General features: G+C 65.7%; 51 protein-coding genes (2 of these 51 cut by a window edge). 21 read left to right on the top strand and 30 right to left on the bottom strand.

Annotated elements, in window-relative coordinates:
- From atpD to ABRP17_RS05840, 4 genes are all read left to right on the top strand, one after another.
- Positions 1-32, top strand: partial view of a F0F1 ATP synthase subunit beta gene (gene atpD, locus ABRP17_RS05855; protein WP_188325062.1) — the final stretch only. It extends 1,375 nt beyond the left edge of the window; 32 of the gene's 1,407 nt are visible here — the last part of the coding sequence; the start codon falls outside the window, past its left edge; the stop codon is at positions 30-32.
- A 113-nt stretch (positions 33-145) separates the two neighbouring features.
- The gene (locus tag ABRP17_RS05850; protein ID WP_188325061.1) at positions 146-568 is read left to right on the top strand and encodes a F0F1 ATP synthase subunit epsilon; all 423 of its coding nucleotides are present in this window, start codon (positions 146-148) and stop codon (positions 566-568) included.
- Positions 569-758: 190 nt separating this feature from the next.
- Positions 759-1,304, top strand: a complete 546-nt coding sequence (aroQ, locus tag ABRP17_RS05845) for a gamma subclass chorismate mutase AroQ (protein WP_349986552.1) — start codon at positions 759-761, stop codon at positions 1,302-1,304.
- Between the two features lie 28 nt (positions 1,305-1,332).
- Complete coding sequence (locus ABRP17_RS05840) at positions 1,333-3,528, top strand: hypothetical protein (protein WP_349986553.1); 2,196 nt, start codon at positions 1,333-1,335, stop codon at positions 3,526-3,528.
- Positions 3,529-3,633: 105 nt separating this feature from the next.
- On the opposite strand, the gene ABRP17_RS05835 is transcribed toward ABRP17_RS05840, so the two are convergent.
- Positions 3,634-4,017, bottom strand: coding sequence for a GtrA family protein (locus ABRP17_RS05835; protein WP_349986554.1), 384 nt, complete (start codon positions 4,015-4,017; stop codon positions 3,634-3,636).
- An 83-nt stretch (positions 4,018-4,100) separates the two neighbouring features.
- Here ABRP17_RS05835 and glmU point away from each other — a divergent pair, with 83 nt between their 5' ends.
- On the top strand, positions 4,101-5,465 hold the full coding sequence (glmU, locus tag ABRP17_RS05830) for a bifunctional UDP-N-acetylglucosamine diphosphorylase/glucosamine-1-phosphate N-acetyltransferase GlmU (protein ID WP_349986555.1): 1,365 nt from the start codon (positions 4,101-4,103) through the stop codon (positions 5,463-5,465).
- A 257-nt stretch (positions 5,466-5,722) separates the two neighbouring features.
- Here the strand turns inward: glmU and ABRP17_RS05825 are convergent, their stop codons facing one another.
- The 6 genes from ABRP17_RS05825 to ABRP17_RS05800 form a co-directional block, all read right to left on the bottom strand.
- Complete coding sequence (locus ABRP17_RS05825) at positions 5,723-7,069, bottom strand: ATP-binding protein (RefSeq protein ID WP_349986556.1); 1,347 nt, start codon at positions 7,067-7,069, stop codon at positions 5,723-5,725.
- The gene (locus ABRP17_RS05820; protein ID WP_349986558.1) at positions 7,066-8,409 is read right to left on the bottom strand and encodes a sigma-54 dependent transcriptional regulator; all 1,344 of its coding nucleotides are present in this window, start codon (positions 8,407-8,409) and stop codon (positions 7,066-7,068) included. Before ABRP17_RS05820 ends, ABRP17_RS05825 begins: the two co-directional genes overlap by 4 nt.
- 111 nt (positions 8,410-8,520) lie before the next feature.
- Positions 8,521-9,735 (bottom strand): FtsX-like permease family protein, encoded by a 1,215-nt coding sequence (locus ABRP17_RS05815; protein WP_349986559.1) that lies wholly within the window; start codon positions 9,733-9,735, stop codon positions 8,521-8,523.
- Between the two features lie 21 nt (positions 9,736-9,756).
- Entirely contained in the window at positions 9,757-11,061 is a 1,305-nt protein-coding gene (locus ABRP17_RS05810; protein WP_188325053.1) for an ABC transporter permease, read from the bottom strand.
- An 8-nt stretch (positions 11,062-11,069) separates the two neighbouring features.
- Entirely contained in the window at positions 11,070-11,786 is a 717-nt protein-coding gene (locus tag ABRP17_RS05805) for an ABC transporter ATP-binding protein (protein ID WP_188325052.1), read from the bottom strand.
- A 29-nt stretch (positions 11,787-11,815) separates the two neighbouring features.
- The gene (locus ABRP17_RS05800) at positions 11,816-13,093 is read right to left on the bottom strand and encodes an efflux RND transporter periplasmic adaptor subunit (RefSeq protein ID WP_349986561.1); all 1,278 of its coding nucleotides are present in this window, start codon (positions 13,091-13,093) and stop codon (positions 11,816-11,818) included.
- Between the two features lie 205 nt (positions 13,094-13,298).
- On the opposite strand from ABRP17_RS05800, the gene glmS reads away from it, so the two are divergent.
- On the top strand, positions 13,299-15,137 hold the full coding sequence (gene glmS, locus ABRP17_RS05795; RefSeq protein WP_192080810.1) for a glutamine--fructose-6-phosphate transaminase (isomerizing): 1,839 nt from the start codon (positions 13,299-13,301) through the stop codon (positions 15,135-15,137).
- Positions 15,138-15,221: 84 nt separating this feature from the next.
- On the opposite strand, the gene ABRP17_RS05790 is transcribed toward glmS, so the two are convergent.
- Entirely contained in the window at positions 15,222-16,343 is a 1,122-nt protein-coding gene (locus tag ABRP17_RS05790; protein WP_349986563.1) for an NADH:flavin oxidoreductase/NADH oxidase, read from the bottom strand.
- 507 nt (positions 16,344-16,850) lie between these two features.
- Between ABRP17_RS05790 and ABRP17_RS05785 the strand changes: the two genes are divergently transcribed.
- A complete protein-coding gene (locus ABRP17_RS05785; protein ID WP_188325048.1) occupies positions 16,851-17,282 on the top strand; it encodes a CBS domain-containing protein in 432 nt (143 codons plus the stop codon).
- A 92-nt stretch (positions 17,283-17,374) separates the two neighbouring features.
- Here ABRP17_RS05785 and gloA read toward each other — a convergent pair whose 3' ends face one another.
- On the bottom strand, positions 17,375-17,893 hold the full coding sequence (gene gloA, locus ABRP17_RS05780) for a lactoylglutathione lyase (RefSeq protein WP_349986147.1): 519 nt from the start codon (positions 17,891-17,893) through the stop codon (positions 17,375-17,377).
- 124 nt (positions 17,894-18,017) lie between these two features.
- Between gloA and ABRP17_RS05775 the strand changes: the two genes are divergently transcribed.
- Both ABRP17_RS05775 and ABRP17_RS05770 read left to right on the top strand, forming a co-directional pair.
- Positions 18,018-19,121: a PLP-dependent cysteine synthase family protein gene (locus ABRP17_RS05775; RefSeq protein WP_349986146.1), complete on the top strand. Its 1,104-nt coding sequence runs from the start codon at positions 18,018-18,020 to the stop codon at positions 19,119-19,121.
- A 132-nt stretch (positions 19,122-19,253) separates the two neighbouring features.
- On the top strand, positions 19,254-21,284 hold the full coding sequence (locus ABRP17_RS05770) for a M3 family metallopeptidase (RefSeq protein ID WP_349986145.1): 2,031 nt from the start codon (positions 19,254-19,256) through the stop codon (positions 21,282-21,284).
- Positions 21,285-21,300: 16 nt separating this feature from the next.
- Here ABRP17_RS05770 and ABRP17_RS05765 read toward each other — a convergent pair whose 3' ends face one another.
- The 4 genes from ABRP17_RS05765 to ABRP17_RS05750 all read right to left on the bottom strand — a co-directional run bounded on the left by ABRP17_RS05765 (position 21,301) and on the right by ABRP17_RS05750 (position 24,052).
- Complete coding sequence (locus tag ABRP17_RS05765; protein WP_349986143.1) at positions 21,301-22,047, bottom strand: ankyrin repeat domain-containing protein; 747 nt, start codon at positions 22,045-22,047, stop codon at positions 21,301-21,303.
- Between the two features lie 11 nt (positions 22,048-22,058).
- The gene (locus ABRP17_RS05760; protein WP_188325042.1) at positions 22,059-22,862 is read right to left on the bottom strand and encodes an SDR family oxidoreductase; all 804 of its coding nucleotides are present in this window, start codon (positions 22,860-22,862) and stop codon (positions 22,059-22,061) included.
- Positions 22,859-23,440 carry a DUF1415 domain-containing protein gene (locus ABRP17_RS05755; protein WP_188325041.1) on the bottom strand — a complete coding sequence of 194 codons (582 nt, stop codon included), beginning with the start codon at positions 23,438-23,440 and terminating at the stop codon, positions 22,859-22,861. The genes ABRP17_RS05760 and ABRP17_RS05755 overlap by 4 nt, the downstream gene beginning before the upstream one ends.
- Positions 23,441-23,569: 129 nt before the next feature.
- On the bottom strand, positions 23,570-24,052 hold the full coding sequence (locus ABRP17_RS05750; RefSeq protein WP_188325040.1) for a YajQ family cyclic di-GMP-binding protein: 483 nt from the start codon (positions 24,050-24,052) through the stop codon (positions 23,570-23,572).
- A gap of 77 nt (positions 24,053-24,129) precedes the next feature.
- On the opposite strand from ABRP17_RS05750, the gene ABRP17_RS05745 reads away from it, so the two are divergent.
- Positions 24,130-25,026, top strand: coding sequence for a DMT family transporter (locus ABRP17_RS05745; protein ID WP_188325039.1), 897 nt, complete (start codon positions 24,130-24,132; stop codon positions 25,024-25,026).
- A gap of 59 nt (positions 25,027-25,085) precedes the next feature.
- Here ABRP17_RS05745 and ABRP17_RS05740 read toward each other — a convergent pair whose 3' ends face one another.
- Positions 25,086-26,810: a hypothetical protein gene (locus ABRP17_RS05740; RefSeq protein WP_372486914.1), complete on the bottom strand. Its 1,725-nt coding sequence runs from the start codon at positions 26,808-26,810 to the stop codon at positions 25,086-25,088.
- Between the two features lie 81 nt (positions 26,811-26,891).
- Here ABRP17_RS05740 and ABRP17_RS05735 point away from each other — a divergent pair, with 81 nt between their 5' ends.
- Together ABRP17_RS05735 and ABRP17_RS05730 are read left to right on the top strand one after the other, a co-directional pair.
- On the top strand, positions 26,892-27,899 hold the full coding sequence (locus ABRP17_RS05735) for a methionine ABC transporter ATP-binding protein (RefSeq protein WP_349986141.1): 1,008 nt from the start codon (positions 26,892-26,894) through the stop codon (positions 27,897-27,899).
- On the top strand, positions 27,896-28,585 hold the full coding sequence (locus tag ABRP17_RS05730) for a methionine ABC transporter permease (RefSeq protein WP_349986140.1): 690 nt from the start codon (positions 27,896-27,898) through the stop codon (positions 28,583-28,585). Before ABRP17_RS05735 ends, ABRP17_RS05730 begins: the two co-directional genes overlap by 4 nt.
- A 68-nt stretch (positions 28,586-28,653) precedes the next feature.
- On the opposite strand, the gene ABRP17_RS05725 is transcribed toward ABRP17_RS05730, so the two are convergent.
- Positions 28,654-30,594: a hypothetical protein gene (locus tag ABRP17_RS05725; protein WP_349986139.1), complete on the bottom strand. Its 1,941-nt coding sequence runs from the start codon at positions 30,592-30,594 to the stop codon at positions 28,654-28,656.
- 541 nt (positions 30,595-31,135) lie between these two features.
- Complete coding sequence (locus ABRP17_RS05720) at positions 31,136-31,684, bottom strand: lipocalin family protein (protein ID WP_372486913.1); 549 nt, start codon at positions 31,682-31,684, stop codon at positions 31,136-31,138.
- A 216-nt stretch (positions 31,685-31,900) separates the two neighbouring features.
- Here ABRP17_RS05720 and ABRP17_RS05715 point away from each other — a divergent pair, with 216 nt between their 5' ends.
- Complete coding sequence (locus ABRP17_RS05715) at positions 31,901-32,182, top strand: hypothetical protein (protein ID WP_349986138.1); 282 nt, start codon at positions 31,901-31,903, stop codon at positions 32,180-32,182.
- A gap of 69 nt (positions 32,183-32,251) precedes the next feature.
- Complete coding sequence (locus ABRP17_RS05710; RefSeq protein ID WP_349986137.1) at positions 32,252-34,354, top strand: prolyl oligopeptidase family serine peptidase; 2,103 nt, start codon at positions 32,252-32,254, stop codon at positions 34,352-34,354.
- 64 nt (positions 34,355-34,418) lie between these two features.
- Here the strand turns inward: ABRP17_RS05710 and ABRP17_RS05705 are convergent, their stop codons facing one another.
- From ABRP17_RS05705 to ABRP17_RS05665, 9 genes are all read right to left on the bottom strand, one after another.
- Complete coding sequence (locus ABRP17_RS05705; RefSeq protein WP_192080823.1) at positions 34,419-35,450, bottom strand: symmetrical bis(5'-nucleosyl)-tetraphosphatase; 1,032 nt, start codon at positions 35,448-35,450, stop codon at positions 34,419-34,421.
- 15 nt (positions 35,451-35,465) lie between these two features.
- The gene (apaG, locus tag ABRP17_RS05700) at positions 35,466-35,846 is read right to left on the bottom strand and encodes a Co2+/Mg2+ efflux protein ApaG (protein WP_188325030.1); all 381 of its coding nucleotides are present in this window, start codon (positions 35,844-35,846) and stop codon (positions 35,466-35,468) included.
- A gap of 13 nt (positions 35,847-35,859) precedes the next feature.
- Entirely contained in the window at positions 35,860-36,672 is an 813-nt protein-coding gene (gene rsmA, locus ABRP17_RS05695) for a 16S rRNA (adenine(1518)-N(6)/adenine(1519)-N(6))-dimethyltransferase RsmA (protein WP_192094200.1), read from the bottom strand.
- A complete protein-coding gene (gene pdxA, locus ABRP17_RS05690) occupies positions 36,669-37,649 on the bottom strand; it encodes a 4-hydroxythreonine-4-phosphate dehydrogenase PdxA (RefSeq protein WP_349986136.1) in 981 nt (326 codons plus the stop codon). Before pdxA ends, rsmA begins: the two co-directional genes overlap by 4 nt.
- Positions 37,650-37,652: 3 nt before the next feature.
- Positions 37,653-38,999 carry a peptidylprolyl isomerase gene (locus ABRP17_RS05685; RefSeq protein ID WP_349986135.1) on the bottom strand — a complete coding sequence of 449 codons (1,347 nt, stop codon included), beginning with the start codon at positions 38,997-38,999 and terminating at the stop codon, positions 37,653-37,655.
- On the bottom strand, positions 38,996-41,419 hold the full coding sequence (lptD, locus tag ABRP17_RS05680; protein ID WP_349986134.1) for an LPS-assembly protein LptD: 2,424 nt from the start codon (positions 41,417-41,419) through the stop codon (positions 38,996-38,998). Before lptD ends, ABRP17_RS05685 begins: the two co-directional genes overlap by 4 nt.
- Positions 41,420-41,507: 88 nt before the next feature.
- Entirely contained in the window at positions 41,508-42,443 is a 936-nt protein-coding gene (locus ABRP17_RS05675; protein ID WP_349986132.1) for a histone deacetylase family protein, read from the bottom strand.
- Positions 42,444-42,464: 21 nt separating this feature from the next.
- Positions 42,465-43,019 carry a cob(I)yrinic acid a,c-diamide adenosyltransferase gene (locus ABRP17_RS05670; RefSeq protein WP_349986131.1) on the bottom strand — a complete coding sequence of 185 codons (555 nt, stop codon included), beginning with the start codon at positions 43,017-43,019 and terminating at the stop codon, positions 42,465-42,467.
- 7 nt (positions 43,020-43,026) lie between these two features.
- Positions 43,027-43,611, bottom strand: coding sequence for a hypothetical protein (locus ABRP17_RS05665; protein ID WP_188325023.1), 585 nt, complete (start codon positions 43,609-43,611; stop codon positions 43,027-43,029).
- A gap of 111 nt (positions 43,612-43,722) precedes the next feature.
- Here ABRP17_RS05665 and ubiH point away from each other — a divergent pair, with 111 nt between their 5' ends.
- The 4 genes from ubiH (at position 43,723) to ABRP17_RS05645 (ending at position 48,613) form a co-directional block, all read left to right on the top strand.
- Positions 43,723-44,928, top strand: coding sequence for a 2-octaprenyl-6-methoxyphenyl hydroxylase (ubiH, locus tag ABRP17_RS05660; protein WP_349986130.1), 1,206 nt, complete (start codon positions 43,723-43,725; stop codon positions 44,926-44,928).
- Positions 44,925-46,106 (top strand): UbiH/UbiF family hydroxylase, encoded by a 1,182-nt coding sequence (locus tag ABRP17_RS05655; RefSeq protein ID WP_349986129.1) that lies wholly within the window; start codon positions 44,925-44,927, stop codon positions 46,104-46,106. Before ubiH ends, ABRP17_RS05655 begins: the two co-directional genes overlap by 4 nt.
- 287 nt (positions 46,107-46,393) lie before the next feature.
- Entirely contained in the window at positions 46,394-47,002 is a 609-nt protein-coding gene (locus tag ABRP17_RS05650; RefSeq protein WP_349986128.1) for a hypothetical protein, read from the top strand.
- Between the two features lie 132 nt (positions 47,003-47,134).
- Complete coding sequence (locus ABRP17_RS05645; RefSeq protein ID WP_349986127.1) at positions 47,135-48,613, top strand: hypothetical protein; 1,479 nt, start codon at positions 47,135-47,137, stop codon at positions 48,611-48,613.
- Between the two features lie 22 nt (positions 48,614-48,635).
- Here the strand turns inward: ABRP17_RS05645 and ABRP17_RS05640 are convergent, their stop codons facing one another.
- A complete protein-coding gene (locus ABRP17_RS05640; protein WP_349986126.1) occupies positions 48,636-49,028 on the bottom strand; it encodes an EF-hand domain-containing protein in 393 nt (130 codons plus the stop codon).
- A gap of 332 nt (positions 49,029-49,360) precedes the next feature.
- On the opposite strand from ABRP17_RS05640, the gene ABRP17_RS05635 reads away from it, so the two are divergent.
- A complete protein-coding gene (locus ABRP17_RS05635; protein WP_349986124.1) occupies positions 49,361-49,900 on the top strand; it encodes a hypothetical protein in 540 nt (179 codons plus the stop codon).
- Positions 49,901-49,994: 94 nt separating this feature from the next.
- Here ABRP17_RS05635 and rlmM read toward each other — a convergent pair whose 3' ends face one another.
- From rlmM to ABRP17_RS05620, 3 genes are all read right to left on the bottom strand, one after another.
- Positions 49,995-51,077: a 23S rRNA (cytidine(2498)-2'-O)-methyltransferase RlmM gene (gene rlmM, locus ABRP17_RS05630; RefSeq protein ID WP_188325018.1), complete on the bottom strand. Its 1,083-nt coding sequence runs from the start codon at positions 51,075-51,077 to the stop codon at positions 49,995-49,997.
- Complete coding sequence (locus ABRP17_RS05625; RefSeq protein ID WP_188325017.1) at positions 51,061-51,621, bottom strand: nucleoside deaminase; 561 nt, start codon at positions 51,619-51,621, stop codon at positions 51,061-51,063. Before ABRP17_RS05625 ends, rlmM begins: the two co-directional genes overlap by 17 nt.
- A 140-nt stretch (positions 51,622-51,761) precedes the next feature.
- On the bottom strand, positions 51,762-53,510 hold the full coding sequence (locus tag ABRP17_RS05620) for a glutamine--tRNA ligase/YqeY domain fusion protein (RefSeq protein WP_349986123.1): 1,749 nt from the start codon (positions 53,508-53,510) through the stop codon (positions 51,762-51,764).
- Positions 53,511-53,661: 151 nt separating this feature from the next.
- Between ABRP17_RS05620 and ABRP17_RS05615 the strand changes: the two genes are divergently transcribed.
- Entirely contained in the window at positions 53,662-53,925 is a 264-nt protein-coding gene (locus ABRP17_RS05615; protein ID WP_349986122.1) for a DUF2007 domain-containing protein, read from the top strand.
- Positions 53,926-53,934: 9 nt separating this feature from the next.
- Complete coding sequence (gene msrA, locus ABRP17_RS05610; protein WP_349986120.1) at positions 53,935-54,618, top strand: peptide-methionine (S)-S-oxide reductase MsrA; 684 nt, start codon at positions 53,935-53,937, stop codon at positions 54,616-54,618.
- Between the two features lie 433 nt (positions 54,619-55,051).
- Here the strand turns inward: msrA and ABRP17_RS05605 are convergent, their stop codons facing one another.
- Positions 55,052-55,930 carry the 3' portion of a transaldolase gene (locus tag ABRP17_RS05605; protein ID WP_349986118.1) on the bottom strand. It continues 81 nt past the right edge of the window, so only the last 879 of its 960 coding nucleotides appear in the window; the start codon falls outside the window, past its right edge; the stop codon is at positions 55,052-55,054.

Here is a 55,930-nt window from a genome sequence, read left to right as displayed (position 1 = left end):
AGAAGGCCAAGAAGATGGCCGAGAAGGCCTGATCCGGGACGGGCGGGAGCGATCCTGCCCGACCTGACACCGGCGCCGGGCACCCGCCCGCGCCGTGGCTCCTCCCCGGTGGCATCGTGCCGCCGCGAACAGTGAAGAGATTTGCATGAGCACGATCCGTTGCGACATCGTCAGCGCCGAGCAGGAAATCTTCCGGGGTGAAGCGACCCTGGTCGTGGCCACCGGTGAGCTGGGCGAGCTGGGCATTGCGCCCAAGCACGCACCGCTGATCACCCGCCTGAAGCCGGGCAAGGTCGTGGTCACCCAGGCCAATGGCGAGCAGCTGGACTTCTTCATCACCGGCGGCATCCTGGAAGTACAGCCGCAGGTGGTAACCGTGCTGGCCGATACGGCCATCCGCGCGCAGGACATCGATGAAGCCGCCGTACGCAAGGCCAAGGAAGAAGCCGAGCGCATGCTGGCCAATCGCGGCGAAGGCATGGAGATCGCCGAAGCCCAGCAGAAGCTGGCCGAAGTGACCGCCCAGCTGCAGGCGCTTGAACGCCTGCGCAAGAACTTGAAGCACTGACCGCTGCCGGGCGGCGGCGACCCGATTGGGCGCCGCGCTTGCACGCGACCGCTTCACCTGCGCCGGCCTTGTGCCGGCGTTTGTATTTTACGTGCATCGTCCAGGATGCCGGCGCGAACTGTGCGCCGGTTCCTCGTGCTGGCCACTCACCGGGCTCACCCTGTGTGCTTCTTCTTCTGGAAGGTGCGCCATGGCTATTCTCGATTGCTGTCGGACAGTGCTGCTTGCGACGTTGCTGCCTGCCGCCGCGCAGGCCACTCCGATGGATCGCTTCGTTGCCGTCGCCGCCGAGCGCAATGCCATCGCGCATGAGGTAGCCGCGTTCAAGTACCCCGCCGCGCGCCCGGTGGAAGATCCCATCCGCGAAGCACAGGTACTGGAGGGCAAGCGCGTCCGGGCGACCCAGCTGGGCCTGGACGCCGAGGCGGTCGTGCACTTCTACCGCCAGCTGATCGAGGCCAACAAGCTGATCCAGCATGTCGCCTTCCATCGCTATGCGGCAGGCGAGGTGCCACCGCCAGCGCCTTCGCTGGAGGCGTTGCGTCGCCTCATCGATGCGGCAGATGAAAAGCTGCTCGCGCTATGGCCCGACATTGCCCCGGAGCGCGGCCAGCCGGGCTGCACGAAGACGGTTGCCGAGGCAGTGGATCGCAGCATGCAGGAGCCCCTCGGGCATGTCGCGTTGGTGCGGGCTATGATTGATCTTTGTCGCCCCGAAACGGGCGGCGCGCGCTGACAAAGCAAGGAAAGCACGGGTGCAGCAGATGATCAGCACGACTGCGGCCACGAGCCGCTGGACCCGACTACGGCAGACGCCGGGATTCGCATGGAGCGCCCTTTGGCTGGTTCTCTGCCTGCCGTGGCTGCTTGGCATCTGGACGATTCCCTTCGATGCGGTCCAGCAGTTCTTTCCGGCAGTGAGCTTCACCGCGCAGCAGCTGCTGCAGCTCGACTTACCCTGGTGGAATCCTTACCTGCACGGTGGATACCCGCAGTTGGCCGATCCGCAGATGATGACCCTGCAGCCGACCGTGGTGCTGCCGATGCTGCTGGCACCGACGTCCCTGCACTGGTTCACGGTGGTGATCCTGCTGCATGTGCTGGTGGCGGGGATGGGGGCGTTGAAACTTGCGGCAACGCAGGGATTGCAGCGCTTGCCGCAGCTAATGTTCGCCCTGGTCTTCCTGTTCGGAGGGGTCGCGGCGGCGCGCCTGCAGCATACCCCGATGATCGTCAGTTACTGCATGCTGCCCTGGCTGTGGCTGGGTCTTTCGCGGCTGCGGCATACCGGGCGATGGCACTACGCACTGCTGGCCGGCATCGCGGGTGGGCTGTGTGCGCTGCAGTTGACCCAGGTCACGTATCTGATCGTGCTCGCGTGCGGGCTTTATTCGGTGGGCGCGCTCGTCGCCGCTGATCGCCAGCGCGTTCGCCTGTTCCTGCAGTTGGCCGTGGTGGGGGCAGTGGCTGCGCTGATCAGCGCACCGCAGTGGCTGTCGACATTCGCGTGGCTGGCGCAGACCAATCGCGATGGCGTCACGCTCGACACCGCGCTGCCCGGGGCCATCCAGTGGCAGTCCCTTGCCACCCTGCTTTCAGGCAACATCTTCTCGCAGGGCCGTGGTGACAGCTGGGCATTCGGCGATATCACGACCGACTATCTCTACGTGGGCGCGGTCCCGCTGGCGGTCTGGCTGGCGTGGGGCGGCGAGGTCATTCGTCGCACGCCCACGCAGGCGCGCGTCGCGTTGGCGGTCTTCGTTTTTGCGGTCCTGTTCGCCTTGGGGGGCGCGACGCCGGTGTTCCCGCTGCTGTTCGAGTGGCTGCCCGGGCTGGACCTGTTCCGTCGACCGTCCGATGCGCTGTTCCTCGCGGTGCCCGCAGCGGCATGGTTGGGTGCGTCCGCCTTGCAGGTTGCACTCGCCCAGCACGGGCTGCGACCGCATTGGCCATCAGTGCTGGTGACGGGCCTGCTGGCGGTGGCCAGCGGTTGGCTGATCGTCAGCACTGGCCGGTTGCCAGGGTTTGCCTGGATCGCGCTGAGTGCGGTGCTGGGGACGCTGGCCGTCCACCAGCTGCGTCGGCATCGTGCGCCCGCACGCTGGGTGCTCGGGTTGATTCTGATCGATCTGCTGGTGTTCAACGTCAGCACCTCATTCAACGCACGCAGTGCGACCCGTCCCGTCCTTACCGCCAGTCGCGCTGGCGCGGCGCAGAGTGCGTACCAGCTGTTGTCCGCGCAGCGCACCGCCTCCGGGCCGCAGCGTGCCTTGGTCTTCGGCATCGGTCCGTTGACGAACGGTGCGGCCGTGCACGCGCTGCCGTTGGCCAATGGCTATAACCCGCTGCTGGATGCCCGCTACCTGCGGATGGTCGGCATGCCCGGCGATCCGTTGGAGAACGTGCAGGACAAACCGGACACCCCGTGGACCGGGGACTTCAACGCGCCCTTGTATGACCTGCTGGGTGTGCGGTGGGTGCTCGCGCCGGGCGCCTTCCCCGGCTCGCGGGCCCACGATGATCAACTGCAGTATCTGCGTCGTGACAGCGTGTTGCCGCGCCTGCTCAACCCGCGCCAGGTGCGCTGGCATGAAGAGGACCTGCCGCCCGCCGCGGCCTTCAACGAGACCGACTTCGGCGCCGCGCTGTGGTTGCCGCAAGGTGCGCAGCGGGGCCTCTGCCCGGAGGCCGCAAGCGGTGTGCTGCAGGTGCTGCAACAGCACCATGCGGCGAGCACGATGACGGTGCGGGTGCACGCTGACGCGCCCGCGTGGCTGGTGGTGAACGATGTGATCGCCCCGGGCTGGAGGGCGGAGATCAACGGTGAGGCGACAGACGTACTGCGCGCCAATGGATTGTTCCGTGCCGTCTGCGTACCCGCGGGCACGCACGAGGTGACACTGCGATTCAGCCCCCTGCAGTTGTGGCGCGAGGGCCTGGCGGCGCGCCTGGGCCGGTAGCGGTCCCGTCTCGGCGTGCCGGGCGGGTCTGGACGTTGGCCCCGCCGTGGTAGCGCCCAGCCATGCTCGGCGGCTGTTGCACGCGGAGCCGGAAGCACGCTTGCTTCAGCGAAACACCAGCCAACGCATCAACAGGAACGACAGCGCGGCCAGCACGCCTTCCACCAGCGGCTTGGCCAACCAGGCGTACTGCAGTCCCAATGCGTCGTGGGCGGCGGCGACCAGCACCGTGCTCACTGCAGTGACCGCCGCCCACAGGCCGATGAAGCGCGCGAAGCGCCGCCATCCCAGCCGCTGCCTGCCCTGATCGGCGAACGTATAACGCCCGTTGAGCCAGAAGCCCAGCAGCATGCCGCTGGCGCGCCCGATGACATTGCCCGGCACCACCGGCATGCCCATCGCGGTCACCGCCACGAACACACACCAGTCCAGCAGAAGCTGGACCAGGCCGACGATGAGGTAGGAACCACCTTGGCGGAGCAGGGACATGGACACGGGATGCAGGGCGCGTGACGCATGTTAACGGGCTGCGTTCTAGAATGTCGGCACACCATTGCGGACACCGTTATTCCATGAGCCAAGCCCTGCACGTGATCATCCTGGCCGCCGGCGCGGGCAAGCGCATGAGGTCAGTATTGCCGAAGGTGCTGCAGCCGGTCGCGGGCCAGCCCATGCTGGCGCACGTGATCGCAACGGCACGCGAACTGCAGCCCGCTGCGATCCACATCGTCTACGGTCATGGCGGGGACGCCGTGCGTGCGCGGTTCGCCGACCAGCCCGACCTGTTGTGGGCGGAGCAGGTGCAGCAGCTCGGGACCGGCCATGCGGTCGCGCAGGCCATGCCGGACGTGCCTGACGCCGCGCAGGTGCTGGTGCTGTACGGCGACGTGCCGCTGATCCGTGCGCAGACCCTGCGCGACCTGCTGGCGCAGCCAGGCCGGCTGGCCGTGCTGGCAGCGGAGATGGAGAATCCCACTGGCTACGGTCGCATCGTGCGCGACGCGGAGGGCAAGGTCGGCTCCATCGTGGAGCAGAAAGATGCGAGCGAGGAGCAGCGCCGGATCCGTACGATCAACACCGGCATCATCACCGCCGAATCCACCGCCCTGCGGCGCTGGCTTTCACAGTTGTCCAACGCCAATGCGCAGGGTGAGTACTACCTCACCGACGTGTTCGCGTTCGCTGCCAATGAATACACCGCGGCCGACATGTCCCTGGTGGCTGATCCGCAGGATGCCGAAGGCGCCAATGATCCGTGGCAGCTGTCCCAGCTTGAGCGCGCCTGGCAGCAGCGTGCGGTGCGTGCGCTGTGCGAGCAGGGTGCCCGCGTGTTGGACCCGGCAAGGCTGGACATCCGCGGCGATGTGACAGTCGGCCGTGATGTGCAGATCGACGTCAACGTGATCCTCGAAGGACGCGTCGAGCTGGCCGATGGCGTGGTCATCGGACCGTTCACGCGGTTGAAGAACGTCAAGTTGGGCCCGGGTACCGAAGTGCGCGCGCACTGTGACATCGAAGGCGTGGTGACCGAGGGCGCGGCGCAGATCGGACCCTTCGCGCGGCTGCGGCCGGGCACCGTGCTGGCCGACGGGGCACACGTGGGGAACTTCGTGGAAACCAAGAACGTCCGCATGGGCGTAGGCAGCAAGGCCAACCATCTGACCTATCTGGGCGATGCGGTGATCGGCAGCAAGGTGAACATCGGCGCGGGAACCATCACGTGCAACTACGATGGGGTGAACAAGTCACAGACGACCATCGGTGACAACGCCTTCATCGGATCCAACAGTTCGTTGGTGGCGCCCGTGCTCGTCGGCGAGGGCGCGACCATTGCCGCTGGATCGGTGATTACGCGCACCGCGCCGGACGGCCAGTTGACCGTCGCGCGCGTGCGCCAGCAGGTGGTTGAAGGCTGGCAGCGCCCGCAGAAGAAGTAGGCAGGTAGAGCCAACTTCAGTCGGTTGCAGGGTATCCCCGGTAGAGCCGACTTCAGTCGGCTGCAGGGCACCCCCGGTAGAGCCGACTTCAGTCGGCTGCAGGCGCAAGGCAGCCGACTGAAGTCGGCTCTACCAAGCGTGACGCCCCACGTCCATGGCCCACGGTTCACGCCCGACGCCCGACGCCCACATCTACGTCCACGCCCCACGTCCACGCCCCACCTCCCAGGCTCCCCCACGCCCGCAACCGCTTGCCGTCAGTTCACCGGCAACAGCAGCGACACGCACAGGCCGCCGTCCGTGCGGTTTTGCAGCGCGATACGCCCACCGTGCGCTTCGATGATCTCCCGCGTGAGCGCCAGGCCCAGCCCGGTACCGTTGCGCTTGGTCGAATAGAAGGGCATCAATGCGTTCTGCAGGACGGCCTCGTTCATGCCCTTGCCGCGGTCCAGCACATCCAGCCGAATCCACTGCGGCAGGCGGGTCAGCTGCACACGCACGTCGTCGTTGGGGGGATCAGACTCGGCACACGCCTCGTGCGCGTTCTTCACCAGGTTCAACAACGCCTGCCCCAGCTGGGCGATGTCCACACGGCTGTGCAGGTCGTCGGCAATCTCATCCATCTGGAAGGAGATCTGCTGCTGCAGGCTGGCCAGGAACGGCGCCCAGTGCACCGTCTGGAGCTGCGGGTGTGGCAGCTTGGCAAAGCGCGCATAGCCCCGGATGAAGCCTTCCAGATGACGCGCCCGATCTTCGATGGTCGAGAAGATCTCCGGCAGGCGGTCGAAGCGTTCGCGCCTGACCAGTTCACCGCCGGAGTGCGCCAGCGAGGCAATGGGGGCCAATGAATTGTTGAGCTCATGGCTTATCACCCGGATCACTTTCTTCCAGGTCTGTACTTCCTGCCGCCGCAGTTCGGCCGTCAGCAGGCGGATCAGCAGCAGGTCGTGCGGCCGGCCATTGAGGTGGAACGCGCGCCGCGACAGATGGTAGATCTGCTCGTCATCTTCGTCATCACTCTCTTCCTCGCGCACGGCGAACAGGCTGTCGCCGCCGCGCGAGATGGCGTCGCGCAGCGCCAGCGGCATCTGCTCCAACAATTCCAGAAGGCGTTGGCCTTCCAGCTTGTACCCGCCGTGCAGCAGCTTGCGTGCGGCCAGGTTGGAGAACACCACACGCTGCACGCCGTCACCGCCTGCGGCAAGCAACAGCATCGCCACCGGCGTGTTCTGCACCATGGTGTCGAGCAGCAGTTCGCGCTGCACGAGTGACTGCCGCTGCTCGCGCAGTACATCCCCGAGCTCGCGGTGCGCCTGCACCAGATGGCCCAGCTCATCCTGTGCCGGCCAGTGCACGCTGAAATTGAACTCGCCGTCCTTGTAGCTGCTCACCACGCCGGACAACGCGCGCATCACCGAACGTATCGGCGCGATGGCGCGGCTGAGGCTGATCCACATCAACGACAGCAGGACGATGCCGGAGAGCAGCGCGACGGCCCAGCCGTGGTCCATCCAGTAGGCCAGCAGCCACGGCAGCGCCGCCGCCAGGGCGAGCACAGGCAGCAGGCGCAGGAACAGGCGAACGGTGAGGGAGCGGGGCTTCATTCGCGGGGGATGTCGTATCGATCCATCCGACGGTACAACGCTTGTCGGCTCAGCCCGAGCTCCGCCGCGGCCTTCGCGATGATGCCGTGGTTGCTGGCGAGCGCGCTTTCGATGCGCTTGCGGTCCGGGTCAAGGGCGGCGCTGTTGCTGCGTGCGTTGGCCGGTGCGCGTGGCAGATTGAGGTCGGCCACCTCGATGCGCGGACCGGTCGCCAGCAGCTCGGCACGCTGGATCACGTTGCGCAGCTCGCGCACGTTGCCAGGCCATGCATGGCGCTGCAGGGCGCTGAGGGCCGCAGGTGAGAGCGGCTTGTCATCGCTCAGGAAGTGCTCGGCAAGCGGTGCGATGTCGCCGGTCCGCTCAGCCAGCGGCGGCAACGCCAGCTCGACCGTATTGAGGCGGTAGTACAGATCTTCGCGGAAGGTGCCGTCGCGGATCATCGCGGCAAGATCCGCGTTTGTCGCACTGACCACGCGCACTCTGACCTGCCGTTCGCGGTTCGAACCCAACCGCTCGAAGCGGCCGGTTTCCAGTACGCGCAGCAGCTTCATCTGGCCACCCAATGGCAGGTTGCCGATCTCATCGAGGAACAACGTGCCCCCATCGGCGGCTTCGAACTTGCCTTCGCGCGCCTTGTTGGCGCCGGTGTACGCGCCGGCGTCGGCGCCGAACAGCTCTGCTTCGATCAGATCGGCGGGCAGCGCGCCGCAGTTGACGGTGACGAAGGGGCCCTTGGCCACCGGCGAATTGGCCTGGATGATCTGCGCGATCTTCTCCTTGCCTGCGCCATTGGGACCGGTGATCAGTACCGGCAACGTCGAGCGCGCCACCTGGCAGGCCAGCGCGATGACGCGCTCGCTGGCGGCATCGGCGAACACTGCGTCGCACAGCTGGTAGCGGGCCTGCAGATCGGTGCGCTGGCGCTGCTCGCGCTGGCGGCGCTGGTCCAGCTCGCGGCGTGCCTCGGACAGCTCCAGCAGGTTGTTTACCGTGGTCAGCAGTTTGCGGTCATCCCAGGGCTTGGCCAGGTAGTCGGCGGCCCCTGCCTTCACCAGATCCACCGCGCTGCCCAGATGGGTCCACGCGGTCAACAGGATCACCGGCATGTCAGGGTGCGCCTGACGGATGCGCGCGAACAGGGCTTCCCCTTCTTCGCCCGAGGTCGTGTCCTCGGTGAAGTTCATGTCCTGGATGACCAGGTCCACCGGATGCTCGCGCAGCAGCGCCAGCCCCTGTTCGGGCGAGGTGGCTTGGAGGGTATCGATGTCATGCAGGGAAAACAGCACGTCCAGCGCGGTGGCCACGCTGGTGTTGTCGTCGATGATCAGGATCGCAGGCATTGAGCAGCTTCTGGTAGCGCCGAGCCGTGCTCGGCGGAACGTAGGCGCCGGCCGGGGCGCGGTGCTACGGACATCATGGCAGCAGGATATACAAGCCGCGCCAGCCGTGCCTCAGCTGCCGCGGGTGGCCACCGCCGGCGGTACCGCAGCGGCCCGCCGCGCCGGCCCGAACACCGCGATCTGTCCCAGCAGCCACAGCAGCACGGCGCCGATGGGCAGGTAGATCAGCGGCATGCGGGGCAGCTCATAGGTATTCATCAAGGCCAGGTTGATGGCATACGCCGCCAGCATGCCGAGCACGATGCCGACCGTGGCCAGCAGGAAGTTCTCGGTCTGGAAGTAGCGCAGGATCTGCCCGCGGGTCGCTCCCAGCGCACGGCGGATGCCGATCTGCTTGCTGCGCTGCTGCACCCAGAAGCTGGCCAGGCCGACGATGCCCAATGCGGTCACCACCAGCAGGGCAACGCAGACGGTGATCAACAAGCCGACCATGGCGCGATCGTTCTTGAAGAAGTCGTTGCGCTGGTCCTCATAGGTCAGTTTCTCGCGGACCAAGCGGTTGGGATCATTGCGTTCCAACGCGGCCAGCGCGCCTTTCAGCACCTCATCGCGACGCTCCGGGGCGGACCGCAGCAGATAGACGCCTTCGGTGAAGTCGGTCCGCAGCGGCATGATGAGCGACATCGTCGTGTTGTCGCCCCAGCCGGTGGGCGTGGCCAGGTGCTGCACGATGCCGATCACGTTGAGTGGCTGGTCGCCGGAATAGAACGTCTTGCCCAGTGCCGTCTGTCCCGGCGACAGGCCGTCAGCGGCCGCCTGGGTGATGATCACCGGCACGGCCTTACCCGCGCCTTCGCCGCTCTGCGCTTTCTCGCGGTCCACGTACTCACTGGGCAGGAAGTCGCGTCCGGCAATCAGGTTCAGTCCGAGCGTGGACAGGGCCCCTTCGTTGAAGCTGTACATGGCAGCGTGGATCGTGGGGCGCTCCTGTTCGGGTGTACGCGCGATGCCGCTGTTGGAGGAGTTGTTGCGGAACGGCAACTGGTTGGCGCGCGACACCTGGGTGACCCCGGGGACGGCGCGCAGGGCAGCGATGTCCTCGCGCGTGCGGGCCATGGCATCGGTCTGTTTGCCGATGCCGCTGACCCGCACCACGATCAGCTCTTTTTCGGCCACGCCGCTGGGTTGGCTGATCTTGTCGATGCGCTGGCTGACCAGGAACAGCGCGTTGCAGACGATGGCGCAGGTCAGGGCGACTTCGAGCACGATCAGCGAGGCGGCCGTCTTGTGCCGGCGCAGGGTGCTGAGGATGGGGCGGATGTCCATGCAGGTTCCTTGGTCTCGTGCTTACTGCGATTTAAGCTGGATGGCGGGGGTGACCTGCATGGCGCGCCACGCCGGCAACAGGCCGGCGGCGAGGCTGGCGAACAGGGTCAGGCCGAGTGCAAGCAGCAGCATGGTGCCGTCCAGATGAGCGAGCTTTGCGTACTCCACGGGTTGCTGGCGCACGGCATACAGCCCGGCCAACGCAAGCAGGATGCCGAGCAGGCCACCGGCCACGCCCACCGCGCCCGCCTCCACCACGCACTGCAGGAAGATCTGCCCGCGGCTGGCGCCAAGCGCGCGGCGCACGCCGATTTCACCGCTACGGCGCAGGAACTTGGCCAGCAGCAGGCCGACCGTGTTGATCAGGCACACCACCAGGAAGCCCAGCGCCAGCCACAGCTGCAGCCGTACGTCACTGGGAACGGCCTTCTTGAAATCCAGCCATTCCATCACCGAGGAAAGCTTGACGTTGGCCGGGCGCTGGAAGCGGCCGGCGGCGCGCTGCTGGTCCGAATAGTTCAACAGATACTGCCGGTAGTCATCGACCTTGGCCGGATCCAGTTCCACCCAGTACTGCAGCCACGTACACGGTGCATTGAGGTCCGAGCTGCTGCCATTGGGCGCTCCTTCGCCGAAGCAGTTCATGTTGCCGCTGCTGCCCAGCTTCAACTCGACGGAGGTGGAGAACGGCAGCAGCACGTCTTCTTCGTTGCCGTAGGCGCCGGTGGACAGATCGAAGAACCGCGGCTCGGGCTGCCATTCTTTCAGTACGCCGACCACGCGCATCGAATGCCCGCTGACGTTTACTTCGCGGCCCACGCTGTTGGCCCCGTTGAACAGCTTGTCGTTGAGCGTCTTGGACAGAACCGCGACGCGGCTGCGGCCTTCATCGTCGGTGGCCGTCCACCCATTGCCATACTGGAAGGGCACATCGAACATCGGGAAGAAATCGGCCGAGGTGTAACGCGAGTCCAGCGAGAACGGCTTCAGCGTACTGTTCTGCGGCACGATGGTCGCGCCGCCGGCGGTCATCACCGCCTGATGGATCCCTTTCTTGTCGCGCAACAGCGCTTCGGCATCGAACCGGGTCATCTGCTCTTCGGGCTCTTCACCGGGCACGAAGCCGGCACGCGGACGCGGGTCGACCTGCACGTAGAACAGACGGTCGCTCTTGCCGGGAATGGGATCGCCGGACAGCACATGGAATACGGTGAGGGTGGTCATCGAGGCGCCGATGCCGAGCGCGATGGCGACCACCATCAGGGCGGTCAGCACCCTGTTACGACGGAAGCTGCGCAGGGCCAGCCGGGTGTAGTAAGCAAACATGGCGGACCTCACTCGTTGACCGCGGCCACGCGCCGGGCGGTGGCCAGGACCGGTTCGCGCAGCAGGTCGGTGACCTGGCCGTCGACGATATGCACGTTGCGCTGCGCGCGCGCAGCCAGCTCTGGATCATGGGTGACCATGACGATGGTGGTGCCGGCGGCGTTGATTTCCTCCAGCAGTTCCATCACCCCACGGGCCATCTGGCTGTCCAGGTTGCCGGTGGGTTCGTCAGCCAGCAGCAGGCGCGGGCTGCCCGCCAGGGCGCGGGCAATGGCGGCGCGTTGCTGCTGGCCACCGGACAATTCGTTGGGATAGTGCTTCATGCGCGAACCCAGGCCGACCTGGCCGAGTGCTTTCTCGATGCGCTCGCGGCGCTCGGCCGAGGACATGCCGCGGTAACGCAGTGGTACGTCCACGTTGTCGAACAGGTTGAGGTCGGGGATCAGGTTGAACCCCTGGAAGATGAAGCCGATCTTCTGGTTGCGCAGGCGGCTGCGTGCATCGTCACCCAGCTGGCTGACGTCCTGGCCGTCCAGCAGATAGGTGCCGCTGGTGAAGGTCTCCAGCAGGCCGGCGATGTTGAGGAAGGTCGTCTTGCCTGACCCCGACGGACCGGTGACGGCGACGAACTCCCCCTCGTTGACCTTCAGATCCAGCGAACGCAGGGCATGGGTTTCCACCTGTTCGGTACGGAACACTTTGGCGACAGCGCGCATCTCAAGCATGGTTCTCTCCAGGATTCGTAGGGGATGGATCAGTTGATGGAAACGCGCTCGGCGTCCTTGAACAGGTCGCTGCCGGCGACCACGATGCGATCACCCGGCTGCACGCCGGACAGGATCTCCACTTCGCCCAGGCTGCTGACGCCCAGTTCGACGGGGCGGCGCACGGCGGTGCTGCCCTCCATCACGTAGGCGTGTCCGCTGCTTTGCTCGACGAAGGGGCCGCGCTCTACTTTCAGTACGTTTTTGCGGGTATCCAGCAGAACCCGCACCGACATCCGCTGGCTCTGGCGCAGGCCGGCCGGTTGCTTGTCGGCAAAACGCACGCGCGCGTTGACCTCACCGCTGACCACTTCGGGCGAGACGGCGGAAATTTCGCCGGGGAAGGGTTCGCCGCTGCCGCTGGTCAACTGGGCGGGCATGCCGATCGCCAGGTCGCGTGCGAAGCTCTCCGGCACCTTGATCTCGATCTCGAAGTTTGACAGATCGACCACGCCCAGCACCGGTGCGTTGGCGATCAGGTTGGTGTGCTGCACGGCCTGCACCTGGCCGACCTGGCCATCGAAGGGCGCCCGCAGGGTCAGCGCATCCACCTGCCGTTTCACTTCCGATACCACCGCACGCTGGCGGTCGGCCAGCAGGCGTTTGTTGCGTGCGTCCAGGTCCGCGCCCTGGCCCTGCAGGCTGGCGTCGGTCTGCGCGTTGAGCAGGCTGATATCGGCCTTCTTCAGGCTGTCCTGCGCACGTGCCAGATCGATCTGCGGCACCGCGCCGCCATCGAAGCCGCGCTGGTAGCGCTGCAGGTCGCGCTCTGCAGCGACCTTTTCGATACCCGCCTGGTCGGTGTCCTTGCGCGACTTGGCCCGGGTCAGCGTGGCATCCAGCGCGGCACGGCTGGACTCCGCTTCCAGCCCAGCCAGCGCGGCCTCTTCCTGGGCAAGCTTGCTGCGCAGTTCCGGGCTGTCGATCACGGCCAGCTCCTGGCCCTGCTTGACCACGTCGCCGGCCACCACTTTCAGGTTCACCGTGCCGGCGGAGATGGCGTACAGGATCGGGCTGTTGGCCGCGATCACCCGACCTTCGGCAGCGATGTCGCGCACCAGGTCGCCCCGCTGTACTTCCGCCACGCGCACCCGGCTGCTGTCGAAGGAACGGCTGGCGTTGAGCCATCCGTGCACCGCGAAACCGATCCCGGCCAGCACCAGGACGGCGGCCAGTGCCGGCCAGCGGTAGCGGCGCACCAGCGCGGCGCGGCCGCTTGTCGCACGGGTGGAAACAATCTGGTCCTGGGCGGAAGTGTCGCGGATCATCGAAGGGCCTGGGTGGTCGGTCTGCCTTCAGGGAAGCAGAGAGCGTGCCAACTGTTCAGGCCTTTTGGATCAGGGAGTTACGCTTCCTGCCGCGGTGTCCGCCTGTCCGCGGACACCGGGCCGGACACTTTCGTTAAGCGGACACACAGAGGCGCAGGGAGAGCCACGCTAGAATGCGGAGCTCAACACCAAAGGATGTGTGTCTATGTGCGGGATCGTGGGTGCGATTGCGGGTCGCGATGTGGTGCCTGTCCTCATCGAAGGACTGAAGCGACTGGAATACCGCGGCTACGATTCATCCGGCATCGCGGTGCTGCAGCAGGGTGAGCAGCCGGATATCCGCCGCGTGCGCCGGACCGGTCGCGTTTCGGAGATGGCCACCGCTGCCGATGCAGAGGGCTTCAGCAGCGTGCTGGGCATCGGCCATACCCGTTGGGCCACCCACGGCGGCGTGACCGAAGCCAATGCACATCCACATATCAGCGAGGGCGTGGCGCTGGTGCACAACGGCATCATCGAAAACCACGAAGAGCAGCGTGAAAAGCTGCGTGCGCTCGGCTATGTATTCGAGTCGCAGACCGATACCGAAGTCATCGCCCACCTGATGCACCACCACCTGAAGGGCGGCGACAGCCTGCTGTCCGCGCTGCAGCGCACGGTGAAGGAACTGACCGGTGCCTATGCGCTGGCAGTGATGAGCCGTGCCGAGCCCGATCACTTCGTCTGCGCACGCATGGGCTGCCCCCTGCTGGTCGGCATCGGCGACGGCGAGAACTTCGTGGCCTCGGACGTGTCGGCGATCATCTCGTCCACGCGGCGGGTGATCTTCCTGGAAGAGGGCGACACCGCCGACGTACGACGCGACGGCGTGCAGGTGTATGGCCACGACGATGCCCCCGTGCAGCGCGATGTCCACCTGTCTGATGTGTCGCTGGCCTCGCTGGAACTCGGCCCGTACCGTCACTTCATGCAGAAGGAAATCCACGAGCAACCGCGCGCGCTGGGTGACACCATCGAAGCGGCGATCGACGCCGGTGGCTTCCCGGTGGAACTGTTCGGAAAGAACGCGCAGGCGGTGCTGTCGGGCATCACCGGCGTGCAGATCCTGGCATGTGGCACCAGCTATTACGCCGGCCTGACCGCGCGCTACTGGATCGAATCCATCTCCGGCCTGCCGTGCAGCGTGGAGATTGCCAGCGAGTACCGCTACCGCGCGGCGTATGCCAATCCCAAGCACCTGATCGTGACGATTTCGCAGTCCGGCGAAACGCTGGATACGATGGAAGCGTTGAAGTACGCCAAGTCGCTTGGCCACCTGCATACGCTGTCGATCTGCAATGTCCCGGAAAGCGCGATCCCGCGCGCCAGCGAACTGGTCTGCTACACCCGCGCCGGTGCGGAAATCGGCGTGGCGTCGACCAAAGCGTTTACGACCCAGCTGGCAGCGCTGTTCCAGCTGACCGTAGTGCTGGGCAAGCTGCAGGGTCGCGTGGATGCGGCGCAGGAATCGGAGTATCTCGAGCAGCTGCGCTTCCTGCCCGGCAGCGTGCAGCATGCGCTGAACATGGAGCCGCAGATCGCTGCATGGGCCGAACGCTTCGCGCGCAAGAGCAGTGCGCTGTTCCTGGGCCGTGGGTTGCATTACCCGATCGCGCTGGAAGGCGCGCTCAAGCTGAAGGAAATCACGTACATCCACGCCGAGGCCTACCCGGCCGGCGAGCTCAAGCACGGTCCGTTGGCACTGGTGGACGAAGACATGCCGGTGGTGGTGATCGCACCCAACGACAGCCTGCTGGAGAAGGTCAAATCCAACATGCAGGAAGTGCGTGCGCGCGGCGGTGAGCTGTTCGTGTTCGCCGACCAGGACAGCAATTTCGTCGAATCCGAAGGCGTGCACGTGATCCGCACGCCGCGCCATGCCGGCGTGCTCAGCCCGATCGTGCACACGATCCCGGTGCAGCTGCTGGCCTACCACACCGCCCTGGCCCGCGGCACCGACGTGGACAAGCCGCGCAACCTGGCCAAGAGCGTGACCGTCGAATAAAAAAGGGGACGGAGGGGATTAAGTCGTTTTCGGCCTCTAGGCCCAAAACGACTTAATCCCCTCCGTCCCCTTTTTGTCGTTCGCTTACTGGGCCGAGGCGCGGCCTGGGCCGCGGTAGCGCGCCAGCCAATGGGCGTACGGGGCGGGCAGGGTGGTCCAGGCGGGGTTGTCGACGCCCAGCTCCTGCGCCAGCTGGTACGGGTAGTGCGGGTTGGCCAGGTGCGCGCGACCGATCATCACCAGGTCGCTCTGCTGCTTCTGCACGATGTCTTCGGCCGCTTCGGCGCCATCCACGCACCAGCCTACGGCCACTGGGATGCCGGCTTCATCGCGCACGCGTTGGGCAATCGGCGCCAGGAAGGACGGCGTGCCCCACGGCACCACGCCGGTCGGGATGACGAAGTTGATGCTGACGTTCAGCAGGTCCAGCCCGCGTTCGCGCATCTGCCGTACCAGTTCGATGGATTCAGCGACGGTCTCTTCATCGCGGCAGTCATACTCGATGACGCCCAGGCGTGCGGTCAGCGGCAGATCGGCCGGCCACACCGCGCGTACGGCAGCGACCGTTTCCAGCAGGAAGCGGGCCCGGTTGTCGAAGTTGCCACCGTACTGGTCATCGCGCTGGTTGCTGTAGGCGGAGAAGAAACTCTGCGCCAGGTAGCCGTGCGCGAAATGCAGTTCCAGCCATTTGAAGCCCGCATCGCGTGCCCGTTCGGCGGCCGATACGAAGTCCGCCTGCACGCGCTTGATGTCGTCCAGGGTCATTTCCTGCGGCAGCTTGGACAGGCCGCCACCGAAAGCGGTTGCCGACGGCGCCAGGGTCGGCCAGCCGCGCGCATCGTCTTCGGCCATATGGTCGTCACCTTCCCAGGGCAGGTTGGCGCTGGCCTTGCGTCCGGCATGGCCGATCTGGATGCCCGGTACCGCGCCGGTCTCGGCGATGGCGGCGGCGATCGGGGCCAGTGCGTCAGCTTGGGCGTCATTCCACAGGCCAAGGCAGCCGGGGGTGATGCGACCTTCTGCGGACACGCCGGTCGCTTCCACGATGACCAGGCCGGCGCCGCCACGGGCCAACCCCGTGTAATGCGCCAAGTGCCATGCGTTGGGCACGCCATCGACGGCGGAGTACTGGCACATCGGCGGTACCGCGATGCGATTGCGCAGGGTCACGCCTTTCAGCTGGAACGGAGAGAACAGTCGGGACATGGAAAAAATCCGGGGGAGGAGGGGGAGCAACGGCATCACGTACCGTGCGCTGCCCAGACAATGGGGGCCGGCGGAGGTGTAATCCATGGCGCTGCAGCAGGCGGAGGCAGGACGCTGCATGTCATCGGTGCAGGCATCAGCCGCGTCGAGCCAGACGCGTCACGCGGTCCACTGCGCGCGAACTGGGACAGAACAGCACCGTTCTGTCCGCATGGCGGCAGCGGACGACCAATCTTGAGTGCACGTCACCGCCGATATTCAGCGGCGGTTTCATCCGCGGTGCCATTCTCTGGATTGTTGGCAAGTCTCCACGACATACCGTCCTATCCAAGCCGATAGTGACCGATGGTCGCAGTCGTAGAATCGAGCTGGCCGGGGTGTGGGTCGCGTCGTTGAACCTGCCTCGTTCGCGTTGCACCAGACGTGCGCTGCAAGGTCCGGTCCCGCGGTGGGGGCGCACCGGCAGAGCCCATTTTTTGAATCAGTGAACTGCAACAGGAAACAAGAATGAACGTTCGCGAGCTACTGCAATCCAAGAAAGAAACGGTCATCACCATCGATATGGAAGACACCATCGGTGCAGCCGCGCACAAGATGAGTGCGAACAAGATCGCTGCCCTGGTGGTGATGAAGGACGGTGTACCGGTCGGCATCATTTCCGAGAAGGACATCGTGCGCTGCGTTGCCGATGATGGTCCGCAGGCCGGCCGCCGGGTGATCTCGAGCGTGCCCTCCACCGGCCTGGAAGGCATCGCCCCCGAAGCGACCCTGAAGCAGGCCATGTCGCTGATGACGTACTCGCGTCGTCGCCACCTGATGGTCACTGATGGCACGACGCTGGTAGGCATCCTCAGCCTGGGTGACATCGTCAAGAATCTGCTGGGTGAGCTGGAGCTCGAGAAAGCCGTACTGCAGGACATCTACCTGGCGGCGCACTGACGCCAACAAAAAAAGGGGACGGAGGGGATTAAGTCGTTTCTGGCACCGCTATGCCAGAAACGACTTAATCCCCTCCGTCCCCTTTTTCGGGGTCAGGCGTTGGAGATGATTTCGACCCAGTAGCCGTCAGGGTCCTTGATGAACGCCAGGTGCTTCATGCGGCCATCTTCCAGACGCTTCTGGTAGGGCACCTGCAGGTCGTCGAAGCGCTGGCAGGCCGCCTGGATGTCCGGCACTGATACGCAGATGTGACCGAAGCCACGTGGGTCGCTGTTGCCATCGTGGTAGACCGGGCCGGATTGGGTCTCGGTACCGTGGTTATGGGTCAGCTCCAGTACGCCGGACAGGCCAGCCATCCACAGGCGGCGGGCCGCGTCGTTTTCCGGAACCGCCGTGCCGGCGGGCAGCAGGGCCAGGAAGTATAGGCTGAACTGCGCTTCGGCGAAGTCGCGCTTGTCGAGCAGTTGGTAGCCCAGTACACGGGTATAGAAATCCAACGATGCCGTGGCGTCCTTCACCCGCAGCATCGTGTGGTTGAAGACGAAGCCGGCTGTTTCTGCCGGAGACTGGGCGGCGACGCCGGGAACAGTGCGCAGGGTAGTGAGGGTCATGGGGACTCCTTATCAAGACGGGCCGGTCAGGGCCGAAACGCCCATTCTACCGGCGGGCGGATGACGACGGCCCGGCGTAGAATGTCGGTTCCGCACCGCTCCACTACGGACATCAGACCCCGCCATGTCGCAGCGTGAATGGGTGGCAGCCGCCATCCGCAAGATCGAGGCCGATTTCAATCGTTCGGCCGATACGCATCTGATCCCGATGGATCTGCCCGGTTTTCCCGGCATCGATGTCTATTTCAAGGACGAGTCCAGCCATCCCACAGGCAGCTTGAAGCATCGGCTAGCGCGCTCGCTGTTCCTGTACGCGTTGACCAATGGCTGGCTGCGCGAGGGCCGACCGGTGATCGAGGCGTCCAGTGGCTCCACCGCGGTATCCGAAGCGTACTTCGCGCGCTTGCTGGGGTTGCCGTTCATTGCGGTCATGCCGGCCACCACCTCGCCGGAAAAGATCGCGGCGATCGAGTTCCACGGTGGCCGCTGCCATCTGGTGCAGAGCGCCTGCGGCCTGAATGCCGCGTCGGAGCAGCTGGCGCGCGAGACCGGTGGGCACTTCATGGACCAGTTCACGTTCGCCGAGCGCGCCACCGACTGGCGCGCCAACAACAACATTGCCGAATCCATCTTCAAGCAGATGGCCGAAGAGCCGCATCCCATCCCGGAATGGATCGTCTGCAGCCCGGGCACCGGCGGCACCGCGGCCACGCTGGGTCGCTACGTCAGCTACCGTCGGCACGACACGCGCATCCTCTGCGCCGATCCGGAAGTGTCCGTGTTCTACGACGGTTACCGCGCCGCGCTGTCGGGTGAGCCGTGGAAGCACCTGACCTGCGAGGGCGGCTCCCGGGTGGAAGGCATTGGCCGACCACGGGTAGAGCCCAGTTTCATTCCGACCAGCGTGGATGCGATGGTCAAAGTGCCCGATGCCCTGGCGCTGGCGGCGATGCGTCAGGTCAGCCGCAGCCTGGGACGCCGTGTCGGCGGGTCCACGGGCACCAATTTCATCGGCGTACTGCAGGCCGCGCAGTGGATGCGCGGTGCGGGGCGCGGCGGCAGCATCGTCACCATCCTCTGCGACAGTGGCGAGCGCTACGCGCACAGCTACTACGATCGGGCGTGGTACGAGCGCATGGGTATCGACGTGGTGGGTGCAGATGCCGTGCTGGAAGGCGTCATGGCCGGTGGATCGCTGCCGGTGCTGCCGGTCAGTCACCTGGAATAGCGGCGAAGGCCTGTAGCACCCAGCCCGTCGGCAGAATGCCGGCGGCGCTCGCCGTGCTCTTGCCATCGGCCCACGGCGATGCCATATGGGAGGGGATGCCACGCTGCGTGGCGCCCGTACCTGGAGTCGTTGATGACCACCACCAACCCATTGCTCGATCTTTCCGGCCTGCCCCGTTTCGACGCCATCCGCCCGGAACACGTCGGTCCGGCGCTGGACGTGCTGCTGGCCGAGGCGGAGGCCGCCGTCACCGCGGCAGAGAACGTGCATCCGGTGACCTGGGCGTCGTTCGTGGTGCCGCTGGACGATGCCACCGAGAAACTCTGGCGTGCCTGGGGCCAGGTGGGACACCTGCAGGCGGTGATGAACACGCCGGCGCTGCGCGAAGCCTACAACGAGAACCTGCCACGGGTGACGCGCTTCGGCAGTGCACTCGGCCAGAACCTCAAGCTGTTCCAGCAGTATCAGGCGTTGGCCGTGCCGGCAGTGGCGCAGGGTCTCGATGAAGCGCAGCGCAAGGTGCTGGACAACGCACTGCGAGACTTCCGGCTGGGCGGGGCTGAACTGGATGCGCCATCGCAGCAGCGCTTCAGCGCGATCAAGGAAGAACTGTCTTCGCTGTCGGCCAGGTTCTCGCAGAATGTCCTCGATGCCACCGATGCGTGGTCGCTGCACGTTGAAGATGCTGCGCGATTGGCCGGGTTGCCGGACGATGTACGTGCGGCCGCGCGTGCAGCGGCAGAGAAAGAGGGCCTCGCCGGTTGGAAGCTGACCCTGCAGATGCCGTGTTACCTGCCGGTGCAGACCTACGCCGACGACCGTACGCTTCGCGAAACGCTGTACCGCGCCAGTGCGCAGCGCGCCTCCGAATTCGGCGATGCGGGGTGGGACAACAGTGCAAACATCGAGCGCATTCTCGCTCTGCGCACCGAGCTGGCGGCGCTGCTGGGGTTCGACTCCTATGCCGATTACTCCATCGCCACCAAGATGGCGCAGGCGCCCGCCGATGTACTGGGATTCCTGCGTGACCTCGCGGCGCGTGCGAAGCCGCATGCGGCCAAGGATCGTGCCGAGCTGGAGCGTTTTGCCCGTGAAGAGCTGGGCATCGACTCCCTGCAGGCCTGGGACCTTGCGTACGCTGCCGACAAGCTGAAGCAGGCACGCTACAGCTATGCCGAGCAGGAGGTAAAACAGTACTTCACCGAACCGAAGGTGTTGGCTGGCCTGTTCGCGGTGATCGAACAACTGTACGGCCTGCGCGTGGAAGCGGACGTCGCGCCGGTCTGGCAGGCGGATGTGCGGTTCTATCGGCTGCTGGATGCGCAGGGTGCCCTGGTCGGACAGTTCTACCTTGATCTGTACGCCCGCGAAGGCAAGCGCGGGGGCGCGTGGATGGATGATTGCCGCAACCGCCGCGTGCGTGCCGATGGCAGCGTGCAGACCCCGCTGGTCTACCTGGTGTGCAACTTCGGCCGTGGTACGGCCGGCAAGCCGGCTACCTTCAGCCACAACGAGGTCACCACGCTGTTCCACGAAATGGGCCATGGCCTGCACCAGCTGCTGACCCGCATCGGCGAGCTGGGCGTAGCTGGCATCAACGGCGTGGAGTGGGACGCGGTCGAGCTGCCGAGTCAGTTCATGGAGAACTTCTGCTGGGAATGGTCACACCTGCAGGCCATGACCGCGCACGTGGACAGCGCTGAGCCGTTACCGCGCGCGCTGTATGAAAAGATGCTGGCGGCGCGCAATTTCCAGAGCGGTATGACCACGGTGCGGCAGCTGGAATTCGGCCTGTTCGACATGCTGCTGCACAGCCAGTTCGCACCTGCACAGGACACGGTGCTGAGCCTGCTCGATCGCGTGCGCGCGGAAGTCGCGGTGAACCATCCGCCCGCGTGGAATCGCTTCCCGCATCAGTTCAGCCATATCTTCGCCGGTGGTTATGCGGCCGGCTACTACAGTTACAAATGGGCCGAAGTGCTGAGTGCCGATGCGTATGCGGCGTTCGAAGAGGCGCCAGACGCCTTGGCGGCGACTGGCGCACGTTTCCGCGACGAAGTGCTGGGTCGCGGCGGCAGCCGCAGTGCGGCGGAGAACTTCCACGCGTTCCGTGGCCGCGCGCCGAGTATCGATGCGCTGCTGCGGCATTCAGGCATGGCGTGAGTCCAAGGTGGGCTTGTCAGCCGTTGCCTGCCTGTAGCTTTCCGGCCATCTCCAACATCAGGCGGATCGCGGGACTGGTGCTGACGCTCAGTGCGGTGCTGCCGTTGCTGGTGGCGACAAGCGGGTCTGCACCGGCGTTGAGGAGCAGTGCGACATTGTCCGCATGCGAGGCTTCCGCCGCTGCGATCAGCGCAGTGGCGCCGTTTCGTGGTTGGGCGGCATTGATGTCGACACCGGCTGCAATCATGGCCTTCAGCATGGCTGGGTCGGCGAGGGTTGCTGCCGCGACCACTGGGCTCAAATCCTCGCTATTGGGTGCCGTCGCAGAGGCGCCGTCGCGCAGCATCTGTTCCACGTGCTCCACCTGACCGTAGGCCACCGCGATGAACATCAGGTCGCACGGCGCCGGCACTGGGAATGCTGTGTTGAAGTTGCACGGCAGGGCGTCCATGTCTTCAGCAGACAAGCGCATTCCGCTGGCCATCTTGAAGTTGGCGGTGTTCCAGGCGGATGCAGCCTTCTCGGACATGGGCTGCGGAGCGGCGTTGCTGATCTGGGCAGGGACCGGCATGGCGGTATCCACTGACGGTGCTGGTGTGGCACCGGCCGCACTTTTATCGGGTTGCTGCAACGCGGGCGTTGGCATGCGGGCGACGAATGAGTTGATCGTGTGAGGCATGAAGATGATGCTCTGAGCGGCGGCGGTCTGCGCCGAAGCATATGGTGCAACCGACCAGAGCTGGCGGCTTTCAAGAAAACGCACACCGACCGTCTTCAGTCGACGTAGATCATTTTGCGGGTCATGCCGCCATCGACGATATGGTCCTGTCCGGTGATGAACCCGGCCATGTCTGAAAGCAGGTAGACGGCAAGGGCACCGATGTCTTCCGGTTGGCCGACGCGGCCCACCGCGTGCTGCGCGTGGTCGGCCTTGGAGAGCTTGGCCGTGCGTCGCCGCGCGGGCGCCTGCCAGGCGCCCGTGCTGATCCAGCCAGGGCTGATGCTGTTGACCCGCACGGCCGGCCCTGCACTGATCGCCAGGGCGTGGGTGAAGGCCAGCAGCCCGCCCTTTGCCGCGGCGTAGGCTTCGCTGTGCGGTTCGGACTGCTGCGCACGGGTAGAGGCGATGTTGAGGATGGCGCCACCGCCATCGGCTGCCAAGGCGGGCAGCGCGTGTCTGCTGCACAGGAACGCGCCGTGCAGCGAGGACAGACGCTGCTGCCATTCGCTCCACGTCATGTCGGCCAGCGGCGTGCCGTGCGCGCTGGCGATACCGGCGTTGTTGACCAGGCCATCGATCCGTCCGAAACGCTTCAGCGCCGCTTCGATGAAGCCGCGCACGCTCGATTCGCTGGTGATGTCCAGCTTGCGGAACGCGGCGTCGGCGGGGCGATTCCATTCCGCCAGACACGCCTTGCCGGCGTCCACATCCAGGTCCCCGATCATCACCTGACCCCCGGCACCGAGTACCGCTTGGGCGATCCCGCGGCCGATGCCATTGGCGCCGCCGGTGACCAACACCACCTTGCCCGCGAGCGGGGCGGTCGGCCACGGCGCAACGGCGGGCACGATGCTCACGACAGGTCTTCGCCGCGCAGGCGCCGCCACCAGCCCTGCACGCCGATCCGATCCAGTGTCTGGATGTTGCGCTCCACGATCACGTCCGGATCGGGGAAGGCATCGACCGCGCGCGCCACGCTGTCTTCGCGCAGCAGGTGCAGGATGGGGTAGGGCGCGCGGTTGGTGTAGTTGCTGGCATCGTCGGCGGCAACGCCCTCGAACTGGTACTGCGGATGGAAGCTGGCCACCTGCAGGATGCCCTGCAGGTCGAGCGCTTCGATCGCTGCGTCGGCGTTGTCGAGGAAATCGTTGTAGTCCAGGAAGTCGGTCAGCACGTCCGGGTGGATGATCAGCGTGGTGTCGATCTGCTCCGGCGAGGCATCGCGCAGCAGCACCAGTTCTTCGGCCAACTGCTCCACCAGCGCCTCAGGCGTGGTCGCATCACTGAGCACGTAGCGGACCTGCTCCTTCACGTACACCGCCTTGGCAAACGGGCACAGGTTCAGACCGATCACGATCCGTTCCAGCCACAGCCGCGTGGCCGCGATGGGATCTTCGGAAGGCTGGCCTTCGGCCGGAAACGCGTACTCGGTCATGGCGGGCTCGACAAGCTGGCGGGAGACGTCATTGTTGCGGAAAAAAAGGGGACGGAGGGGATTAAGTCGTTTTCGGCCAGCGTTGTTGGTCGAAAGCGACTTAATCCCCTCCGTCCCCTTTTTTATGCGTCAGTCGCGGAAGTTGTCGAACTGCAGGGGCAGGTCGAAGTCGGTCTTCTTCAGCAGGGCCATCGCATCCTGCAGATCGTCGCGCTTCTTGCCGGTCACGCGCAGCTTGTCGCCGTTGATCTGGCTTTCCACTTTCAGCTTGGCTTCCTTGAGCGTGGCAGCGATCTTCTTGGCGATCTTCTGTTCGATGCCCTGCTTGACGGTGATTTTCTGCCGTGCACCGGCCACGTTGGTTTCCACGTCGCCGAACTCCAGGCTCTTTGTGTCGATTTTGCGGGCTGACAGGCGGGCACGCAGGATGTCGGTCATCTGCTGCAGCTGGAAATCGCTGGGAGCGGACTGCGAGATCACCTCGTCTTCCAGGATGTACTTGGCATCCACGCCCTTGAAGTCGAATCGGGTGGTCAGCTCGCGGTTGGCCTGGTCCACCGCATTGGTCAGCTCGTGTGTGTCAACTTCGGAAACAACGTCGAATGAAGGCATGGGGTGCTCCTGTAGTCAGTCCCCCCATTCTACCTACCGGCCTTGGAAGCCTGCCGGAACAGGCGCGATAATGGGCGATGAACCTGCAACGCTCTCCTTCGCGTGCCGTGGCCTGGATGATCGGCGCGGTCGCCTGTTTCTCACTGATGGACGCTGGCATGAAGCAGCTCTCCACCGGCTATCCGTCGCTGCAGGTGACCTTCCTGCGCGGTGCCGCCTCGCTGCCTTTCGTGCTGGTCTGGGTGCTGGCCAGCGCCGGCCCGCGTTCGCTGATCCCGCGCCGCTGGGGCCTGCACCTGCTGCGCGGCGTGCTGGGCATGGTAATGATCGGGTGCTTCGTGTTCGCCCTGCGCGATCTGCCGCTTTCCACCGCTTACAGCATCTACTTCGTCGCGCCTCTGATCATCGCCGCCTTGTCGGTGCCGCTGCTGGGCGAGCGGGTGGGCCCGCGGCGGTGGGTGGCCATCGGCATCGGCCTGCTGGGTGTCGTGGTGGTGCTGCGGCCGGGCGTGGACGGATTCATCTCCATCCCGGGCCTGATGGTGCTGGTCGCTGCGACGGCCTACGCCATTGCCGCGATCACCGTCAGCCTGTTGACCCGTACCGATACGTCCCAGTCCATGGTGGTGTGGTTTCTGGTCATCATGGCCCTCGGTGCCGGTTTGCTGGCCTGGTCGGACTGGGTGCCGATGCGCCTGGCCGATGCGCCGCTGGTGGCGGGGATGGGGCTGGCAGGGGCGCTCGGGCAGATCGCCCTGACCCGGGCATTCCAGCTGGGCGAGGCATCGATGATCGCCCCGCTGGAGTACACCGGGCTGGTCTGGGTGATCGGCTGGGATCTGCTGTTCTGGCAGCAGTTACCTGACGCATGGACGTGGAGTGGGGCGGCGATCATTGTTGCCTCCGGGCTTTACCTGCTGCACCGGGAGCGGGTGAACCGGCAGGCCCCGCCGATGCCGCTGGACCACCCCTGAGGCGGCCACGCAGGCAGCGTGAGCGGGGTGGATCGGGCCAACCCAACCGATCAGCGGGATCAGCCCATCGCCGCGAGGATCCGTTGGTTGACCATGTGCAGCGTGGCGACCGTCATCGTCGACAGTCGTTCGACCCGCTTGATCAGCCGGTCAAGTGCCGCGATACGCGGGATATCGATGCCCGTGGGTGTTGGATCGCGCTGGGCAATGGTCTGCCTGAGCGCTTGCAGTCGCGATTGCATGGTGTTGAGGTTTTTGCGCACTTCAGCAAGGCATCTGCCCAGCGCGCGTAATGGGCGGTCGCGCAGTACGGCGATGTCGTCGGGCCGGGCAACGGATGCCAACGCGTTTTCCACATGGGGCAGCGCTTGCTGCAATGGGCGGATCGTCCCGCACTGGTCGATCAGGGGGCCGACACGTCGGCTGCGCGGGCGCATCGGATGCTGTGGTCCGGACACGCTGCGCTCCTGCCGGATGCTTCGTAGCGCTGTCGGGACAGGCCCGGGTTGCTGCGCGCCGCCCAGTTCCAGTTCGGCCAGCGCACCCAGCCACGGACCGGGATAGAGACGGGCACCGACCAAAGTGGCCAGCGGGGCGCTCTCCACCGCACTGATGGCTTCGGAGGCAGTCGACGTGGCGTGGTCGTCCCCCAGGCCATGCCACAGCAGACTGTCCAGCAGCGGCTCGCCGTCTGCGCGTTGATGGCTTTCCAGATAGTCCAGGGTAGCCGCGACCGCTTGCGGGTCGGCGACGCGCGGCTGCATGGGGGGAAGGGGTTCATCTCCCTCCGGTGCCATCCGCCACTGCGTGGTGGCCGCGAGCAAGGCGGTACCGGACAGGGCGAGCGCACCGCCGATCATGGCCAGCGCCGGCCGCCCGCAGGCCATGGCCGACCCTGACGCCGACGAGGCTGCCTGCACGGCCATCAGGCCGGCCTCCTCCGGTACAGCGGCCGCCGGTGCGACCCGGCTGGCCATCAGCAGGCCGGTGGCCACCGCCAACGGTGATCCCAGACGAAGCATGTTGCTGCGGAGGGGAGCGGGCGCGGCATCCGGCAGCGTCGGCAGGCCCTCCGGCTTCGTATCTTCGCCGCCAAGGGCGCGCGCGTCGGCCCGGCATACGCTGCGATCAAACGAACGCTGGTCGTGACGCGTCAGAAAGCCGGCGAAGACGTCCTGCGTGGCCTGATAGGAAGGGGCCTGGAGCAGCCGACCCTGCAGCATTGCCAACCCGGCGGCACCGAGGGTGCCGAGCCGCTCGTCCACCTGCCTAATGAGCTCGGCGTGCGCAATGAGTAGGTTGATCAGCGTGGAAGGTGGGCTGTCAGGCCCACTATCACGCGCCAGTCCGGCCAGAAACAGCTCCGCTGCGTGCGGATAGCGGTCCATCACTTGGCATGCAGTGGGTGGGCGGGTCGAGGGGGGCGCGATGGCCCCGGCGTCGTCGCGGTTGCCTGCCGGCAGGGCCCCATTGAGCAGCCGGACACCGCTGTGAGGGTGCGTCGGCAGCAGGACGGGGCGCACCGAACGCTCACGGATCGGTGACGCCGGGGAGTTGGGGGCAACGCTCATCATCGGAGCACTCTTTGCGGGACTTGAAGGGGCGCTCACTCTGCGGGAGCGGGTTGCGGCAGCACCATGGCGGTGATCGATTTCCGCAACGACCGGCGAGCGACGTCCAACGCATATCTGCATTGCGGGCGGGTCGCCACCGGCCGTTGACGCACCCGGCAGCGCCGTAAACGACGGTCGATCACGGCTGCTTAGAAGCAGACGGAATATCATTCGATCTGCCGGTACGGGCGCTGCTGCGCCCGTGCTGATAGGCTGCACGCCCCCTGTTCGCCCCCTTGGTGAGTCGACCCCGTGATCGAGTTCCAGCGCCTGCACAAATCCTATGCCGTGGCCGGCCGCGCCGTCAGTGCGCTGCAGCCGCTGGACCTGACCATCCAGGCAGGCGAGGTGTTCGGCATCATCGGCCACTCCGGTGCCGGCAAGTCGACCTTGATCCGTTTGATCAACCGCCTGGAAGAGCCTTCCGGTGGGCGCCTGCTGATCGACGGCGAGGACGTCACCGCGCTGGATGCGCAGGGGCTGCGCACGCTGCGGCGGCGCGTCGGCATGATCTTCCAGCACTTCAACCTGCTGTCCTCACGCACCGTGACCGGCAATGTCGCCTTTCCCTTGGAACTGGCCGGCACGCCTCGCGCGGAAATCGATGCGCGCGTCGCCGAGCTGCTGCAGACCGTGGGCTTGCAGGATCACGCCGACAAGTATCCCGCGCAGCTGTCCGGCGGACAGAAGCAGCGTGTTGGTATCGCCCGTGCGTTGTCCACCCGGCCCCAGATCCTGTTGTGCGACGAGGCCACCAGCGCGCTGGATCCACAGACCACGGCCTCGGTGCTGGCATTGCTGGCGAAGATCAATCGCGAGCTCGGCCTGACCATCGTGCTGATCACCCACGAGATGGATGTGATCCGCCGCGTCTGTGACCGGGTGGCGGTGCTGGATGCGGGGCACATGGTGGAGACCGGTCCAGTCACCGACGTGTTCCTGCATCCGCAGCACGCGACGACGCGTCGGTTCGTCAGCGAATCCGAGCACGTGGACGAGGGCATCCTGCACCGTGATTTCGATACCGTGGGCGGCACCATCGTGCGGCTGACCTTTCTTGGCGGGGACACCTACCAGCCCCTGCTGGGCAGTGTCGCCCGGCAGACGGGGGTGGACTACAACATCCTGTCCGGTCGCATCGACCGCATCAAGGACACCCCGTATGGCCAGCTGATCGTATCGCTGGTCGGCGGTGACCAAGCGGCTGCGCAACAAGCATTCAGTGCGGCGGGCGTGCACGTGGAGGAACTGCGTCGATGATCATCGCAAGCAACGGCGGGTTCTTCCGCCATCTCGATGCGGGCAAGTGGGCCGACATCGGCCAGGCCACGCTGGATACGCTGCTGATGCTGGCGGGTTCGTTGCCGCTGACGTTGGTCATCGGCCTGCCGTTGGGGGTGCTGTTGTATCTGTTTGGCGCGCCCCGGATGCGCCGGCGCCCCTTTGCCTATGGTGGCCTGGCACTGGTGGTGAATCTGCTGCGGTCGGTGCCCTTCATCATCCTGATGATCGTGCTGATCCCGGTCACGCTGGCGCTGATGGGCACCTCGCTCGGCGTGCGCGGCGCGATCGTGCCACTGGTGATCGGCGCGGCCCCGTTCTACGCGCGCTTGGTGGAAACCGCGCTGCGTGAGGTGGATCGTGGCGTCATCGAAGCGACCCAGGCGATGGGGGCGACGACCTGGCAGCTGGTGACGCGCGTACTGCTGCCGGAAGCCCGCCCAGGCCTGATCGCCGGGGCAACGGTGACCACCGTGGCGCTGATCGGCTTTACTGCGATGGGCGGTGCGATCGGCTCCGGTGGCTTGGGTGACCTGGCCTTCCGCGACGGCTACCAGCGCTCGCACACCGATGTGGCGCTGGTCACCGTGGTGCTGCTGCTGGTGCTGGTGCAGTTGCTGCAGATGGTGGGCGACCGGTTGGTCGCCCATTACAGCCGCAGGTAAGCCTGCGTGCCAGCGTGTCCCGGCGGACATCTTCAGGCCGCTTGCGACTGCAGAAGTGGAGCCTGCGTTCAGCGGTGCAATGACTGGCGCAGCACGACCAGGTCCCATCGTTCTTGTACCAACGGCGGGCCCAGGCGTTTCGTTTCGTCTGATATCGGCTGATTGGCACCGATGTCGCCCAATTTCGGGATGAAGTCGGCGCTCCCCGGCGCTCTTGGGTAACTTGACCACGGCTTGAGCAATGCATGGTAGGAGTTGAATGGAATGGGCTGGTACTCCGGCTTGCCGGTCGTGCGCACGCCGACGATGTCGCCTGGCCCGACGAACATGCGCCATTCCGTTTGACCATCCCCGTGCTTGGTATAGATGCGGTCGGTCTGCCATTCCCATTGCTGGTCGAGGTTGACCGAACAGGGCTGCGTCACGATCTCCCCGGTTCCGCCGGGCGCCGAGCCCGAGGTGAGGATACGCATGCACTTGCGCGAGCCCCGATTGAAGTAGCGGCCAAGGGTATCCAGCTGCCACTGTGCATGCAGGTCTTCGATCCAGTTGCTCTGCGCAACATCCGGACACTGGCGCAGGACCACAACGCCGTGTTCATCACGCAGGCAGCCGCCATTGCCCGCTTTGGACTGGATGAAGACGGTCACTTCGCGTGTGAGGTAAGGCGAGTCCGCACGTATGCTCACCGAGGCAGTGGGCTGATGGTATGGATCGGGCTTGTGATCTATGGCATGGCCGTCGAACCCAAGGTTGTCGATTTTTCCGCCGGCGGACAGGCTCATCGTGCCGGTGTACGTGCCGGGGATGAACCAGACGGCGCTCCCCTCGGCGGTCACCTGCCGCATTGACGGCGTCATTTTGCTTTCACTCGGCGACCTGCCGAAGTAATCCGCCTTGGAGGCGATCGCTGAGGCCAATGGCATCTGCCAGTAGACGCGCGAGGTCTGGGCTGGAGTCTGCACCGCATTGGCGCCGATCGAGTAGTCCTTTACCGTGAAGGACAATGCATTGGTCGTGCTGTAAGAGCGCGAAAAGTCAAAGCTGAAGGCCGCTTTCGCCCCCACGGAGGGACCCTCTTTGCCCAAGCCTGCGCTCACCTCAGGCTTCAGTCCGAAACCGTAACTGGTCGTGGTGGTGTGCGACTCGCTGATGTTCAGGTCGGTTGATGGTGAGCTGGCCGGCCGTGATTCACTGAGCTTGGGCAGCGTCCCGCTGCTGTCCGGGGTGAACAGGCGGAGAAAGTATTCGTACTTGCCTGGAACGACGAGGCTTGAGCCGGACTTCCCGTTGTCATGGGGCTTCAGGTTGTGGGTCGATTTTGCGCTCATTACAAGGGTATCGTAGGTGCGGCTGCTACTACGCACGACCTCACCGCGCACTGTGACGAAGGCGCCATTACCCGATGACGCGTACTGTGTTTCGGTGAAGACCATGATGGGCAGGGCGACGAGTTCTGCGTCGTCGGTGGACGTAGCCGGCGTCGACTGCCCAGGTCCGCGCAGCGCTCTGGACGCGGTGTGGATGCCTTCGATGAGGGTGCGTGCAAGCTGCTGACGTTCGCCAATCGACTCCGGGAGCTCGGCCACCGTATGCAGGTGGGGAGAACCGTCTGGATCTCGCACGTAGATCGTCAGTGCGGCCGAAGATGAGAGGCCAAAGATACCTTGCAGCACGGTATCCACTGCGGCGTCCTTATCCTGCCGCAGCACAGCGACCGAGCGGCCGCGTCGGTAGGCGTCCACTGCCGTGGCACGGCGGTTGGCGTCGGCCAATGCGCCGTCGGTGAACCAGACGATCGATTGGTCCGTGCTGGAGCCCGCGGTCGGGTGCGGATTCTCCAGGCCCAGCAGGACCTGTAACTGCGCCAGGTCAAGCAGACCGTGGTGGGCAGCGACGGGCTCCGTCGCATGGACGGAGTTCGTGGAAAGGACAGCGACGATTGCAGCGGCGAGTAGTAGATGCTTCACGATGGTCTCCAAGAGAAGAGTTTTGTCGGGCAGCGTCACCGCTCGACAGTCGGATCCTCGCGTTCTGCGTCTAATGGTGTCGCGCACGGCGGCACTTATTGCGACAGCGGAGTAGTATTCCTATGCTTCGCCGCGGCAGTGCGGAGGGCATCGCGCTCGCAACGCTCAGCGTTGCCGGGTGCCCTTCTTCTTTCTCGTGATCGTGCCGATTCCGCCGATCTTGGCGCTGGTGGGTACCTCGCTGAATCCCGGCCGGATCGACGTCTTTAGGGAAGGCGCACTTGCGCCCGTTGCACATGCCAGCGCCAGTCCGGGTAGCGCTCGGGTAGAGCCGACTTCAGTCGGCTGGTGTCAACGCAGGGCAGCCGACTGAAGTCGGCTATACCTCGCGCCTGGTGCGGGGCAGCCGACTGAAGTCGGCTCTACCTCGGGCTGGTGCAGGGCAGCCGACTGAGGTCGGCTCTACCTCGTGCTTGGTGCAGGGCAGCCGACTGAAGTCCGCTCTACCTCGGGCCTGGTGCAGGGAAGCCTACTGAAGTCGGCTCTACCGTCGGCTCTACCGTGGATCCTGCCGGGGCGGTCAGCGCTTGTTGGGGACCTCGTAACCCAGACGGTCGACCTGGCTGCGCTGCTGCGGCACGCGCTTGAGCTTGTCGGTGTTCACCCCGTATTCGTCGCGCAGGCGCTCGGCCAACTGCTTGTACAGGGCGTTTTCCATTTCCGGCTTGCGCGCGAAGATCCACGCCATTTCGCGGCCCGGATACCCGACCAGCGCCCAGGAGTAGTCCGGCGCGACTTCCAGCACCCGCGAATGCGTGGGGACCACGCGATAGAACCAGGTGCGCCAGTTGTGGTTGCCGCTGTCTTCATCGACAGAGGCCCGCGCCTGGATCTCCTGCACGGGTTCGCCGAAGCCATCGCGGTAGCGGTAGGTGATGCCTATCTTCTGCGGCTCGCGCAGGGTGTACTCATTGACGCTGGCCACATGCCCGCGCTCGATGAAATTGGGCACGCGCCCGATCACATACCAGGTGCCCATGAAGCGCTTCAGGTTGATCGGCGCTCCCAACGCGCTGGCGTCAACGGTTTCAGTGGGCTCCGGGGCGCTGGACGCGCTCGAACGGAACATGGCACAACCCGGCCCGACGATCAGGGTGGTGAGCAGGACGATACAAAGCGGGCGGATCGACGGCATGAGGCAGCGGGCTCCAAGAGGGCTTGCGCAAGCATGGTCGAATGCGCGCGAGGGATTCGTCAATGGTGTCTGACCGATGGATGTCGCAGCCAGTGAGAAACGACACGGGCACAGTCGGCGCCTGGACACCACCCTATGCCGGAGAACGCCATGTCGAAGATGAATCCCGCTCCCGCCCGCCGGAAGGCCGAAGCGGTCGATCCCCGCCTGCTGCGCTGCGTCAGGCATGTGGCTCTGGCCGGTCTGGCGCTGGTGGTCGCCTGTCCCGCAGCGCGCAGCAGCAGCGCGTGGCTGGGTTGGCTGCCGCTCTGGCTGCTGGCCATGCCGCTGACCGCGTGGTGGGCGCTGCTGCGCTTCCCGCTGCCCCGTTGGACGTCGCGCCATCGCCCGCAGGCCCGGCGACGTGGTCACCGCCAGCCGCGGGTGGCCTGACCTTCGACACAGGAGCGGTGGCGCGACGCTGTGCTAGCGTTCTGCAGCTTATGACTGTCTGGAACCGCAATGTCACGACTCGCTTCCGCCTGCCTGCTGGCCGGCATGATGACCACCGCCTCGGCGGGGACCGCCATGGCCGCTGAACCGGCTTCCGACGACCGCTACGCCTGGCTGGAAGACGTCGCCGGCGACAAGCCGCTGGCCTGGGTGAAGGAACAGAACGCGAAATCCGAAGGGCGCCTTGCGCAGACCCCCGCCTTCCGGCAGATGGAAGCCAGCATCCGCGAAGTACTCGATTCGGACGCCAAGATCCCCGGCGTGGAAAAGATCGGCGACTACTACTACAACTTCTGGAAGGACGCCCAGCACGAGCGGGGCCTGTGGCGCCGTACCACCCTGGCCGAGTACCGCAAGGCGTCGCCGAAGTGGGAAACCGTGCTCGACCTGGACGCGCTGAACAAGGCCGAGGGCGAAAACTGGGTGTGGCATGGCGTCGAATGCCTGCGTCCTGAGTACAACCGCTGCCTGATCGCGCTGTCGCGCGGCGGTGCCGATGCCGATGTCACCCGCGAGTTCGACCTGGGTAACCGCAGCTGGATCAAGGACGGCTTCTTCCGCCCGGAATCCAAGGGCGGGCTGGGCTGGATCGACCGCGACAACGTGTTCGTCTACACCGATTTCGGCGATGGTTCGATGACCAGCTCCGGCTATCCGCGAGTGGCGAAGTTGTGGAAGCGCGGTACGCCGCTGTCCGCTGCGCAGGTGGTGTACGAGGGCAAGCCGGATGACATGTACATCGCGGCCCTCCATGACGATACGCCCGGCTTCGAGCGTAACCTGGTCAGCCGCACGCTCGCCTTCTACAACAACGAGCTGTACCTGCGGGGCGACGATGGCATGCTGACCAAGATCGATGCGCCGAACTCGGCTGAAAAGGGTCTGCACAAGCAGTGGCTGAGCCTGGAGCTGCGCGAGCCGTGGACGGTGGGGGGCAGGACCTATGCGGCGGGCTCGCTGCTGGCCACCCGCCTGGATGGCTTCCTGGCTGGCAAGCGTGACTTCGACGTGCTGTTCGAGCCGACCGACACCACCTCGCTGGCCGGTGCGGTGTGGACGAAGAACCACGTGGTGCTGAACGTGCTGGACGACGTCAAGAACCGCCTGAGCGTGCTGACGCCGGGCACCGGTGGCTGGAAGACCAGCCCGTTCGTCGGCGCGCCGACCTTCGGCACGCTGGGCGTGGGTGCAGTGGACAGCAACGACAGCGATGCGGTGTGGGTGACCGCCACCGACTACCTGACACCGACCACGCTGGCGCTGGCCGAGATCGGTCAGAAGCCGGAGGTCCTGAAGACGATGCCGGCCTTCTTCAATGCCGAAGGCAAGGTGATCGAACAGCACTTCGCCACCAGCAAGGACGGCACCCGCGTGCCGTACTTCGTGGTGCACGCCAAGGACATGAAGCTCGACGGCTCGAATCCGACCCTGCTGTACGGCTACGGTGGTTTCGAGATCTCGCTGACCCCGAACTACTCCGGTGGCATGGGGCGGGCGTGGCTGGAAAAGGGCGGCGTGTACGTGGTCGCCAACATCCGTGGTGGTGGTGAGTACGGTCCGCGCTGGCATCAGGCGGCGCTGAAGCAGAACCGTCACAAGGCTTACGAAGACATGGCCGCGGTGGCGCAGGACCTGGTCAGCCGCAAGATCACGTCGGCACCGCACCTGGGCGTGCAGGGTGGCAGCAACGGCGGTCTGCTGACCGGCAACATGCTGACCCAGTACCCGGAGCTGTTCGGTGCGGTGGTGGTGCAGGTGCCGCTGCTGGACATGAAGCGCTACAGCCACCTGCTGGCGGGCGCCTCGTGGATGGCCGAATACGGCAATCCGGACACGGCCGACTGGGAGTACATCAAGACGTTCTCGCCGTATCACCTGTTCGATGCGAAGAAGACGTACCCGCCGGTGTTGTTCACCACCTCCACGCGCGATGACCGCGTGCATCCGGGCCACGCGCGCAAGATGGCGGCGAAGATGATCGATGCGGGCAAGGACGTGACCTACTACGAGAACATCGAAGGCGGTCATGGCGGCGCAGCGAACAACGCGCAGGCCGCGCACATGCAGGCGCTGGCTTACAGCTTCCTGTGGGAGCGACTGGGCGGCAAATGATCCCTTGCTGGGGCACTGACTGAAACAACAACGCCGCCGAAAGGCGGCGTTGTTGCAAGTGCGATCACTCCGACGGAGGAGGGCTGGCGGCGCCACCGCCGCCATTGCCGCGGCCGCGGCCGCGACGCCGGCGGGGTCCCCGCGTGCGGGTCTCACCGGCGACGGGCTGCCCCTGCGCGGCGGCTTCGCCTTCCTGCGGCTCCTGACGTGCCTGCAACGGCGGCCTCGGCTTGGGCTTGGGCGCACGCGGTGGCCGTGCGCCGGCTACGGGCGCGGGCACGTCGCGGCCCGGCACCTGCACCACGCGCAGTTCGTCGGTATCCAGCTGGAGCGCGGTCAACTTGCCGCCCCAGACCGCGCCGGTATCGATGGCGTGCACGCCCTGGGTGATGGTAAGGCCTAACGCGGACCAGTGACCACAGACGACCTTGAGGTCGCGCTCCACCCGTCCGGGTACTTCGAACCAGGGGTACAGCCCCTGCTCCTGGGTGCCGGGCGTGCCTTTGTCTTCGATGCCGATGCGTGCCCGCGGTGTGCAGTACCGCATGCGGGTAAAGAAGTTGATGATCGCGCGGGAGCGATCATAGCCGGCCAGGTTGGGTGCCCAGATCGGCTTGTCGCCATACATGTTGCGCAGCAGTTTGCGATAGCCGTTGCCGTGCAGCTGCTGCTCCACCTCGCGCGCATGCTTCTCCGCCATCTGCGTGGTCCACTTCGGCGCGAGGCCGGCGTGCACCATCATCCAGCCCAGCTCGCGGTCGGTATGCACCAGTTTCTGCATGCGCAGCCATTCCAGCAGCACGTCGCGGTCTTCGGCGGTGACCACGCGCAGCAGGTCCGGGTTGACCTTGCGCTGTTCCTCTTCGGAACGCGCGCCAACGGCCAGCAGCGACAGGTCGTGGTTGCCCAGCACCACGACGCTGTGTTCGCGCAGGGAATGCACCAGGCGCAGCGTTTCCAGTGACTGGCCGCCCCGGTTCACCAGGTCACCGGCGAACCACAGGGTGTCCTGCGATGGATCGAAGTTGATCTTCTCCAGCAGTCGCTGGGTGACGTCGTAGCAACCCTGCAGGTCGCCGATAGCCCACACACTCATGGCCTGGCCTCCGTGTCAGTGCAGGGTTCGGGGAATGGTCAATACGAAGGGCGCGATGTCGGCGGCGAACTCGGTGCCATCGTCGGCCACCATGTCGTAGTGCCCCTGCATCGTGCCGTGCTCCGTACCGAGCATGACACCTGAGGTGTAACGGAAGTCTTCACCCGGCCGCAGCCGGGGCTGCTCACCGACTACGCCATCGCCGTCCACGTGTTCGACGTGGCCATTGGCATCGGTGATGCGCCAGTGGCGTGCCACCAGACGCACGGCGATGCCGCCGCGATTGTGGATGCGGATGGTATAGGCGAACGCGAAGCGTCCATCTTCGGGGGCGGACTGGTCATCGAGGAAGCGGGGGGCCACTTCCACGTCCATTGCATAGGGTTCGTCGTGCATCGTGGCAGTGTAATCAGCTTGCATTGGCCAAGGCGACGAATTCCGCCACCTCCAGCTGTTCGGCGCGGGCATCGGGGCGAACGCCGGCCGCAATGAACTGCTCGGCCGTGACCACGTTGTTGAGGGCGTTGCGCAGCGTCTTGCGGCGCTGGCCGAACGCGGCCTTGACCACCTCGGCGAAGCGCTTGCGGTCGTTGATGCCGATCGTGGCCGGATCACGTGGCACCAGCCGCACCACGGCCGAGTCCACCTTCGGTGGCGGGCGGAACGCGCCCGGCGGCACGTCGAACAGCGAGGTGACTTCGCAGTACGCCTGCAGCATCACGCTCAAGCGCCCGAACACCTTGCTGCCCGGGCCGGCGGCCATGCGGTCGACCACTTCCTTCTGCAGCATGAAGTGCATGTCGCGCACCACGCCGGCATGGTCCAGCGCATGGAACAGGATCGGCGAGGAAATGTTGTACGGCAGGTTGCCCACCAGGCGGATCTGCCCACTGCCCCCTTCGGCCTGCGCGAGCGCGGTGAAGTCCACCCGCAGCACGTCGCTCTGGATGATGGTCAACTCGCCCAGCGGTTCGGCGGCGGCGGTGAGCGGTGCGATCAGATCGCGGTCGAACTCGATGACGGTCAGCTTTGGATGCTGGCGCAGCAGCGGCAGGGTGATCGCACCCTGGCCGGGCCCGATCTCCACCAGACGATCGCCGTCCTTGGGATTGACCGCGCGCACGATGCTGTCGATGTAGTGACGGTCGGCCAGGAAGTGCTGGCCAAGCTGCTTCTTGGCCGGGGCGGTGAACGCCGGGCCAGTGGGGGAATGCGGATTCATGTCGTAAGTCTACGTTGCCGGGCGAGCTGCGCACACAGGGTGGTGGCCGCCTGCAGGCTGGAGGGGTCGGCGATGCCGCGACCGGCCAGGTCCAGCGCCGTGCCATGGTCGACCGCGACACGGGGGTAGGGCAGTCCAAGGGTCAGGTTCACGGCCTGCTCGAACCCGGAATATTTGAGCACCGGCAGCCCCTGGTCGTGATACATCGCCAGGACGCTGTCGAACCCGGCCAGCTTGGCCGGAAGGAAGGCTGTGTCTGCCGGAAGCGGTCCGATCAGTTCCATGCCTTCGCCGCGCAGGCGCTGCAGCAGCGGAATCATCAGGTCCAGCTCTTCCCGGCCCAGATGCCCGTCTTCGCCCGCATGCGGGTTCAGCCCCAGCACGGCAATGCGCGGCCGTGCGATGCCGAACTCGAGCAGCAAGGCAGCGTGCAGCGTGCGCAGGGCATGTTCGAGGGTGTCGGCGGTGATCGCATCGGCGACCGCGCGCAGGGGCAGGTGGGTCGTGGCAAGGGCCACCCGGACGATGGGGTTGGCCAGCATCATCACCACGCGTACGCCGGCCTGGTCGGCCAGCAGTTCGGTCGTGCCGCTGTAGGCGATACCGCCCTCGTTGATCACGGCCTTGTGCACCGGGCCGGTCACTACGCCCTCCAGGCTGCCGTCAAGGCAGGCCTGGCCCGCGCCCAGCAGGGCGTCGATCACCGCCGATGCATTGCGGGGGTCGGCCATGCCGAACTGACTGGTCGTGGCGTTGGGGATCGCGCGAAGTCGCAGGTCACCGGGCCGGCAGGCGTGCGCCTCTTCAGGCAGCAGCTGCAACGGAAGGGACAGGGCGGTTGCCGCGGCACGCAGGGTGACGGGGTCGGCAAACGCCAGCAGCCGGCAATCAGTGCGCGGCTGCTGGATCAGACGGATGCAGAGCTCCGGCCCGATCCCGGCGGGCTCGCCCGGTACCAGAGCGAGCTCGGGGAGCATGGCTCAGGACTGGGGCGGCGTGGCGGTGCTTTCCGCCCGGTCGCCACTGCGGAAACTCACGTAGGCTTCGCCACGCAGCTCGGACAGGAAGCGGTTGTACTCTTCTTCCAGCTTGCGGCGGCCAATGGTTTCGCGGATCTGCGCACGCTGGTTGTCAACGCCGACATCGGTCTGCCGGGTGCCGACGCGCTGCACGATGTGCCAGCCGGCGTCGGTGCGGAATGCCGCACTGATGCCACCGTCGGCCACGCCTTCGACCTGGCGGCCGAAGTCGGGACCGAAGGCATCGACCGGGAACCAGCCCAGGTCACCGCCCTGGCCGCGGCTGTTGTTGTCTTCGGACGATTCCCGTGCCACGGCCTGGAAATCGGCACCGCCGACGATGCGCGCGCGCAGCGTATCGATCTTCGCCTTGGCGGCGGCATCGTTCTGCTGATCGGTCACCCGCACCAGGATGTGACGCGCCTGATATTCGGTCACGGTCTGGCCGGTAGCGCCGCCAGCGTTGGCATCACGCACTTCCACCAGCTTCAGCAGCTGGAAGCCGCTCGGGCCGCGCAGGGGACCGACCACGTCGCCGGCCTTCATGCCCTGCATCACCTGCAGGAAGGCCTGCGGAATTTCGTCCATCGAGCGCCAGCCGAGGTCGCCGCCCTCCAGCGCATTGGGGCTGTCCGAATACCGGACGGCCGCCGCGTTGAAGTCCAGCTCACCCTTGTCGAGCAGCGACTTCACGCCATCGGCCTTCTGCTGGCCGGTGGCGATCTGGTTGGCATCGGCACCGTCAGGGGTCGCGATGAGGATGTGCGCCAGGTGGTACTGGGTACCGGCCACGGCCTGCTGCTTGAGCGCTGCGTCCACTTCACCTTCGCTGACGCTGATGCGGCTCTGGGCATAGCTCTGGCGCAGGCGCTGGACGATGATCTCGTCACGCACCGAACGGCGGAACTCGTCGTAATCGATGTTGTCAGCAGCCAGGCGCGAGCGCAGCTGCTCGACCGTGCCACCGTTCTGCTGGGCGATCGAGTCGACGGCCTGGTTGAGTTCCTGGTCCGATACCCGGATGCCGCTGCCTTCAGCGCGCGTCACCTGCAGCTTGACCAGCACCAGCCGCTCCAGTACCTGCCGGCTCAGCACATCGTCCGGCGGCAGCTGGTTCTCGCGACCGGCGTACTGGGTCTTGATGTTGGCCAGTGCGCGGTCCAGTTCGCTCTGCAGGATGACGTCTTCATCGACGACGGCGGCGATGCGATCCAGTGCCTGGGTCTGCTGGGCCAGTACCTGGAAAGGCACAGACGCAGTGGACACCGCCAGCAGGGAGGCGAGTAGGACGGGAAGGGTCTTGGTCATGGGATCAGATTCGGATCGTAGTCGTCGCGGGTCGCGCCGGTGGTGCTGGGGGGCACGAGATAGAGGTCGTCGCGGTTATAGCCGAGGATAGCACGGCGCAAGGTGCGGTCCGTGTTCTGGCCCAGCGAGCTCAGGCCCTTCAGCACGAACTCGAGCTGGAAGGAGGTATTGAGTTCGCCTTCGCGATTGCGGACGTAGCGACGGGCCAGTGCACGCACGGCCAGGCAGCAGCTGTCCCACTGCACGCCACCGATGATTTCCAGTGGCTTGCTGTCTTCGATGGAGTAGTAATACCGGCCCACCACGCTCCAGCGCGGATTGATCGGGTACAGGAACGACAGATCGCCCTGCTTGAGCAGGTTGCTGCCATCGGGGTTGATGCGATGACGGTAGGTCAGGTTGACGATGCCGTCGTTGGACATCAGGTAGCGCGCACGCACGCTGGCCAGATCTTCGCGCTTGTTCTTGGGATCCCACTGGTAGGTGGCGCCCAGGTTCCAGCGGTCGTTGATCATGTAGTTGGTGTCGGCGATCCATGCGGACTTGCCCTGCTCCACCGGCGTGGGGCTGCTGGGCAGGGTGACGCGCGAATCGTCGAAGTACAGGATCTGGCCGATGCTGGCCGAGAAGCGCTCGCGGCCGCTGGTCTGGTCGATGAAGCGCGTGCTCAGGGCCATGGTCAGCTGGTTGGCATCGTTCTGGCGGTCGGCGCCGGTATAGCGCGAATCGCGGAACAACTGGCCCCAGCTGAAGGTGAAGTCACGGGTATCGAAGACCGGCAGCTCGCTCTGGTCGCGGTAGGGCGTGCGCAGATAGAACAGGCGCGGCTCCAGCGTATGCAGGTACGGCTTGTCGCCGATCGTCGTCTCGCGGTCGAAGAACATGCCCGCGTCCAGGCTGGCGATCGGCACGCTGCGGTTCGGCGAGGTGTTGCCACGCAGCTGATCCGGCGTCGGATTGGTGATGCCCGCATCGGCCAGGTTGGTGGCCCGGATCTGGTCGGCCAGGCCCTGCTCCAAGTCATAGCCGGTATAGCGCCATGCCAGGGTGGGGGTGACATACCAGGCCGCGCCGCTGATCGGCATGGTGACATACGGCTTGATGTCCAACCGCGAGCCGCCGAATGACTGCTTGCTCAGGCCGTTTCGCTCGTATTCCTGCTCCGGGCCGAACTTGTAGTTGATGTCATCGCGGTCGAAGCGCACGGCTTCGGCGTACACACCCACTTCCAGCCACGGCAGGATCGGCTGGTCCCAGGTACCGAACAGGCGCGGCTGCCGGTTGTAGGGCAGCGACTCTTCGGTCAGCGTGTAATCGGTCAACTGCCAGTAGTCGGCCATCAGGCCGGCGGTCCAGTTTTCACCGGTGCCGTAGATGCCGGCCTGGCTCTGCAGGTTGGACGCGGTCACGCCCAGCAGCTTGTTGGCGAAGTCTTCCAGGTAGCGTTCGTCGCTGACCCAGGCCAGCCCGGCGCGTGCCTGCCAGTTGGCGTTGAAGTTGTGGTAACCGGAATACTCGACCCGGCCCCGGTCCTTGTCGCGCAGCTTGTCGTTGGGCAGGTAGGCCGTCCGCAGCTCGCCGCGGCCACCTTCGTAGAGGTAGCGGAACTCGTTGTCCACCATCAGGCCGCGCTTGCTCATGTAGCGCGGGGTCAGGGTGTCGTCGTAGTTCGGCGCCAGATTGAAGTAGATCGGCTGCGCATAGTCGAAGCCGTTGCGCCCGGACAGGCCGAGCTCCGGGTACAGCAGGCCGGTCTGTCGACGGTCATCGATGGGGAACTTGAAGTACGGTGCCCACAGCACCGGCACCTTGCCGATGCGCAGCACGGCATTGCGCGCGGTACCGAAGCCCGCATCGTTGTCCACTTCGATCTGCGGCGCCGACAGCTTCCAGATGGGCTGGGAGGGATCGCAGGTGGTGTAGGTGGAGCGATGCATCTGCCCGACCGCACCCTGCAGGTCCACCGATTCAGCGCCACCATTGCCACGGCGTGATACCAGCTGGTACTGGATATCGGAAATCTTGTGGGTGTCGGCTTCCTGGTTGCCTTCGGCGCGCTTGGCGACCATCCGGATCGAGGAATCCTGGTAGCGCACGTTGCCTTCGGCGACGTAGTTGCCGGTTTCGGTATCGAAGCTCAGGTGGTCGGTGCCGAGGAACTGGTCGCCGCGCTTCAGCGCGACGTTGCCCTCGTACTGCGGCACCGTCGAGGTGCCGGACAGCTCGTCACCTTCGATGTCGGTGGGCTGTTCGGTACGGGTTTCGGAGGCAGCCTTGTCCGCCGGCGGCGCGTCGCCAAAGGCGGGCAGCACGTCGGACGCAGGGCAAAGCCCCCAGTTCGGTGGCTTGTCATCGGCAAATGCCGGCAGGCACAAGGCGATGCCGAGAGGGAGAGGCAGCAGGCGGAGAGCTTTGCGCACGCGTGATGGTTCAGGCGAAAACGATCCGTAGCTTGCCCCATCCCTTGCATAGGGGCAATGAAGGCGACTCATGGGCGGCGGCTCGGGTTCATCGGCCGGCCGCTTCGGCACCGTCCAACAGGCTGCCGACATGGGCCACGCTTGACTCGGCCAGGGCCTGCAGGTCGTAGCCGCCTTCCAACATCGACACCAGGCGGCCGGCCGCATGGCGGCGCGCCAGCGCATGAAGCTCGGTGGTGATCCAGGCAAAATCCTCGGCTTCCAGCATCAGGTCGGCCTGTGGATCACGCAGGTGGGCATCGAAACCGGCCGAGACCAGGACCAGCTGTGGGCGGAAATCGTCAATGGCCGGCAGCATCTCTTCGACCCAGACATTGCGGAAGCGCAGGCTGCCGCTACCCGGGGGCAGCAGGATGTTCAACAGGTTGCCGGCGCCACGGTCGCGGCGCAGGCCGGATTCCGGGAACAGGCCGGCCTGGTGGGTGCTGTAGTAAGCCACCCGCGGATCAAGCTGGAAGATGTCCTGGGTGCCGTTGCCGTGGTGCACGTCGAAATCGACGACTGCGATGCGTTCCAGGCCATGGCGGTCACGCGCATGGGCCGCGGCGACGGCAATGTTGTTGAGCAGGCAGAAGCCCATCGCCGTCGTGGCGGTAGCGTGGTGGCCCGGCGGGCGTACCGCGCAGAAGGCCAGCGTGTCTTCGCCGCGCATCACCGCATCCACCGCCGCTACGCCGGCCCCGGCGGCATGCAGCGCGGCAGCGGCCGAGCCGGGCGAGGTGCGCGTATCCAGGTCGATCTGGCGCAGGTCGGCGGTCTGTGGCTGCAGCACCAGATCGATCAGGCTGCTGTCATGTACCCGGGCAAGATCGCCGCGCTTGGCCGTCGGCGCTTCTCGCCAATCGAGCTGGTCGGGGAACGCGCTGCGCAGGGCGTCCAGCACCACGCGCAGTCGCTGGGGGGATTCGGGATGGTCCGCACCGGGGTCGTGCTGCAGGCAGGAAGGGTGGGTGAAAACCAGCATGGGCGAAGGGGTCCGGTGGAGTCAGGCGTGGCGACGCGCGTGCTGCCAGAGCACTTCGCCGTGGCCATCGGCACGGGCCAGTACACGAGCCATCACGAACAGCAGGTCGGAGAGCCGGTTGAGATACTGCAGCGCCTGGGGTCTGACGGTCTCGTGGCGGGACAAGGCCACGGTCTCGCGCTCGGCCCGGCGCACGATGGTGCGTGCCAGGTGGCAGCGTGCGGCCGCTTCCCCGCCGGCCGGCAGGATGAACTCTTTCAGCACCGGCAGGTCGGCGTTGAAGTGATCCAACTGCTGCTCGAGCGCGGTGACGTCGTCGTCGGTGATCGCGGCATGACCTGGGATGCAGAGCTCGCCGCCGAGGTCGAACAACTGGTGCTGCAGGCGGACCAGAAGCGACTGCACATCGGTCGGCAGCGGCACGGCCAGCAGGACGCCCAGCGCGGAATTGGCTTCGTCGACCGTGCCGAAGGCGGCAACCCGCGCAACGTCCTTGCCGACCCGGCTGCCATCGCCGAGCCCGGTGCTGCCGTCATCGCCGGTGCGGGTATAGATGCGGGACAGACGATTGCCCATCGCCGCCTCAGCCCTGCACGTCGCGCTGGGTCTGGCGCAGCTTGCCAACCTGTTCCAGCGCAAGCTGCAGGGCGGCAGCCAGGCCGACATACAGGGCGGTGGTACCCAGGTAGGGGCCGAACCAGTCAGCGTAGTTCTTCATCCAGCCGCCCAGCGTCGGCTCGGCCACGTTGCGGGTGGTCCAGTAGAAGCCGCCCTGCGCGAACAGGTGGCAGACCGCGACAGCGGCGACCACCAGCAGCATCGTCTTGGCCAGCGCCGGCCAGGTGGCGCCCTGGTAACCCCGTTCCAGCAGCATGCCGCCGGCCCATAGGGCGAAGTACGCCGGCAGCAGCATCCAGTAACCGGGCGATACGCAGTAGTGCTGCCAGAAATCCAGCCCGAGGCGGCGGATCACCAGCCAGTCCACCACCACCGCCAAGCCCATCAAAAGGGGGAAGGCCCAGCGCGTCCAGCTGCGCAGGTAAAAGCCTCCGATGAAGAAGACCGCCCACGACGCATCGGGGATGGCGGCAAAATGGTTCACCCGGGTGGCGGCCATCAGCAGCACGAGGCAGGTCAGCGCAAGAGCGCGGTGCACGGTGGGGGTCATGGCAGGGCACGCACGGAAAGGTGAACGAGGCCCATTCTAGACCGCATGGGCACCCCGGCGCTCGGGCCGGCCAGCGGCCGGCGGCACCACCCGAACGCGTATCATTGACCCATGAGCGAACGTGTTGATGTCCTGATCGTCGGCGGCGGCCTGGTGGGTGCCAGCCTGGCCATTGCCCTGCAGCGGATCGGCCGCAGTGCCTGCCTGCTGGAAGCCAGTGCGGGAGCGGCAGTGCCGGCGGTATTCGACCAGCGCAACCTGAGCTTCGCCGCCGCCACGGTCAATGCGCTGACCGCGCTGGGCGTCATGCAGAAGCTGGGCAGCGCACCGGGCCCGATCACCCGCATCCATGTCAGCCGCGCCGGGGACTTCGGCCGCGTGCAGCTGGCGGCGGCCGACTATGGCCGGCCGTGGTTCGGCCAGGTCGTGGTCGCGCGTGATTTCGGCAACGCGCTGGAGGCCCGGCTGCAGGAGCTGCCCGGGCTCGTGCGCAGGCGTCCGGCGCGTTTCCTTGGGCTGGGCGAGGTGGTCGATGGCCATCGCCAGGTGCGGGTACAGGATGACGACGGCGAACACACACTGCTGGCGCGGCTTGTCGTGGGTGCGGACGGCACCGCCAGCGGTGTCCGCGCCGCGTTGGGCATCGGCACGGAAGACCATGATTTCCAGCAGACGCTGTTTGTTGCACGCGTGCGCAGCCAGCGCGCGCCGGACGGCACGGCGTGGGAGCGGCTGACCGATACCGGCCCGACCGCGCTGTTGCCGCGCGGTGACCGCCATTTCGGCGTGGTCCATGGCGTGGCCCGCGACGATGCGGATGCGGTCATGGCACTGGACGATGCGGCCTGGCTGGCACGGCTGCAGGCGGCGGTGGGCTGGCGTGCCGGGCGTCTGCTGGAGTCCGGTCCGCGGGCGGCCTATCCGCTGCGGCAGGTCCTGTCCGCCGCGCTGGTGGGGGAACGCGCCGTGCTGCTCGGTAACGCTGCGCAGACCATCCACCCGCTCGGCGCGCAGGGCTTCAACCTGGGCCTGCGCGATGCGCTGACCCTGGCGGAGGTGCTTGAAGACGGCGGCGATGCCGGCAGTGACGCGCTGTTGCAGTCCTATGCGCAGCGTCGCGCGGAAGACCGCGCGCAGACCATTGCGTTTTCCGGCGGGCTGGCCCGTCTGACCAGCAACGACGCACCGCTGATGCGGCCATTGCGCAGCCTGGGCCTGCTGGCCACGCAGGCGACCTCGTTGCAGTCGCTGTTGGTGGGGGGGGCGATGGGCTTCCGTGGAGATGTGCCCCGGCTGTGCCGCGGGGAGGCCGCATGAGCCGCCGCCCCCGCACCGATGTGGTGATCGTCGGCGGTGGCGTCGTAGGGGCCGCCTGCGCGCTGGCGTTGGCCGACGTCGGCATGTCGGTGGCCGTGATCGAGGGGCGTGAGCCGCCCCCCTGGCAGGCGACCGAACCGGATCTGCGCGTGTTTGCCTTCGCCGCGGACAACGTGCAGTTGCTGCAGCGTCTGGGCGTATGGGAGTCGGTCATCCGTGGGCGCGCACATCCGTACCGGCGCATGCAGGTGTGGGATGCCGCTGGCGGCGACGACCTGCTGTTCGACGCGGACCGCTTTGGCCGCAGCGAACTGGGCTGGATTGTCGAGAACGGATTGCTGGTGGACCGCCTGTGGTCGGCGCTTCCTGCTGCGGGGGTGGAGGTGCATTGCCCTGCGCGCGTGGAAGGCATGGAGCAGGACGAGCAGGGCGTGCGGCTTCGGCTGCACGATGGGCGCCGGATCGAGGCGTCGCTGGCGGTGGCGGCAGATGGAGCGGAATCCACGCTGCGGCAGCTGGCCGGCATCACGGTGGACCAGCACGATTACCACCAGCGCGGTGTCGTCGCGTACGTCGACAGCGAACTGCCGAACCAAGCCACCGCATGGCAACGCTTCCAGCCGGGGGGGCCATTGGCCCTGCTACCGGTGGCGGCACACCGCAGTTCGATCGTGTGGACCTTGCCGGATGCAGACGCCGAGCGCGTGCTGCAGCTGGACGAGGCCGTGTTCAACCGCGAGCTGACGCGTGCCTTCGGCGGGCGCCTGGGTAAGCTGAGGCTGGTGTCAGCGCGCGCTGCATTCCCGCTGCGTCGCCAGCTTGCCCGTCACTACGTGGCGGGTCGCGTGGTGGCACTGGGCGACGCCGCGCACGTCGTGCATCCACTGGCCGGGCAAGGCGTCAACCTGGGGCTGCGGGACGTCGCCGCCCTGCAGCGATGGCTTGCGCCCTCGGTGCAGCGTCGGGGGCAGCCGCAGCTGTCGCCGCAACGGCTGCAGCGCTGGGCGCGTGAGCGTCGCAGCGACAATACGGTGGCGGCTTACAGCTTCGATGGCATCAACCGCATGTTTTCCAACGATGAGCTGCACCTGACCCTGGCGCGTGGCCGCGTGCTGGGCTGCACGGGCAAGCTGTCGCCGCTGTTGCAGCTGTTCTGGAAGCGCGCCGCGGGTGTGTGAGGGTGGGGCGTCAGGGATGGTCTGATCAGATCACCCGCACCGCTGGATTCGTCAGTCGAGCGGGGGCGTGCGGCGGCATTGCGGGAATACCTCGTGGATGCGCCGTTTTTGACTGCGCAGGCATCACGTCTGCGGAGAATGGCGGACATCATCACCCCCCCGTACTGCTCATGCCCCACCTTGATAGGGTCGCGTACCGTGTTGGCCTACCTGCTGCTGACCCGCCCACGTTCCAGTCCCGATGGCGAACCCGGGAAAACATCGCATTCACCGAGGCGTTGCGTGGAATGGAGAATACGTGCAGCCGTATCGACGCGCTCGTTTCAGAAGAATGTGAAAAGCGTTTGAAGCCCGCGCTGACGCTGCTGGATGACGATCTCAAGAACGGTGGGACAGATCGGCCTGCCAATCAGGTGTTACGTATCAAGCCCGACGGGCGCGTCGTACCGCTGCAGTCCAGCAGCTGCTTCAAGCGACTGACTGGAATTGGCACCGCGTCCAGAAAGGCCGAAGCGATGGCGCTGATGGCGCGTCACGGGGCCGATAGGTCGCCCGTCACGCGTCAGGTGCTGGGCCAGCGGCGTTCCAATATCCTGGCGAAAATGTGGAAAGTGCGGAACGAGAAAGCAGTCGAGTCCAAGGAGCAGCTGCGGAACGATCTGCTGGGCGCGATGAAGGCGACAAAGTGTAACTGGATGCAGGAGGCCGACATGCAGCAGTTTGCAGATCGTGCCCTCAACCGGCTGTACCACCCGCATTTCGCTGTATCTGATGGGCTGGGGGTGGAGCAGGACTATCTGACCGACCAGTGTGCCCAACCTAACGCCGCAGTTGTCGAGCCGCCGCTGTTGCCACGGCCCGGTGCGCCGTCCCATGCTACGACGGCCACCCCCTGAGCTCGGCTACAGAAGACGAGATCTGAGGGCAAGGTGAGTTCCAGATAGCAATCCGCTGCCAGCGCGACTGACTTCTGCAAGCGGGTAGCGGCGCAATCGGGGACGATTCACGGCTCCCTCGGCCCACTTTCCATGACAACTACATCAAGCAGCCCCTTCATTGCTTTGCAGGCCCAGCGAACCCAGCATGCAACGCAGCTGAGCGAACGTACGAAGACTTGCGAGGCCTTCTCGACGGGGCTTTCGAAAACGCTGAACAGTCTGCGTAACCAATGCGTGGAGTTGGACAAGAGCATTGCGGCCGAACTTGAAAAAGCGGGCCTCGTCGAGCAAGAGGCAGCGTTGAGAAAAGATCTCAAGCAGACGCGCTCATTGAAGAGCGGCCAAGCGCTACGGCTGAAGGAACATGCGCGGATCGTGCCGATGCAAAGTCGCAGCTTCATCAAGCAGTTGTTGGGTATCGGCCAAGCCAAGCGCGACGCGCAGGCGGCTGCGCTTGGGGAGCGCCATGGTTTACCCGCTCACGCCGTTACCCGCAAGCTCTTGAAAGACACTCTTTCTGGCATCCAGGCAAAGAAGGACGCGATAAGAGACGACGTCCTGCAGTCGCATTCCGACGAACTGCATGCCACGTTCCTTACAGCAGCCAAGCTCGCCACATTGGAAATCAGGGATCTGGATAGCCTGCACACATATGCCACGCGCGCCGTTGGCCGCCTGCAGCTACAGTCGACCTTTGTTGATTCGTTCAAGTGTGAGCGAGACGATCTGCATGCCACCCAGAGAAAGGCCAGCGACCAATGGCTCAGGCCACTACAGGAACGCCAGCAGACTCTTGACGTTCAGCTGCGCACGCTGGCCCAGCAGGAAAAACGGGCCGCGCGGAGCGCCCTGCTGGCGTCAGCCGGTGTGAACGACGTAGGCGCGACGCATCAGTTGCAGCAGAAGCTGAAAGAACTGCAGGATAAGTGCGAGTTCAATGCTGTTTACCATACCAATGCAGGGTGCAACGCGATCCAGGAGCTGGTTGAAGGACGCCGGGTTACTGTATCTCCATCGGCGATCATTGACGAAATTCAACGCATGCATGGGGATGACACCTTCGGACGCGGTGCAGCGAAGGGTAAAGCCGCACTGAAGGCAGGAGCCGCTCAGCTTACCGAATCCGTGGTAAACCAGATCAACGACACCTGCCATGCGCTCGCCCTGGCCGAGTTCCGGGACGGAACGCGCGATATCGTCACGACCTACCGACAGGCCCCACTCAGTGAGAGCAGGGTGGCTGACCTGCGGGATATGGCCGGCACGAACGGGTTGCTTCGGCCTACCCGTTTTCTTTCCACGTCCGATAACAAAAAAGAAATCCTTGCCTATCCTGTTGACCGTGATGAGCGCCTGCACTGCGTGCGGGTCACCATCGTTGGCTTCAGTGCCATGAAGACGGGCAGTCCGTGGCAGGTGTCGGGGGAGGGGCAGGTGCGTCTGTACTCGACCCACAGCTGCTTCCGTGTTGAGTCTGTCCGCAAGGAAGCTGAGGGAATCTGGCAGGTCAAGCTGCGGGAGCAGCCGGTGAATGCAGACCATCGCCTCGCTAGCCTGCTGCGCCTCTGACGCCACACGGGCGCGCGGAGCGTCAGTCCAGCAGCCAACCGGCCAGATCGTCCCGGTCCAGCTTCCCGCGCCGATGCCTGTCGAGGGAGATGAACTCATCGACCAATGAAGGATTGGCCTGTGCCTCTTCGCGGCTGATGAAGCCGTCGCCATCCACATCCAGCTGTGCGAAATGGATGCGGTACTGGCCGGCTGCACTGGACGGTGCCACCGAGCGTACCGTCACCGGCGTTTCGCCGAGCGGAACCGCGATGTCCACGCTGCCGGTCACGCGTCCGGCGGCGAGCGGCTGCGCGCGTACCACGCCGCTGTCATCGCGCAACGGGTGGCTTTCGGCCGGAGGCGGGCGGTTGGATTGAGCAAGCGCGGGATGGGCAGTCAGCAGGGAAAGCAGAATGAGAGTGCGGGAGTTCATGGAGGTCTTCTCTGCGGCGGAAGCGACGCGCGCGGCGATTGTGCAAGCGGCCGATGCGCGTGCTTGGCATAGTGGCATGACTCTCCCTTTCCAAGGTGCACTCCCGCATGCGCACCAGCAGCGTGCATCTGCAGACGTTTTGACCGGTCAGCTACATGAAAAAGAGCTGGCCGAAGCGGTTATCGCCGCCCCCGCAACGAAGCGAGCGGCTGAGGCAAGGAGCATCGATGCACATCGGGCAGTGGACCTGAGCCCTGCAGTCGCTGTGCTGCACGACCTCTATCAACCCTGCTTGAAGTAAACATTGTCTACCCCAACCAGACCTTGATGAAATGAAGATCGCCTCGTCCATCGCCTTTCCCACTGGCTTGCGGAAGCGAAGCCGTTCAGTGCCTGCGCAGCGCCCGCGCGAGGAAAATCAATGCACCCGGTTCATCGATGCGCTTTTGTCGTGTGTCGGCCTGCGCCCGAGATCGCCGCCCGTGCCGGAATCGACCGCCCTGGTCGGCGGCCTGCGCGACGTACTGCGACAGGTAAAAGACGCTCGGCAACGTGAGATATGGCCATCGATCGCGGCAGAACAGGCATGTAGGCGAATCGAGGGCTGGCTGGTCGATGACGCGCGATGCGATTGCACGAGGTCGGATCTGAGATCGAGCCTCAATGTCATCGAGAATGCATACGCCGCGCAGGAACATGAGCTGAGCCAAGCCTGGCGCAACAGCTGGCTGTCGGGTACGGAAGAGTACAGCGGGTCGGACGAGCTCCTGGTCGATGTCCGCAGTGAAGCTGCGCGCATGGTGATCCGGTCCTTGGTCGCAGTGCGCAGTGAAATCCTCAACGCGCAGCGGATGGCGCCGTACCTTTCTTGACCCGGATACTTGCCAACCTCGATCCTTGGCACGAAGCGCCGAGCATGGCTCGGCGCTACCGGGAGTGCCGGGAGTGCCGGCAAGAGCGGAGGGATCAGCGCAGTGGCGAGGCCAGCACGGTGATCTCTTCGCGGTCGTGATAGAGCTGCTTGGCGCGCACGACCAGTGACTTGCCCGCTTGTTGTTCGAACAGGTCCAGGCACAGCCGGGTTTCGTCCCAGCGCTTCTTCATCGGCAGCTTGAGGTTGAAGATCGCATGCTTGCACCAGCCTTCGCGGAACCAGGTGGCCATGCGCTCGGCCACGCGCCGCGGCTGTTCGACCATGTCGCAGACCATCCAGTCCAGCGACTGTTCGGGCTGCCAATGGAAACCGTCGGCACGCAGGTGCTCGACCAGGCCGGTATCCAGTACATGCTGGCGCAGTGGCCCGTTGTCGATGCTCAGCACCTTCAGGTGTTGGCGGGTGAGCACCCACGTCCAGCCGCCCGGCGCGGCGCCCAGGTCGGCGGCACGCATGCCTGGCTTCATCAGCGCCTCGCGTTCTTCGGGCGTCAGGAGGGTGAGCAGGGCTTCTTCCAGCTTCAGCGCAGAACGCGACGGCGCGTCGGGCAGCAGCTTCAGGCGGGGAATGCCCAGCGCCCACGGTGCGCTGTCGGCGGGTGACGCCGTGCACACGAAGGCATGGGTGCCATCGACGAAGACCACGTGCAGGCGTGGCAGTTTCTCGTTGGGTTTGTCGGTCAGCTTGCCGGCCTTGCGCAGGGCGGGGCGCAGCGCGTTGGCGAACGCGCGCGACAGGCCCGACAGCGGCTTGCCCGCATCCGAATCCGGATGCTCCACCCACAGGTCGCCAAAGCGAGGTGCATCGCCCAGCACCGCCAGCATCGGCGTGATGCGGTCGGCTGCATCCAACTGCGGCAGCTCGGCCAAAACGACCAGCTTCTGCCGCGCGAAAATCAACTCGCGCCAGGACAGCATCCGACTGAGTGCGGCGGCTTCGTCGCACATGAAAAGGACATAGCCATCATTGCGCTGGGTACGGGCATAACCGGCGAAGCCGAATTCCCCTGCGCGTGCGGACAGTTCGGCCGCCAGCTCGGGCTCGAAGCCCTGCCGGCACAGGCACAGCAGGCCGACGCCTGGTGCGGTATTGCCTGCTTCAGTAGCGTGCGCCATCGGCTTCTCCGTAAGCGCGCAGCACGTCGCGCGCGTCGTCGCGGTTGAGGCCCTGCACCACCTCGATACCGCGCTTGTTGAGTTCGCCCACCCAGTCGGCCGGCAGCGGGCCTTCGTCGAAGGGCGTCAGTTCTTCCACGTCGGCCGCGCTGGCGCCGATCAGCAGGCGATCGATGCCGGCCCACACCGTAGCGCCGTAACACTGGCAGCAGGGTTGCGAGGACGTAGCGAGCATGATCGGCGACAGCACATCGTTCAGGCGCGGCGTCTGCAGGCGCTGCTGGGCCAGCATGTAGGCCATGTTTTCGGCGTGCGCCAGCGACGTGTTGTGCGGCATCACGCGGTTCACCCCGGCGGCGATCACCTTGTCATCCGGGCCAAACACCACCGCACCGAAGGGGCCGCCGCTGGCATGATCGACATTCAACCGGGACAGTGTGATGGCCAGTGCGACCTTGGCTTCGTCGCCCGGATAGCGCTGATCCAGGTCGATCTGGTCATGGATCCAGGCGGGAAGGGTCAGGTGGACTTGCGCATACAGCATCGCGGGGTGCCTCTCATCGGGTTACGGGGGTGGAACACAACAACAGCCGCGCGCAGTGTAGCCCGCGTCCGATGAAGCGGGCGGGCAGGGGCGGCGGCAAGGGCGCGCGGTGGTGGCCGCGCGCACGGACGTCGGTGGTGTCAGGCCGACCAGGTGTCGCGCAGGGTCACGCTGCGGTTGAACACCGGCTTGGCCGCTGTGTGGTCACGCCGGTCAGCGACGAAGTAGCCGGTGCGCTCGAACTGGAACGACTGTTCCGGCGTGGCGCTGGCAGCGGCGGGTTCGACATAGCCGGTGACGGTGCGACGCGATTCGGGGTTCAGGTAGTCACGGTACGTCTTGCCCTCCGACTCGTCATCGGGGTTGGCTACCGAGAACAACCGATCGTACAGGCGGACTTCGGCCGCCACCGCATGCGCTGCGCTGACCCAGTGGATGGTGCCCTTGACCTTGCGATTGGCGCCTTCCATGCCGGGGCGCGACTCCGGATCCAGCCAGCCGCGCAGCTCGGTGATGGTGCCGTCGGCGTCCTTGATCACTTCATCGCAGCGGATGATGCCAGCGCCGCGCAGGCGCACTTCGCCACCCGGCAGCAGGCGCTTGAAGCCCTTCGGCGGCACTTCGGCGAAGTCGTCGCGCTCGATCCACAGCTCACGGGCAAACGGCACCTCGCGGCTGCCGAAGGACTCATCCTTCGGGTGGTTGCTGAAGGTCAGCGTCTCTTCGTGCCCGTCGGGCAGGTTGGTCAACACCAGCTTGATCGGATCGATCACCGCCATGCGGCGAGCGGCCGCGCTGTCCAGGTCCTCGCGCAGGGCACCTTCCAGCACGCTGAAATCGATCAGCGAGTTCTGCTTGCTGATGCCCACGCGCTCGGCGAACAGGCGCATCGCCGCCGGGGTATAGCCACGGCGACGCAGGCCCTGCAGGGTCGGCATGCGCGGATCGTCCCAGCCATCCACCAGCTGCTCGGTGACCAGCGCCATCAGCTTGCGCTTGCTCATCACGGTGTAGTTGATGTTGAGGCGGGAGAACTCGATCTGACGGGGCTTGGCGGCTTCGCGTGGCAGCCCGGCCGCAGCCAGCGGGGCGGTCAGCGCATCGTCATGGGCGAAGTCCACATGATCCACGCACCAGTCGTACAGCGGGCGGTGGTCTTCGAATTCCAGCGTGCACAGCGAATGGGTGATGCCTTCCAGCGAATCGCCCAGCGCATGTGCGAAGTCGTACATGGGGTAGATCGGCCAGGCATTGCCGGTGTTCTGGTGTTCGACGTGCTTGATGCGGTACAGGGCCGGATCGCGCAGGTTGATGTTGCCACTGGCCATGTCGATCTTCGCGCGCACGGTGCGGGCCCCATCCGGGAACTCGCCGGCGCGCATGCGGGCAAACAGATCCAGGTTTTCTTCCACGCTACGATCCCGGAAAGGCGACGGGCGGCCCGGCTCGGTCAGGGTGCCGCGGTAGGCGCGCACTTCCTCGGCCGACAGGTCGCAGACATAGGCCTTGCCGTCGCGGATCAGCTTCTGCGCCGCCAGGTAGTAGGCCTCGAAGTAGTCCGAGGCGTGGCGCAGCTCGTTCCACTCGAATCCAAGCCAGCGCACGTCGTCCTGGATCGCGGCCACGTACTCCGGGTCTTCCTTGGCCGGGTTGGTGTCGTCGAAACGCAGGTTGCACACACCGCCGAACTCGCCGGCGATGCCGAAGTTCAGGCAGATCGACTTGGCATGGCCGATGTGCAGGTAGCCATTGGGTTCCGGCGGGAAGCGGGTCTTGATTGCCTGGTGCTTGCCGCTGGCCAGGTCCTCGCGCACGATCTGGCGGATGAAATCGCGCTTCTCGGTGCCGTCGGTGGGGGTTTCGGGGCTGGCAGGGGTGTGCTCGGACATGATGCGGCAATCAAGGGCAGAAAGACCGCCAGTCTAGCGTGTCAGCGCTCCAGCTGCCCGCGGGGTGTCCGTCCTGGGGCTGCTGGACAGGACCACAGGCCCGTTCATGCCGCAAGCGTATGCTCGATGACAGTCATCCAAGGATATGTCCATGCACATCGTGTACAAGGCCGACAACCTGTTTGATGCCCACCTGGCCAAGCATGCGCTGGAGGACGCCGGTATCCCCGCGTTCGTCTTCGGCGAGTCGTTGTTGGGCGGCATGGGCGAGCTGCCGTTGTTCGGCGTGCTGCGCGTCGCCATCCCCGACGCCGCCCGTGCGGAGGCAGAAGCCGTGATGGCCGGGCTGGACTTGGGCCACGGCCCGGACGACCCCACTTCAGACACAGACGATCTTGCCGGGCAGCCGGCCTAGGAGCACAGCATGTTGGGACTTGGCAACGGGATTCTCGGTATCGGCGCCTTCAAGCAGCGTCTGCCGCGTGCGGAAGAGGCGCTGCCCGGGCGCGATCAGCCCTTGGCGCTGCAGAACAACCAGCACTTCGTGAACAGTCATCCGCTGAAGGATCGCTTCGCGGGATACGAGCGGATCCGCTTTGCCATGGGCTGCTTCTGGGGTGCCGAGCGGAAGTTCTGGACCCTGCCCGGGGTGTACAGCACCTCGGTGGGCTACGCCGGCGGGGTGACGCCGAACCCTACCTATGAGGAGGTCTGTTCGGGTCTGACCGGCCATACCGAGATCGTCGAGGTGGTGTACGACCCGAAACTGATCACCGTGGAGCAGCTGCTGCAGGTGTTCTGGGAAAGCCACGACCCCACCCAGGGCATGCGTCAGGGCAACGACACCGGCACCCAGTACCGGTCGGCCATCCACTGCCTGACCGAGGGCGAGTACGCGGCGGCGCTGGCCAGCGAAGAGGTCTATGGCGTGCATCTGCAGGAGGCCGGCTACGGCCCCATCACCACCGAGATCGTGTATCCGGCACCGGAGTACTACTACGCCGAGGACTACCACCAGCAGTACCTGGCGAAGAACCCGAACGGCTACTGCGGCATCGGCGGTACCGGGGTGAGCTGCCCGATCGGTACCGGCATCGCGGCACCCTGACGCTTTTCAAGCCAGGGCAGCGTCAACGGCTGCAGGGCTGTGGCGTCGGCGGGTCCAGGGCGGTGCCCTGGTAGCGCCGACCCATGGTCGGCGAGCGCAGCGGGCCGTCGGCGGAAACATTTCGCCGAGCACGGCTCGACGCTACCGATGGCAGTAACCCGTCGGGTGGAGGGAGCCCCTGAGTCAGGGGCGGCCGCGAAGCGGCGGGGTGTGGGTGCTGGTGAGACGGGGCCCACGGTTTGCGCAGCAAAGCGTGGGAGCGGCAGCGCGAATGCGATGACGTGTACCCGCGCCATGGATGGCGCGAAACGAGGCACGCATGGATGCAGTTCTTGCCGTCCCCCGACCAGCCCCACCGCCCGGCCTCAAGCAAGCAGTCTGCTGTCAGAGCCCACCGCGAGGGGGGCTTGCCCGTTCGACCAGCCCGACACAATTACAGCTCCGCGCGGATCCGCGCCCGCAGGCTTTCCAGATCCTTGGCGAACGCGTCGATGCCGGTGGCAAGCTTCTCGGTTGCCATCGGGTCGGCGGCCAGATCAGCGGCAAAGCGCGCGCTGTCGATCGGCGTGGAGGTCACCGATTCGGTCGCACCAGCGACCAGCTTGCGCTCCAGCGCACCCTGGTCAGCATCCAGCTTTTCCAACAGGTCCGGCGAGATCGTGAGGCGATCGCAGCCCGCCAGTGCTTCGATCTGCGCGGTCGAGCGGAACGAGGCGCCCATCACCACGGTCGACGAGCCACGGCGCTTGAACTCGGCATACACGCCGCGTACGAACACCACGCCCGGGTCTTCGTCGATGGTGGCCGGTGCCTGCCCATTGGCCACGTACCAGTCCAGGATGCGGCCGACGAAGGGCGAAATCAGGAACGCGCCCGCTTCGCTGCAGGCCAGCGCCTGGGTCGGGTTGAAGATCAGGGTCAGGTTGCAGTCGATGCCTTCGGCCTGCAGCACGCGGGCGGCTTCGATGCCTTCCCAGGTGGCGGCGATCTTGATCAGGATCTTCTCGCGCGGCACGCCGGCGTCTGCGTACATCTGCACGAACCGACGCGCCTTGGCGATGGTCGCCTCGGTGTCATGCGACTTGTCGGCGTCCACTTCGGTGGACACGCGGCCGGGCACCAGAGTGCTCAACAGCGTACCCACGCCCACCGTCAGCCGATCAGCGACGGCGTCGACGACCGCATCGCGTTCGCCGCTCTGCTGCCGACCCCAGTTGAGCGCATCTTCGATCAACGTCGCATAGACCGGCAGGTCCAGCGCCTTCTTCACCAGGGTGGGATTGGTCGTGCAATCCACTGGCCGCAGCTTCTT

Source organism: Stenotrophomonas sp. WHRI 8082, from assembly GCF_040223995.2.
Taxonomy (GTDB): Bacteria; Pseudomonadota; Gammaproteobacteria; order Xanthomonadales; family Xanthomonadaceae; genus Stenotrophomonas.
The sequence above is the reverse complement of the archived record's forward strand: the minus strand, read 5'-3'. Positions and strand labels throughout refer to the sequence as shown.

What these genes read in the sequence shown, in the direction of transcription:
- ABRP17_RS05710 (WP_349986137.1), top strand. Translation starts at nt 32,252, where the DNA reads ATGTCACGACTCGCTTCCGCCTGCCTGCTGGCCGGCATGATGACCACC.
- pdxA (WP_349986136.1), bottom strand. Translation starts at nt 37,649, where the DNA reads ATGCTCCCCGAGCTCGCTCTGGTACCGGGCGAGCCCGCCGGGATCGGG.
- ABRP17_RS05820 (WP_349986558.1), bottom strand. Translation starts at nt 8,409, where the DNA reads ATGCCTGCGATCCTGATCATCGACGACAACACCAGCGTGGCCACCGCG.
- ABRP17_RS05770 (WP_349986145.1), top strand. Translation starts at nt 19,254, where the DNA reads ATGACCACCACCAACCCATTGCTCGATCTTTCCGGCCTGCCCCGTTTC.
- ABRP17_RS05815 (WP_349986559.1), bottom strand. Translation starts at nt 9,735, where the DNA reads ATGGACATCCGCCCCATCCTCAGCACCCTGCGCCGGCACAAGACGGCC.
- ubiH (WP_349986130.1), top strand. Translation starts at nt 43,723, where the DNA reads ATGAGCGAACGTGTTGATGTCCTGATCGTCGGCGGCGGCCTGGTGGGT.
- ABRP17_RS05615 (WP_349986122.1), top strand. Translation starts at nt 53,662, where the DNA reads ATGCACATCGTGTACAAGGCCGACAACCTGTTTGATGCCCACCTGGCC.
- ABRP17_RS05715 (WP_349986138.1), top strand. Translation starts at nt 31,901, where the DNA reads ATGTCGAAGATGAATCCCGCTCCCGCCCGCCGGAAGGCCGAAGCGGTC.
- ABRP17_RS05655 (WP_349986129.1), top strand. Translation starts at nt 44,925, where the DNA reads ATGAGCCGCCGCCCCCGCACCGATGTGGTGATCGTCGGCGGTGGCGTC.
- ABRP17_RS05640 (WP_349986126.1), bottom strand. Translation starts at nt 49,028, where the DNA reads ATGAACTCCCGCACTCTCATTCTGCTTTCCCTGCTGACTGCCCATCCC.
- ABRP17_RS05645 (WP_349986127.1), top strand. Translation starts at nt 47,135, where the DNA reads ATGACAACTACATCAAGCAGCCCCTTCATTGCTTTGCAGGCCCAGCGA.
- rlmM (WP_188325018.1), bottom strand. Translation starts at nt 51,077, where the DNA reads ATGGCGCACGCTACTGAAGCAGGCAATACCGCACCAGGCGTCGGCCTG.
- ABRP17_RS05805 (WP_188325052.1), bottom strand. Translation starts at nt 11,786, where the DNA reads ATGCTTGAGATGCGCGCTGTCGCCAAAGTGTTCCGTACCGAACAGGTG.
- ABRP17_RS05625 (WP_188325017.1), bottom strand. Translation starts at nt 51,621, where the DNA reads ATGCTGTATGCGCAAGTCCACCTGACCCTTCCCGCCTGGATCCATGAC.
- ABRP17_RS05750 (WP_188325040.1), bottom strand. Translation starts at nt 24,052, where the DNA reads ATGCCTTCATTCGACGTTGTTTCCGAAGTTGACACACACGAGCTGACC.
- glmS (WP_192080810.1), top strand. Translation starts at nt 13,299, where the DNA reads ATGTGCGGGATCGTGGGTGCGATTGCGGGTCGCGATGTGGTGCCTGTC.
- ABRP17_RS05665 (WP_188325023.1), bottom strand. Translation starts at nt 43,611, where the DNA reads ATGACCCCCACCGTGCACCGCGCTCTTGCGCTGACCTGCCTCGTGCTG.
- ABRP17_RS05745 (WP_188325039.1), top strand. Translation starts at nt 24,130, where the DNA reads ATGAACCTGCAACGCTCTCCTTCGCGTGCCGTGGCCTGGATGATCGGC.
- ABRP17_RS05730 (WP_349986140.1), top strand. Translation starts at nt 27,896, where the DNA reads ATGATCATCGCAAGCAACGGCGGGTTCTTCCGCCATCTCGATGCGGGC.
- ABRP17_RS05835 (WP_349986554.1), bottom strand. Translation starts at nt 4,017, where the DNA reads ATGTCCCTGCTCCGCCAAGGTGGTTCCTACCTCATCGTCGGCCTGGTC.
- ABRP17_RS05775 (WP_349986146.1), top strand. Translation starts at nt 18,018, where the DNA reads ATGTCGCAGCGTGAATGGGTGGCAGCCGCCATCCGCAAGATCGAGGCC.
- ABRP17_RS05755 (WP_188325041.1), bottom strand. Translation starts at nt 23,440, where the DNA reads ATGACCGAGTACGCGTTTCCGGCCGAAGGCCAGCCTTCCGAAGATCCC.
- ABRP17_RS05840 (WP_349986553.1), top strand. Translation starts at nt 1,333, where the DNA reads ATGATCAGCACGACTGCGGCCACGAGCCGCTGGACCCGACTACGGCAG.
- ABRP17_RS05685 (WP_349986135.1), bottom strand. Translation starts at nt 38,999, where the DNA reads ATGACCAAGACCCTTCCCGTCCTACTCGCCTCCCTGCTGGCGGTGTCC.
- ABRP17_RS05785 (WP_188325048.1), top strand. Translation starts at nt 16,851, where the DNA reads ATGAACGTTCGCGAGCTACTGCAATCCAAGAAAGAAACGGTCATCACC.
- ABRP17_RS05825 (WP_349986556.1), bottom strand. Translation starts at nt 7,069, where the DNA reads ATGAAGCCCCGCTCCCTCACCGTTCGCCTGTTCCTGCGCCTGCTGCCT.
- ABRP17_RS05620 (WP_349986123.1), bottom strand. Translation starts at nt 53,510, where the DNA reads ATGTCCGAGCACACCCCTGCCAGCCCCGAAACCCCCACCGACGGCACC.
- rsmA (WP_192094200.1), bottom strand. Translation starts at nt 36,672, where the DNA reads ATGAATCCGCATTCCCCCACTGGCCCGGCGTTCACCGCCCCGGCCAAG.
- aroQ (WP_349986552.1), top strand. Translation starts at nt 759, where the DNA reads ATGGCTATTCTCGATTGCTGTCGGACAGTGCTGCTTGCGACGTTGCTG.
- glmU (WP_349986555.1), top strand. Translation starts at nt 4,101, where the DNA reads ATGAGCCAAGCCCTGCACGTGATCATCCTGGCCGCCGGCGCGGGCAAG.
- gloA (WP_349986147.1), bottom strand. Translation starts at nt 17,893, where the DNA reads ATGACCCTCACTACCCTGCGCACTGTTCCCGGCGTCGCCGCCCAGTCT.
- ABRP17_RS05800 (WP_349986561.1), bottom strand. Translation starts at nt 13,093, where the DNA reads ATGATCCGCGACACTTCCGCCCAGGACCAGATTGTTTCCACCCGTGCG.
- msrA (WP_349986120.1), top strand. Translation starts at nt 53,935, where the DNA reads ATGTTGGGACTTGGCAACGGGATTCTCGGTATCGGCGCCTTCAAGCAG.
- ABRP17_RS05790 (WP_349986563.1), bottom strand. Translation starts at nt 16,343, where the DNA reads ATGTCCCGACTGTTCTCTCCGTTCCAGCTGAAAGGCGTGACCCTGCGC.
- ABRP17_RS05720 (WP_372486913.1), bottom strand. Translation starts at nt 31,684, where the DNA reads ATGTTCCGTTCGAGCGCGTCCAGCGCCCCGGAGCCCACTGAAACCGTT.
- ABRP17_RS05675 (WP_349986132.1), bottom strand. Translation starts at nt 42,443, where the DNA reads ATGCTGGTTTTCACCCACCCTTCCTGCCTGCAGCACGACCCCGGTGCG.
- ABRP17_RS05635 (WP_349986124.1), top strand. Translation starts at nt 49,361, where the DNA reads ATGAAGATCGCCTCGTCCATCGCCTTTCCCACTGGCTTGCGGAAGCGA.
- ABRP17_RS05740 (WP_372486914.1), bottom strand. Translation starts at nt 26,810, where the DNA reads ATGATATTCCGTCTGCTTCTAAGCAGCCGTGATCGACCGTCGTTTACG.
- apaG (WP_188325030.1), bottom strand. Translation starts at nt 35,846, where the DNA reads ATGCACGACGAACCCTATGCAATGGACGTGGAAGTGGCCCCCCGCTTC.
- ABRP17_RS05705 (WP_192080823.1), bottom strand. Translation starts at nt 35,450, where the DNA reads ATGAGTGTGTGGGCTATCGGCGACCTGCAGGGTTGCTACGACGTCACC.
- ABRP17_RS05850 (WP_188325061.1), top strand. Translation starts at nt 146, where the DNA reads ATGAGCACGATCCGTTGCGACATCGTCAGCGCCGAGCAGGAAATCTTC.
- ABRP17_RS05650 (WP_349986128.1), top strand. Translation starts at nt 46,394, where the DNA reads ATGGAGAATACGTGCAGCCGTATCGACGCGCTCGTTTCAGAAGAATGT.
- ABRP17_RS05670 (WP_349986131.1), bottom strand. Translation starts at nt 43,019, where the DNA reads ATGGGCAATCGTCTGTCCCGCATCTATACCCGCACCGGCGATGACGGC.
- ABRP17_RS05810 (WP_188325053.1), bottom strand. Translation starts at nt 11,061, where the DNA reads ATGTTTGCTTACTACACCCGGCTGGCCCTGCGCAGCTTCCGTCGTAAC.